The organism is Roseibium denhamense (assembly GCF_009711415.1).
GTDB classification, from domain to species: Bacteria; Pseudomonadota; Alphaproteobacteria; order Rhizobiales; family Stappiaceae; genus Roseibium; species Roseibium denhamense.
The window spans coordinates 1-57,671 of sequence record NZ_SMLZ01000088.1; the positions used below are offsets into that span (position 1 = coordinate 1).

At 56.9% G+C, this 57,671-nt stretch carries 49 protein-coding genes, 1 tRNA gene and 2 pseudogenes (1 of these 52 running past the window's edge); 26 read left to right on the plus strand and 26 right to left on the minus strand.

Annotated elements, in window-relative coordinates; translation table 11 throughout:
- Positions 1-510: 510 nt before the first annotated feature.
- The gene (locus tag E1180_RS03120) at positions 511-2,478 is read left to right on the plus strand and encodes a M23 family metallopeptidase (protein WP_155189633.1); all 1,968 of its coding nucleotides are present in this window, start codon (positions 511-513) and stop codon (positions 2,476-2,478) included.
- A gap of 179 nt (positions 2,479-2,657) precedes the next feature.
- Here E1180_RS03120 and clpB read toward each other — a convergent pair whose 3' ends face one another.
- The 6 genes from clpB to E1180_RS03150 all read right to left on the minus strand — a co-directional run bounded on the left by clpB (position 2,658) and on the right by E1180_RS03150 (position 12,116).
- Positions 2,658-5,255: an ATP-dependent chaperone ClpB gene (gene clpB, locus E1180_RS03125; RefSeq protein ID WP_155189634.1), complete on the minus strand. Its 2,598-nt coding sequence runs from the start codon at positions 5,253-5,255 to the stop codon at positions 2,658-2,660.
- Between the two features lie 218 nt (positions 5,256-5,473).
- Positions 5,474-6,196 (minus strand): DUF4167 domain-containing protein, encoded by a 723-nt coding sequence (locus E1180_RS03130; protein WP_155189635.1) that lies wholly within the window; start codon positions 6,194-6,196, stop codon positions 5,474-5,476.
- A 356-nt stretch (positions 6,197-6,552) separates the two neighbouring features.
- Positions 6,553-7,398, minus strand: a complete 846-nt coding sequence (gene prmC / locus E1180_RS03135; RefSeq protein WP_155189636.1) for a peptide chain release factor N(5)-glutamine methyltransferase — start codon at positions 7,396-7,398, stop codon at positions 6,553-6,555.
- Positions 7,398-8,471: a peptide chain release factor 1 gene (prfA, locus tag E1180_RS03140; RefSeq protein WP_155189637.1), complete on the minus strand. Its 1,074-nt coding sequence runs from the start codon at positions 8,469-8,471 to the stop codon at positions 7,398-7,400. Before prfA ends, prmC begins: the two co-directional genes overlap by 1 nt.
- Positions 8,472-8,525: 54 nt before the next feature.
- On the minus strand, positions 8,526-10,793 hold the full coding sequence (gene ptsP, locus E1180_RS03145; protein WP_155189638.1) for a phosphoenolpyruvate--protein phosphotransferase: 2,268 nt from the start codon (positions 10,791-10,793) through the stop codon (positions 8,526-8,528).
- 72 nt (positions 10,794-10,865) lie between these two features.
- Entirely contained in the window at positions 10,866-12,116 is a 1,251-nt protein-coding gene (locus E1180_RS03150; RefSeq protein WP_155189639.1) for an aspartate kinase, read from the minus strand.
- Between the two features lie 187 nt (positions 12,117-12,303).
- Between E1180_RS03150 and ubiG the strand changes: the two genes are divergently transcribed.
- The 3 genes from ubiG to E1180_RS03165 all read left to right on the plus strand — a co-directional run bounded on the left by ubiG (position 12,304) and on the right by E1180_RS03165 (position 14,498).
- Complete coding sequence (gene ubiG, locus E1180_RS03155) at positions 12,304-13,068, plus strand: bifunctional 2-polyprenyl-6-hydroxyphenol methylase/3-demethylubiquinol 3-O-methyltransferase UbiG (protein ID WP_155189640.1); 765 nt, start codon at positions 12,304-12,306, stop codon at positions 13,066-13,068.
- Entirely contained in the window at positions 13,065-13,760 is a 696-nt protein-coding gene (locus E1180_RS03160; protein ID WP_155189641.1) for an alpha/beta fold hydrolase, read from the plus strand. The genes ubiG and E1180_RS03160 overlap by 4 nt, the downstream gene beginning before the upstream one ends.
- A gap of 201 nt (positions 13,761-13,961) precedes the next feature.
- A complete protein-coding gene (locus E1180_RS03165) occupies positions 13,962-14,498 on the plus strand; it encodes a hypothetical protein (protein WP_208996894.1) in 537 nt (178 codons plus the stop codon).
- A 76-nt stretch (positions 14,499-14,574) separates the two neighbouring features.
- On the opposite strand, the gene E1180_RS03170 is transcribed toward E1180_RS03165, so the two are convergent.
- The 4 genes from E1180_RS03170 to E1180_RS03185 all read right to left on the minus strand — a co-directional run bounded on the left by E1180_RS03170 (position 14,575) and on the right by E1180_RS03185 (position 17,099).
- The gene (locus E1180_RS03170; protein ID WP_283404555.1) at positions 14,575-15,105 is read right to left on the minus strand and encodes a DUF1178 family protein; all 531 of its coding nucleotides are present in this window, start codon (positions 15,103-15,105) and stop codon (positions 14,575-14,577) included.
- A 13-nt stretch (positions 15,106-15,118) separates the two neighbouring features.
- A complete protein-coding gene (locus tag E1180_RS03175; protein ID WP_155189642.1) occupies positions 15,119-15,955 on the minus strand; it encodes a carbon-nitrogen hydrolase family protein in 837 nt (278 codons plus the stop codon).
- Between the two features lie 47 nt (positions 15,956-16,002).
- On the minus strand, positions 16,003-16,260 hold the full coding sequence (gene grxC / locus E1180_RS03180; protein WP_155189643.1) for a glutaredoxin 3: 258 nt from the start codon (positions 16,258-16,260) through the stop codon (positions 16,003-16,005).
- A 122-nt stretch (positions 16,261-16,382) separates the two neighbouring features.
- Positions 16,383-17,099, minus strand: coding sequence for a ComF family protein (locus E1180_RS03185; protein ID WP_341873544.1), 717 nt, complete (start codon positions 17,097-17,099; stop codon positions 16,383-16,385).
- Between E1180_RS03185 and E1180_RS22685 the strand changes: the two genes are divergently transcribed.
- Positions 17,058-17,267 (plus strand): hypothetical protein, encoded by a 210-nt coding sequence (locus E1180_RS22685; RefSeq protein ID WP_341873545.1) that lies wholly within the window; start codon positions 17,058-17,060, stop codon positions 17,265-17,267. The two genes, E1180_RS03185 and E1180_RS22685, sit on opposite strands and share 42 nt — an antisense overlap.
- A 22-nt stretch (positions 17,268-17,289) precedes the next feature.
- Positions 17,290-18,192: a methyltransferase domain-containing protein gene (locus E1180_RS03190; protein WP_283404556.1), complete on the plus strand. Its 903-nt coding sequence runs from the start codon at positions 17,290-17,292 to the stop codon at positions 18,190-18,192.
- A gap of 33 nt (positions 18,193-18,225) precedes the next feature.
- On the opposite strand, the gene E1180_RS03195 is transcribed toward E1180_RS03190, so the two are convergent.
- The 4 genes from E1180_RS03195 to E1180_RS03210 form a co-directional block, all read right to left on the minus strand.
- On the minus strand, positions 18,226-18,435 hold the full coding sequence (locus E1180_RS03195; RefSeq protein WP_341873543.1) for a Flp family type IVb pilin: 210 nt from the start codon (positions 18,433-18,435) through the stop codon (positions 18,226-18,228).
- Between the two features lie 23 nt (positions 18,436-18,458).
- Entirely contained in the window at positions 18,459-18,869 is a 411-nt protein-coding gene (gene mutT / locus E1180_RS03200; RefSeq protein ID WP_155189644.1) for an 8-oxo-dGTP diphosphatase MutT, read from the minus strand.
- Between the two features lie 81 nt (positions 18,870-18,950).
- Positions 18,951-20,192, minus strand: coding sequence for a bifunctional glutamate N-acetyltransferase/amino-acid acetyltransferase ArgJ (gene argJ / locus E1180_RS03205; RefSeq protein WP_155189645.1), 1,242 nt, complete (start codon positions 20,190-20,192; stop codon positions 18,951-18,953).
- Between the two features lie 155 nt (positions 20,193-20,347).
- The gene (locus E1180_RS03210; RefSeq protein ID WP_208996898.1) at positions 20,348-21,217 is read right to left on the minus strand and encodes a peptidylprolyl isomerase; all 870 of its coding nucleotides are present in this window, start codon (positions 21,215-21,217) and stop codon (positions 20,348-20,350) included.
- 266 nt (positions 21,218-21,483) lie between these two features.
- Here E1180_RS03210 and secA point away from each other — a divergent pair.
- The 6 genes and pseudogenes from secA to E1180_RS03240 all read left to right on the plus strand — a co-directional run bounded on the left by secA (position 21,484) and on the right by E1180_RS03240 (position 29,467).
- Positions 21,484-24,262: pseudogene (secA, locus tag E1180_RS03215) on the plus strand (preprotein translocase subunit SecA).
- A gap of 102 nt (positions 24,263-24,364) precedes the next feature.
- On the plus strand, positions 24,365-25,399 hold the full coding sequence (locus E1180_RS03220; RefSeq protein ID WP_155189646.1) for a glycosyltransferase family 2 protein: 1,035 nt from the start codon (positions 24,365-24,367) through the stop codon (positions 25,397-25,399).
- Positions 25,389-25,823, plus strand: coding sequence for a GtrA family protein (locus E1180_RS03225; RefSeq protein ID WP_155189647.1), 435 nt, complete (start codon positions 25,389-25,391; stop codon positions 25,821-25,823). The genes E1180_RS03220 and E1180_RS03225 overlap by 11 nt, the downstream gene beginning before the upstream one ends.
- Before the next feature lie 17 nt (positions 25,824-25,840).
- Complete coding sequence (locus tag E1180_RS03230) at positions 25,841-27,349, plus strand: glycosyltransferase family 39 protein (RefSeq protein ID WP_155189648.1); 1,509 nt, start codon at positions 25,841-25,843, stop codon at positions 27,347-27,349.
- 61 nt (positions 27,350-27,410) lie between these two features.
- A complete protein-coding gene (locus E1180_RS03235; protein WP_208996900.1) occupies positions 27,411-28,592 on the plus strand; it encodes an adenylate/guanylate cyclase domain-containing protein in 1,182 nt (393 codons plus the stop codon).
- Between the two features lie 77 nt (positions 28,593-28,669).
- On the plus strand, positions 28,670-29,467 hold the full coding sequence (locus E1180_RS03240; protein WP_155189650.1) for an alpha/beta fold hydrolase: 798 nt from the start codon (positions 28,670-28,672) through the stop codon (positions 29,465-29,467).
- 16 nt (positions 29,468-29,483) lie between these two features.
- On the opposite strand, the gene E1180_RS03245 is transcribed toward E1180_RS03240, so the two are convergent.
- Positions 29,484-30,668, minus strand: coding sequence for an NAD(P)/FAD-dependent oxidoreductase (locus tag E1180_RS03245; protein ID WP_155189651.1), 1,185 nt, complete (start codon positions 30,666-30,668; stop codon positions 29,484-29,486).
- 113 nt (positions 30,669-30,781) lie between these two features.
- Positions 30,782-32,812 carry a methyl-accepting chemotaxis protein gene (locus E1180_RS03250; protein WP_208996902.1) on the minus strand — a complete coding sequence of 677 codons (2,031 nt, stop codon included), beginning with the start codon at positions 32,810-32,812 and terminating at the stop codon, positions 30,782-30,784.
- A gap of 104 nt (positions 32,813-32,916) precedes the next feature.
- Between E1180_RS03250 and E1180_RS03255 the strand changes: the two genes are divergently transcribed.
- The gene (locus tag E1180_RS03255) at positions 32,917-33,792 is read left to right on the plus strand and encodes a DMT family transporter (RefSeq protein WP_155189652.1); all 876 of its coding nucleotides are present in this window, start codon (positions 32,917-32,919) and stop codon (positions 33,790-33,792) included.
- Positions 33,793-33,804: 12 nt separating this feature from the next.
- Here the strand turns inward: E1180_RS03255 and E1180_RS03260 are convergent, their stop codons facing one another.
- Positions 33,805-34,698: a YihY/virulence factor BrkB family protein gene (locus E1180_RS03260; protein WP_155189653.1), complete on the minus strand. Its 894-nt coding sequence runs from the start codon at positions 34,696-34,698 to the stop codon at positions 33,805-33,807.
- 164 nt (positions 34,699-34,862) lie between these two features.
- Here E1180_RS03260 and E1180_RS03265 point away from each other — a divergent pair, with 164 nt between their 5' ends.
- The 3 genes from E1180_RS03265 (at position 34,863) to E1180_RS03275 (ending at position 37,743) form a co-directional block, all read left to right on the plus strand.
- The gene (locus E1180_RS03265) at positions 34,863-36,551 is read left to right on the plus strand and encodes an acyl-CoA dehydrogenase family protein (protein WP_196220515.1); all 1,689 of its coding nucleotides are present in this window, start codon (positions 34,863-34,865) and stop codon (positions 36,549-36,551) included.
- A gap of 255 nt (positions 36,552-36,806) precedes the next feature.
- The gene (locus tag E1180_RS03270; protein WP_155189654.1) at positions 36,807-37,262 is read left to right on the plus strand and encodes a hypothetical protein; all 456 of its coding nucleotides are present in this window, start codon (positions 36,807-36,809) and stop codon (positions 37,260-37,262) included.
- An 85-nt stretch (positions 37,263-37,347) separates the two neighbouring features.
- A complete protein-coding gene (locus E1180_RS03275) occupies positions 37,348-37,743 on the plus strand; it encodes a YkvA family protein (protein WP_155189655.1) in 396 nt (131 codons plus the stop codon).
- Here the strand turns inward: E1180_RS03275 and E1180_RS03280 are convergent.
- The gene (locus tag E1180_RS03280; protein WP_155189656.1) at positions 37,740-38,225 is read right to left on the minus strand and encodes a translation initiation factor IF-3; all 486 of its coding nucleotides are present in this window, start codon (positions 38,223-38,225) and stop codon (positions 37,740-37,742) included. The two genes, E1180_RS03275 and E1180_RS03280, sit on opposite strands and share 4 nt — an antisense overlap.
- Positions 38,226-38,499: 274 nt before the next feature.
- Between E1180_RS03280 and infC the strand changes: the two genes are divergently transcribed.
- Complete coding sequence (gene infC, locus E1180_RS03285) at positions 38,500-39,039, plus strand: translation initiation factor IF-3 (RefSeq protein WP_283404597.1); 540 nt, start codon at positions 38,500-38,502, stop codon at positions 39,037-39,039.
- Between the two features lie 110 nt (positions 39,040-39,149).
- On the opposite strand, the gene E1180_RS03290 is transcribed toward infC, so the two are convergent.
- Positions 39,150-40,154, minus strand: coding sequence for a Gfo/Idh/MocA family protein (locus tag E1180_RS03290; RefSeq protein ID WP_155189657.1), 1,005 nt, complete (start codon positions 40,152-40,154; stop codon positions 39,150-39,152).
- Between the two features lie 259 nt (positions 40,155-40,413).
- A pseudogene (gene ppk2, locus E1180_RS03295) lies at positions 40,414-41,320 on the minus strand (polyphosphate kinase 2).
- A 214-nt stretch (positions 41,321-41,534) separates the two neighbouring features.
- On the opposite strand from ppk2, the gene E1180_RS03300 reads away from it, so the two are divergent.
- The 8 genes from E1180_RS03300 (at position 41,535) to E1180_RS03335 (ending at position 50,390) form a co-directional block, all read left to right on the plus strand.
- Complete coding sequence (locus tag E1180_RS03300; protein WP_155189658.1) at positions 41,535-42,164, plus strand: TetR/AcrR family transcriptional regulator; 630 nt, start codon at positions 41,535-41,537, stop codon at positions 42,162-42,164.
- A 1-nt stretch (position 42,165) separates the two neighbouring features.
- Positions 42,166-43,773 carry a carboxyl transferase domain-containing protein gene (locus E1180_RS03305; protein WP_155189659.1) on the plus strand — a complete coding sequence of 536 codons (1,608 nt, stop codon included), beginning with the start codon at positions 42,166-42,168 and terminating at the stop codon, positions 43,771-43,773.
- 4 nt (positions 43,774-43,777) lie between these two features.
- Positions 43,778-44,188: an ASCH domain-containing protein gene (locus E1180_RS03310; protein WP_155189660.1), complete on the plus strand. Its 411-nt coding sequence runs from the start codon at positions 43,778-43,780 to the stop codon at positions 44,186-44,188.
- On the plus strand, positions 44,185-45,012 hold the full coding sequence (locus E1180_RS03315) for an alpha/beta fold hydrolase (protein ID WP_155189661.1): 828 nt from the start codon (positions 44,185-44,187) through the stop codon (positions 45,010-45,012). Before E1180_RS03310 ends, E1180_RS03315 begins: the two co-directional genes overlap by 4 nt.
- Positions 45,012-47,009, plus strand: a complete 1,998-nt coding sequence (locus tag E1180_RS03320) for an acetyl-CoA carboxylase biotin carboxylase subunit (protein ID WP_155189662.1) — start codon at positions 45,012-45,014, stop codon at positions 47,007-47,009. The genes E1180_RS03315 and E1180_RS03320 overlap by 1 nt, the downstream gene beginning before the upstream one ends.
- Complete coding sequence (locus E1180_RS03325; RefSeq protein ID WP_155189663.1) at positions 46,996-48,639, plus strand: acyl-CoA synthetase; 1,644 nt, start codon at positions 46,996-46,998, stop codon at positions 48,637-48,639. Before E1180_RS03320 ends, E1180_RS03325 begins: the two co-directional genes overlap by 14 nt.
- Before the next feature lie 105 nt (positions 48,640-48,744).
- Positions 48,745-49,605, plus strand: a complete 861-nt coding sequence (locus tag E1180_RS03330; RefSeq protein WP_155189664.1) for a hydroxymethylglutaryl-CoA lyase — start codon at positions 48,745-48,747, stop codon at positions 49,603-49,605.
- A complete protein-coding gene (locus E1180_RS03335; protein WP_155189665.1) occupies positions 49,602-50,390 on the plus strand; it encodes a crotonase/enoyl-CoA hydratase family protein in 789 nt (262 codons plus the stop codon). The genes E1180_RS03330 and E1180_RS03335 overlap by 4 nt, the downstream gene beginning before the upstream one ends.
- Before the next feature lie 63 nt (positions 50,391-50,453).
- On the opposite strand, the gene E1180_RS03340 is transcribed toward E1180_RS03335, so the two are convergent.
- The 5 genes from E1180_RS03340 to E1180_RS22150 form a co-directional block, all read right to left on the minus strand.
- Positions 50,454-51,278: a hypothetical protein gene (locus E1180_RS03340; RefSeq protein ID WP_208996904.1), complete on the minus strand. Its 825-nt coding sequence runs from the start codon at positions 51,276-51,278 to the stop codon at positions 50,454-50,456.
- A gap of 195 nt (positions 51,279-51,473) precedes the next feature.
- A complete protein-coding gene (locus E1180_RS03345) occupies positions 51,474-52,283 on the minus strand; it encodes a response regulator (protein ID WP_155189666.1) in 810 nt (269 codons plus the stop codon).
- Between the two features lie 365 nt (positions 52,284-52,648).
- A tRNA-Thr gene (locus E1180_RS03350) sits at positions 52,649-52,724 on the minus strand.
- A gap of 352 nt (positions 52,725-53,076) precedes the next feature.
- Positions 53,077-54,954 carry a heme biosynthesis HemY N-terminal domain-containing protein gene (locus E1180_RS03355; RefSeq protein ID WP_155189667.1) on the minus strand — a complete coding sequence of 626 codons (1,878 nt, stop codon included), beginning with the start codon at positions 54,952-54,954 and terminating at the stop codon, positions 53,077-53,079.
- 85 nt (positions 54,955-55,039) lie between these two features.
- Positions 55,040-55,612, minus strand: coding sequence for a COG4223 family protein (locus E1180_RS22150; protein ID WP_208996906.1), 573 nt, complete (start codon positions 55,610-55,612; stop codon positions 55,040-55,042).
- A 765-nt stretch (positions 55,613-56,377) separates the two neighbouring features.
- Here E1180_RS22150 and E1180_RS22155 point away from each other — a divergent pair.
- The gene (locus E1180_RS22155) at positions 56,378-57,034 is read left to right on the plus strand and encodes a hypothetical protein (RefSeq protein WP_208996907.1); all 657 of its coding nucleotides are present in this window, start codon (positions 56,378-56,380) and stop codon (positions 57,032-57,034) included.
- On the opposite strand, the gene E1180_RS03365 is transcribed toward E1180_RS22155, so the two are convergent.
- On the minus strand, positions 57,020-57,671 hold the 3' portion of the coding sequence (locus E1180_RS03365; RefSeq protein WP_155189668.1) for a uroporphyrinogen-III synthase. It continues 65 nt past the right edge of the window; the window shows 652 of its 717 coding nt (coding positions 66-717); its start codon lies beyond the right edge, outside the window; the stop codon is at positions 57,020-57,022. The two genes, E1180_RS22155 and E1180_RS03365, sit on opposite strands and share 15 nt — an antisense overlap.

Genomic DNA, 57,671 nt, shown 5'->3' on the forward strand with positions numbered 1-57,671 from the left:
AATGAACATGAAAGATCTAAATCTTTCACCCGAAGACAACTAGGAGGTCGCCAGCTGACGCTGGACCGCCGTGGGTTGCGTGTTCGGTAGAACCGACAGCGAAAGGCGCCTGCAAGCGGCGCCGCCGTCGATGAACCGGGTTATACGCAGCCCCCTATTTGGAGTCAACACAGTTTGTCAAAAAAGATTCACATAATGAAATCACCGGCGCGGAAGCGGTGAAATACAGGACCTTCACAGGACCCAATCTGCCTTTTGACAGCCCTGTGCAGCTTGTAAGAATGATGAAATCGTGGGGGAATAAGCTCTGAGCTTGGTTTCTGCCACAAGGTATGAATATGAGGATGGTCTCTCGACGATCACATATCTGCCAAAATTACCTGGGAATTGACCTTTGGCGCCAAACCCTGCATTTAGCAGGGACGGTATCTAATGTTGATCATCAATGCTGTTGGTTTTTGTAGGATACGCGGCGACAAGCAGACTTGGTAAAGGGCGCTTTTACACAATATGCATTTTGGACCTTTCCATAACGCCCCGCATCAACGCGTGAACCTTGGCAACGAGCCGCCTTTGCGGGGATATGACGGGCGGAGCGGATTGCCGGACCGCAGACAGGTCTCCTTGCGCTGGCTCGCCGGGACCGTCCTGACCGGGGTGACCTCTCTTGCCCTCATGGGTGGGGCCCTGCTCGCCGCGCTTGACGGCCAATACACAGTTTCGGCAGCACCGTCGGCTGGCATGTTCCTGGAGGACGGGGATGGACGATCCGCGAGCAAGGGCGATCGTGTCCTTCGAACCGCTGCCGAGTTTTCGAACAAGCATGTTATTGACGTCAATGTTGTCACGCGGGTGGGCGACCGGGATCACATCAAGGTCCAGCCACACGTCTTTATAAGCGCCTCTTTGGCAACACGGTCCGATCCGGATTTGGCAGCCTCCATCCCTGAGTTCAACCCTCTGGACATGTTTGCCGACAGCCAGGAAAGCGCTGCACCGGACACAGGCAGCGCCACCCCATCCATTCTCGCAGATTCTTTGTATGGCGCGAAACTTGAAAGCGAAGTCAGCATCAGTTTGACCCGGTTTCCCGAAGAAACCTCCTCTTTCAGTGAAGCCCACACACCGACCGAGACCGAAGTCGAGCTGACGGTTCGCGAGATCGCCCGGACGCTTTCCATTGACGCTGTCGAAATGGCGGCAAAGACCATTGTTGACCCGGGCCGGTTTGACTTCAATTTGGCGCTCCAACCTGATTTGGAACGATACGCTGTCCGGATCACACCAGAAAACGTCTCTTTCGTTTCCAAACGTGAGGATGACATCCGGTTTGCAGGTATGGACGAGAAGATCGTACCGCTCGTGGAAGGCCAGAACCTGGTTGATGTGCTCTTGGACAATGACACCGGCGAGACGGAAGCCGCCAATATTGAAGAGGCGTTTACCGCTCTCTTCGGGCTTGGGAACCTGTCTGACGGACAGCGGCTTCGCATCGCTTACGCTCCTGATCCCGATGATCTGAACCGGATGCGGCCGGAGCGGGTAAGCCTTTATACGGACACTGATCACGAGGCGACAATCGCACGCTCAGACAGCGGTGACTATGTCGAGGCCATGGAGCCATCCACCTTTCTTGCAGATGCTTTCGCCGAGGCGGACAGGGTTTCTTACGGCGGCCCTACACCGGCGATTTACAACAGCCTCTATCAGACAGCTCTTGAACAAGGCATGCCGGAAGAGCTGATTAATGATCTGGTGCGCATGTTCTCTTTCGATGTGGACTTCAATGCAACCGTTCAGCCGGGTGATTCTCTGGAACTGTTCTTCACCGAAGGTGACGCTGCTGCGCCTCCGAAAATTCTCTATGCGGCACTGAACACCGGATCGACCACGCGGGAATTCTATCGATTCCGCACACCTGATGACGGGGTGATCGATTATTATGACGGCTCCGGCCAAAGCGCGAAGAAGTTTCTGATCCGCAAGCCCTTGAATGGCGGGAAATTCAGGTCGGGCTTCGGCATGCGCCGCCATCCGATCCATGGCTATACCAAAATGCATAAGGGTGTTGACTGGTCGGCCCCGCGGGGGACCCCAATCATCGCTGCGGGCAACGGAACGGTCGCAAAGGCGGGCTGGAGCTCAGGCTATGGCCGCAGGGTCGAGCTGCGCCATACCAATGGCTACACAACCACTTACAGCCATTTGACCGGGTTTGCCAAAGGGATTGCCGAAGGTGTCCGGATCACTCAGGGCCAAGTCATCGGCTATGTTGGATCAACCGGACTGTCGACCGGCCCGCACCTCCATTACGAGGTCCTCGTGAATGGCCGGTTCATGGATCCGATGCGGATCAAACTTCCAAAGGGCAGGACATTGGACGGCGCCGTTCGCACCGCATTCGAAACCGAACGGTTCAGGATTGACAACCTCCTCGACCGGGTACGAAAGCCGTCGCGGATCGCATCCTTGAACTAAGAGCCAAGATCCGCAGGCGATAAATCGGTCCCGATTTACCGCCCAAAGTGGATTGAAAATGCAGTGATCGAGCCTCTTTGAGCATTTTGAACGGAACGTCCGAGATTCTAGCACTAAAAAGGCCCGTCCGGAGGAACCCGGACGGGCTTTTTTTCATGAAATTCTGGCGCGGCGAACGATCACGCTGCAGCGCTTGCGCCGGCATCCGATTCGAAAAGAAGGCGATCGGTTCCCGCAGACACGCGAACGGCCTGTCCGTCCAAGATCTCACCTGCAAGAAGTTTTTCCGCAAGCGGGTCCTGAAGGTCCTTCTGAATGACCCGCTTCAGCGGGCGCGCGCCATAGGCAGGATCGTAGCCCTTTTGCGCCAGCCAGCCGAGCGCCGCCTCATCGAGTGACAGCGTTATCTTCCGCTCCTTGAGCAATTCACGCAAACGCTCCAGCTGAATGCGGACGATATCAGCCATCTGCACCCGTTGCAGCCGATGGAACAAGACGATTTCATCAAGCCGGTTCAAAAACTCAGGCCGGAAATGAGCCCGAACCGCTCCCATGACCTCGTCGCGGACAGCATCGGTATCCTGACCTTCCGGCTGATTGACGAGATACTCCGCGCCCAGGTTCGATGTCATAATGATCAGCGTGTTGCGGAAATCCACAGTCCGGCCCTGGCCATCGGTCAAGCGGCCGTCATCAAGGACCTGCAACAACACATTGAACACATCGCTATGGGCCTTCTCGATCTCATCGAAAAGGATCACCTGGTAAGGCCGCCGGCGCACGGATTCAGTCAGCGCGCCGCCTTCTTCATAGCCAACATAACCGGGAGGAGCACCGATCAGACGGGCGACCGAGTGCTTCTCCATGTATTCCGACATGTCGATCCGCACCATCGCGGTATCGTCATCAAACAGAAAGCTTGCCAAAGCTTTCGTAAGCTCGGTCTTTCCAACCCCGGTCGGCCCCAAGAACATGAAGGATCCGATAGGCCGGTTTGGATCCTGCAGGCCCGCACGGGCCCGCCGGACGGCGGTGGAGACTGCACGAATCGCCTCTGCCTGACCAACCACACGGTCTGCCAGAACATCTTCCATCTTCAGAAGTTTCTCGCGTTCGCCCTCCAGCATCTTGTCGACTGGAATACCAGTCCACTTCGAAACCACCTGTGCAATATGCGACGGAGTGACAGCTTCTTCCATCATTGCTTCGGTGTCTCCTGAAGCCTCGGCGTCAGACAGTTTTCGCTCCAAATCCGGGATCACGCCGTAAGCAAGTTCACCCGCTTTGGCGAGATCACCCCTGCGTTGCGCAATCTCAAGATCAATACGTGCCTGCTCAAGCTGCTCCTTGATCTTTTGCTCTGAGTTCAACTTCTCCTTTTCAGCCAGCCAGCGGCCCGTCAGTGCCTGTGACTGCTCCTCAAGGCTGCTCAACTCCTTCTCCAGGTTCACAAGCCTGTCCTTGGACGCATCATCGCTCTCTACCTTCAGCGCCTCGCGCTCGATTTTCAGCTGGATGATACGGCGATCAAGTTCGTCCAGTTCCTCCGGCTTAGAGTCCACCTGCATACGCAGCCGGCTGGAGGCCTCATCCACCAGGTCGATAGCCTTATCCGGCAAAAACCGGTCTGTAATGTACCGGTTGGACAGGGAAGCCGCCGAGACGATCGCAGAATCCGTGATGCGGACACCATGGTGCAGCTCATACTTTTCCTTGATGCCCCGGAGGATAGAAACCGTGTCTTCAACCGTCGGCTCGCTCACGAAAACCGGCTGAAACCGGCGCGCAAGAGCTGCGTCTTTTTCAACGTGCTTCCGGTACTCGTCGAGCGTGGTTGCACCGACGCAATGCAATTCCCCGCGCGCCAAGGCGGGCTTCAACAAGTTGGAAGCGTCCATTGCGCCATCCGCCTTGCCTGCTCCCACGAGTGTGTGCATCTCATCAATGAACAGAACGATGCGGCCAGCCGCCGCTTCCACTTCGGAAAGGACCGCTTTTAAACGTTCTTCGAATTCGCCCCTATATTTCGCACCGGCGATCAAAGACCCCATGTCCAATGCGAGCAACTGCTTGTCTTTCAGCGATTCGGGAACGTCCCCATTCACGATACGAAGGGCCAGTCCTTCGGCGATTGCCGTTTTCCCGACGCCTGGCTCGCCAATCAGAACAGGGTTGTTTTTCGTCCGCCGCGACAGGACCTGAATGGTTCTGCGGATCTCTTCATCACGGCCTATAACGGGGTCAAGTTTGCCGTCCCGGGCGACCTGGGTCAGATCACGGGCATACTTCTTCAATGCGTCATACTGGTTTTCAGCAGTTGCGCTGTCCGCAGTCCGGCCCTGCCGCAACTGGTTGATAGCTTCGTTCAATCCGTTCGGTGTAATTGAATGACGCTTTAGTAGTTTTCCCGCCTCGCTGTCGCCATCCATTGCCATGGCAAGAAGAAGCCGTTCGACCGTGACAAAACTGTCGCCCGCTTTTTCCGCAATCTTCTCGGCTTGATCAAACAGGCGAGCCATCGCCTGGCCCATATACAATTGGCCACTCCCGCCTGAAACCTTGGGCATCTTGTCCAGAATCGCTTCCAGGTCGCCCTTGATGGTTTTCGACTGACCGCCGGCGCGATCAATAAGCCCGGAGGCCATGCCTTCCGGGTCATCCAGCAACACTTTCAGCACATGTTCTGGAGTGAACTGCTGGTGGCCACGGCCAAGTGCATAGGTTTGGGCCGAATGGATAAAACCGCGGGCCCGTTCTGTGTACTTTTCAAAATTCATACAAACCTCCTACCCGTCCGCACCACCCGAAGCATGGGGAACGTAATGGAATACGGATCCTCTAAGGGCATCCGCGCGGCCTTCACTTGAGCACCGCACACCAAATATAGTGTTGCATTTTGAACACAAAAGACCTTCTCAGACGAAAAGGCGTATGAATAGAAAAAGGCGCCCGTCTGGACGCCTTTTTTAGTCTTCTGACCTTATTTGAGACTGACCTATTCGCCAGCAGCAACTTCGGCTGGTTGCTCGTCTGCAACCTTTGTTTGGCGCGCACGAGTGGTCCGGCGCGGCGCTTTCGGCTTCGAAGGTTCAGCCTCGGCGTCTACAGGAGCAGCTTCGCCTTGATGGGCTGCCTCGCCATCTGATGCCGTTTCATCTGGCGCTGCGCGGCGCGGAGACCGTGCGCGCGGTGTCCGTGCCCGGCGGCGCGGTTTTTCATCCTGGTCGGCTTCACCAGAAGCCTCTTTCGAAGCCCCTGAGCCGTTCACCTGCCCTTCGGCATCGATGACAGGCATGTCTTCAATAAATGGCTGCGGGCTGTCTGCATCCACAAGATCGCCGTCTTCAGATGCGCGCTCCTGTTGCGCTGGACGATCAGCCCCATTGGAGCCTTGTGCGCCGTTCGCGGAAGCAGCCGCCTCTTGCCCTTCTTCATTTTCAGAACGGGAAGGCTGTTGTTGCGTGGCTTGCTGCTGCGGTTGAGCGGCCGCAACGATGCGGAGATAATGCTCGGCGTGCTGGTTGTAGCTTTCGAACATCACACGGTCGCCAGATGCTTGAGCATCTCGGGCAAGCTGTTGATACTTCTCCGCAATATGCATGGCTGTGCCGCGGATTTTCACATCAGGACCGTTAGATTCGTAAGTCCGGGTTAGCGGATTAGGTCCCTTGCGGCCCCTTCCGCGCATACGCTTATTGCTCTGGTTATTTGGTCTCATCCTGCCGTTTTCTCTTACGGAACGGCGGTCAGCCAGAAGCCGACCCAACATCGGAATTTCTTAAAACCGACACGAAATACCACCGAAACCAACTATGCTGGTTATCGGCTGTCATTGAAAACAAAGACGCCAGCTGCCAGCAAAATGCCAGCGCCATTGTCTGATGCTTCGACAGTCCGAACTCCGGAACGCCCGACTAGCAGAGGAACCTCTCACTCAATTCTGTGAATGTCCCGACTGCCGGCTGCGTTTGCCCCGCTTGACGCTTATTACATTTCCGGTCTCGGTGAACTGAACCTAACCCTTTCCGCAGCGATTTCCAAGTGCTTTTTCGTCTCTGGATCAAAACCCTGCGATTATTCCAATCGCCCTACGACAACACGGTCATTTCCGGAAAGATCCCTAATGATTTCAATTGCTCCAAAGTCATGATGACGCAGCGTCTTTTTCACATCATCAGCCTGATCGAAGCCAATTTCCAGTGCAATTCTGCCCCCTCGTTTTAATAACCGGGCAGCGCCGGTGCAGATGCTGCGATACGCGGAAAGACCATCTTTGCCACCGTCCAAAGCCAGAATCGGATCATGATCTAAGACGTCTTTTGACAAGGTGGCCAAGACAGACTGGCGAATGTACGGCGGATTGCTCACCAGCCAATCATAACCGTTACCCAATGCGGATGCGTAATCTGCGCGTACCAGCAGCAAACGGTCCAATACCGAATGCAAACTGGCATTATTACGGGCAGCAACCAAAGCATCCTCTGCAACATCGACCGCAACAGCGCACGATTGCGGCAGCTCGGCAAGAAGCGTAACGGCAATCGCCCCGCTTCCTGTCCCAATATCGGCGATTGTCAGTGGGTGGTCTGCACTTGCGCGGGCCAGCACGGCATCAATCAAGACTTCCGTATCCGGACGCGGCTCCAGGGTTGCCGCGTTCAAAAAAAACCGGCGGCCATAAAACTCACGCTCTCCGGCAATCCGCCCAACAGGCATCCCTTTCAGGCGAAGCGCACAGACCGCATGAACATGCGCTTCTTTCTCCGGAGCGACATCATCATCCTCGTGCAGCAACAGCTCAGACACGCTCATGCCCAAAGCATGGGCTACAAGCAGTCGCGCATCGAGGTCCGGCGTCGGAAGGCCTTCTTCACGCAACCTGTCCCGGACAAGACGCCTAAGCTGCCCTATTAGAATCATCAAACACCTTCGGACGCCAAAAGGTTGGTTTGATGATCAACGATCAAGGCTTCAATGACCTCTTCAAGAGCTTCACCAGCAATAATCTGTTCGAGCTTGTAGAGCGTGAGGCCGATCCGGTGATCCGTGACGCGGCCTTGAGGGAAATTGTACGTCCGAATGCGTTCGGATCTGTCACCGGACCCCACCTGGAGGCGCCGGGCTTCCGTGCGTTCGCTCGCAGCCCGTTCGCGCTCCTCATCATAAATGCGCGCGCGCAGCAACTGCATGGCGCGCGCCTTGTTCTTGTGCTGTGAGCGTTCATCCTGGACCGCCACAACGATCCCGGTTGGTTCGTGTGTGATCCTGACGGCAGAATCTGTGGTGTTCACATGCTGCCCACCTGCGCCAGAGGCCCGGAACGTGTCGATCCGCAAATCGCTGTCTTGAATATCGATATCGACATCCTCTGCCTGGGGAAGAACAGCAACCGTGGCAGCGGATGTGTGAATGCGTCCGCCTGACTCGGTTGCGGGCACTCTCTGCACCCGGTGCACCCCGGACTCAAACTTCATACGGGCGAAGACGTTTTCGCCGGACACGGATGCGATGATCTCCTTGTATCCGCCGACTTCGCCTTCACTCGCCGAGAGTACTTCCACTTTCCAGCCCCGAAGTTCAGCGTAACGCTGATACATCCGGAACAGATCGCCCGCAAACAGTGCGGCTTCATCCCCGCCCGTGCCGGCGCGCACCTCAAGGATGGCGTCATTCGTGTCCGCTTCGTCTTTTGGAAGAAGACCAATGCGGACATTTTGCGCAAGCTCTTCCACCTGCGCCGCAAGATCATCCCGCTCCTGCTCGGCAAACTCACGCATGTCGTTGTCGGTCTCCGGATCGTCAACCAGCGCCTGAGCCCCATTCAAGTCATTCTCTGCCTTGATGAGCGCTCTGATTTTTACGACCAAGGGCTCTAACCCGGCATATTCCCGTGACAATTTTACAAAAGCGGTGGGATCTGGGTTAGCCGACATCAGGTGTTCAAGTTCGGCGAAGCGGTCCAGTATTGTGTCGAGTTTATCTCGCGCTAGCATAAGCGCAGTATCTCCTAAAGGTCCGTTGTGAACGGTGAGGTACGCCGTCTCCGGCTAAAGAGCAACATCCATATCGGCAGCAAAACGCCTTAAGAAACTCCGGATGTCGCTGTCAGGATGTCCCGGTTCCAGGCGCGGAAGCAGCCGTGCAGACAGCCGCCCTGCATCAAGGGTCCGCAGCATAGCCTTGACGGGCCCCAATGACGCAGGCGACATGGACAGATCCCTGTACCCAAGCCCGATGAGGGCCATGGCTTCCAGCGGGCGCCCAGCCAGCTCACCGCATAGCGTGACCGGAACATGGTGCTTGTTAGCCGCGTCGGCAATAGTCTTGAGCGCTCTCAGAAAACCAATGCTGAGAGTATCGAACCGGTCAGCAACGCGTGTGTTCCCGCGATCCACCGCACAGAAGAACTGAAACAGATCGTTGGACCCGACTGATACGAAATCAACATAGCCAAGAAGCTCGTCCATCTGAAATAGAAGCGATGGAACCTCCACCATCACGCCGAGACGAATGTTGTCCGGAACGGGATGCCCATGCCGTTTCAGATGTTTGACTTCCTTATCAACCAGGGATTTTGCCGCCAGGAACTCACCGACTTCAGCGACCATCGGGAACATCAGTTTCAGATCGCGTTTCGCGGCCGCGTGCAGCAAAGCGCGTATCTGTGTCCTGAGCAAACCCGGCCGGTCGAGACCCAAGCGGAGGGCACGCCACCCCATGGCCGGATTTTCTTCCTGAATCGAGCGCAGGTAGGGCAGCACCTTATCTCCGCCGATGTCGAGTGACCGGAACGTGACCGGTTTCGGGCCAGCCTCATCGAGAACCTGGGTGTATTGCGCCTGTTGCTCACGCATTCTCGGGAAGGAAGACGCGACCATGAACTGCAGTTCGGTGCGGAACAGACCGACCCCGGCAGCACCGGCTTCCTCAAGATGCGGCAGATCGACAAGCAGGCCGGCATTCATTTGCAGTGCAATTTCAACGCCGTCCTTTGTGACCGACGGCTTGGATCTCAGACGCCTGTATTGTGCCTGACGGCGCGCCCGGAACCTGACCTTCTCCGCATAGGCATTTTGAAGATCCGCGGCCGGACGCAGATGAACTTCGCCGGTGTCCCCGTCCACGATGATCGCATCGCCGCCATCCGCCAGGCTGACAATGTCCTCTACAAGACCAACTGTCGGAATGCCAAGTGCACGCGCCACAATGGTTACGTGGCTCGTGGGCCCGCCTTCTTCGAGGACCAGCCCCCGGATGCGGTCCCTGCCGTAATCGAGAAGTTCGGCTGCCCCCATATTCCTGCCGATGATGATCGCATCCTGCGGCAGCTCCTCGATACCCGGCCCGTGCTCCCGGCCCATCAGCTCGCGGATGAGCCTGTGCGCAAGATCATCGAGATCATGCAGGCGTTCGCGGAGATAGGGATCGGTCTGCCGCAACATCCGGGCACGGGTGTCGCTTTGCACCTTTTCCACCGCAGCTTCTGCAGTCAAACCATTGCGGATGGCTTCCTCGATCTTGCGAATCCATCCGCGGTCATAGGCAAACATCCGGTAAGCTTCGAGAACTTCCCGGTGCTCTCCCGTTGCTGCAATTTCTCCGCTCGCCAGGAGGTCGTCGATCGACAAACGCAACCGGTTGATCGCACCGTCAAGCCGGCCCTTTTCCTTGTCCGCATCTTCCGCAATCAAATTTGTGACGACGACGCGCGGTTCATGAAGGACAACATGGCCGAGCCCAACACCCTCCGCCAGTCCAGCACCATTCGCCGAAACAGGCCGTGACAGATCCAGGCCGGTGTCTTTTTGCGCAATCGCCTCAAGTTCTCCGGCTGCGACCATTTCCGCAATCACCATTGCAGTGGTCTGCAATGCCTCGACTTCATCTTCGAGATAAGTCCGGTGGGATTGGTTCTGGACGACAAGAACACCAAGCGTCCGCCCAGCGCGAAGGACGGGAACGCCAAGAAAAGAATTATAAGCCTCCTCGCCTGTCTCAGGCAGATAGGCAAAGCCGGGGTGGGCACTTGCATTGGGTAAATTGAGAGGGCGTGCCTCAGCAGCAATCAAGCCAACGAGACCTTGCCCGACGCGCAAAGATGCATTGTGCACGGCCTCCCGGTTCAAACCTTCGGTCGCATAGAGCTCAAGCACCCCGTCAGCGCGCAGGATGTAAACAGAACAGACCTCGGCGACCACGTTCGACGCGATCAAAACGACGATCTTATCAAGACGTTCTTGCGCCGTGATCGGCTCGGCCATGACTTCACGAAGTCGGCGGAGCAGTAGGCGCGGTCCGGCCAGGTTGCTGCGCATCGCTCCCCCGATTAAAGCCCGCAGGATGCTACAGCCGATTTTCCATCAAGGCGAAATCGGCAGGTTGGAATGCTATCCGTCTAAACCGTATAGCGAATGCAGAGTCCGCACCGCAAGTTCTGCGTATGCCGAATCGATCAGAACCGAGATTTTGATCTCGGAGGTTGTGATGGCCCGAATGTTGATCCCTTTGCTGGCCAGGCCGCGGAAACACTGAGCTGCAACACCTGCGTGGGACCGCATTCCAATGCCGATCACCGACACTTTTACCACATCGGTTGCACCTTCCATATTCTGGAAGCCGATCTCCGTCCGGTTGTCTTCGAGGACTTTTTTGGCCCGCTCGTAGTCCGCCTCCGGCACGGTAAAGGTGATATCGGTGGTCTTGCCGTCCGGGGAAATGTTCTGGACGATCATATCCACATTGATACTGGCATCCGCCAGCGGCCCGAACACGGTTTCGGCAACGCCAGGCTTGTCCGCCACATCCCGCAGAGAGATCTGTGCTTCATCCTTGGCATAAGCAATGCCGGTGACTACTTGCTGTTCCACGAGTTCATCCTCGTCGCATATTAGGGTACCGATCGGGGTACCGTTTTCATCATTCTGGTGTGCATCAGGGTCATCAAAGCTTGACCGGACAAATGTTCGCACACCATGAACCATCGCCATTTCGACAGACCGAACCTGGAGGACCTTGGCGCCGAGCGATGCCATCTCCAGCATCTCTTCAAAAGAAACGCGATCGAGCCGCTGCGCCTTGGGGACGATCCGCGGATCTGTTGTATAGACCCCGTCTACATCCGTATAAATGTCGCAGCGGTCCGCCTTGATGGCGGCGGCAATTGCAACGGCACTTGTATCCGACCCGCCGCGTCCGAGCGTCGAAATCCGGTTGTCAGGCGAGATGCCCTGGAAACCAGCGAGCACCGCGACCTGGCCCTGGGCCAGGCGCTCTGACATGAAGCTTCCGTCAATTTCACGGATCCGCGCCGCACCGTGGTTTTCATCCGTCTTCATCGGCACTTGCCACCCCTGCCAAGACCGGGCGTTGACGCCCATCTCTTGCAAAACGATGGCCAGCAAGCCCGATGTAACCTGTTCGCCAGATGCGACAACCGCATCATATTCACGGGCATCGTGAAGCGGAGCGGCTTCACGGCAAAGTTCGACCAACCTGTTGGTCTGACCCGCCATGGCCGATACAACGACAGCCACCTCATGGCCGGCGTCAACTTCCCGCTTGACGTGGCGGGCAACATTGCGGATCCGCTCAAGATCGGCGACCGAAGTTCCCCCAAATTTTAATACCAGTCGGGCCATTCCACTCTTTAGTCTTTTCTGCTCAATCCAAGGCGCTGTCCGCCCACGAAGTCGGCGGACATGCATACAGCCTGTGCCTGCTTGCCGCAACTGCATGCCTTGACAAATAAGTACAGACACTAAACCAAGCGGTATGGGATCAATCGCCGGGGCGCCATATGAGCTCTCTGAGGAACAGGACCGACTGATGACAGATCAAACGCACAGCGCGAAAAGCACAATTGACAATGCGGAAGTCGATCGGTTTTCCGCAATGGCCGCCGAGTGGTGGAACCCGACCGGCAAGTTCAAGCCGCTGCACAAGTTTAATCCGGTCCGCCTGAGCTACATCAAACAAGAAGTCTGCCGCCAGTTCGACCGTGACCCCAAAAGTCCGACCGCTTTTGAAGGGCTCCGTTTTCTCGACATTGGATGCGGCGGCGGATTGCTGAGCGAACCGATGGCACGCCTTGGCGCAGACGTAGTGGGTTCAGATCCGTCGGAAATGAACATCGAAATCGCCAAAACGCATATGCGCCAATCCGGGCTGGAAATCGACTACCGGACCGAGACTGCGGAGCAACTTGCAGCCGCGGGGGAAACTTTCGATGTTGTCCTGAACATGGAGGTGGTTGAGCATGTCGCTGACGTGCCGCTCTTCTTGACGGCGACCAGCCAGATGGTCCGGCCTGGCGGAATGATGTTCATCGCGACCATCAACCGCACACTGAAAGCCTATGCGCTCGCAATCGTTGGTGCTGAGTATGTTCTACGGTGGCTGCCCAAAGGCACACATAGCTACGACAAGCTTGTCCGGCCGGAAGAGATTGAAACACCGCTCAACGCCTCTGGCTTGAACATAATTGATCGATCGGGCGTTTCTTTTAATCCTCTGGCCGACACTTGGCGGCAATCGCGCGACATGGACGTCAATTACATGATGCTGGCGGAGCGCCCGAAGGCCACGGAATGAGTGGGCCGATTGTTTTCGTTCCCGGTCTCTTATGCACGGAAACGCTTTTTGCTCCGCAGATAGCCGCATTCTCCGACCGGCCGATAATGGTCGCGGACCACCGCAACCACGACAGTGTCGATGAAATTGCACACAGCCTTCTGGAAACCGCCCCGGCGCGGTTTGATCTGGTTGGTCTTTCCATGGGCGGTTACATTGCCATGGCGGTCAAGCGGATCGCCCCGGAGCGGGTGAGCAAACTGGCTTTGCTGGATACAAACAGCCGGGCCGACACGGCGGATCAAACGGAACGGCGTGAGTTCATGATTGAACTCACGCGGAAAAAAGGATTTGAGAAAGTTCCGCACCTGCTGTTTCCCGGTTTTGTGCACGCGGACCGGGAAGAGGATGAGGACTTGAAGTCGATTGTCGTCGACATGGCCCGTGAGACCGGCGCGGAAGCCTTCATCCGCCAGCAGACCGCCTTGATAGGCCGGATTGACTCCCGGCCCCATCTCCAAGAGATCTCCTGCCCCACGCTTGTGGTCGTTGGAGACGGTGACCGTTTGACACCAATCGAGTTCGCAAAAGAAATCCACGACCTCATCCCGGGCAGCAAGCTTGAGATCCTTTCCGGAAGCGGCCATTTGCCCACGCTCGAAACGCCAGGTCAGGCAACGGAGACGCTCCGCGCATTCCTGAATGACACCTGACACGCGCGGGCGTATGCCGTCGGCGAACCGCAGTCGACGTAACCTCCGGCAAAGCAACTCCTTGCGGCAAGGCTTCTCTTGCGTCACCATACGGCAATCTCTTGAGACCGTGAGACGCACGCTCGCGCTGGTCATGTCATTGCAACGCGCAAGCGCTCGTTGAAGCCGCAGGTCCGGAAAACGGCAAGTGAAGGAGGTTCCATGTCGAACAAGCGAGAAACCCCGCCCTTTGATTTCATGGCCACGATTATGCGTGACTGGCCAAAACCGTATTTTTCAAATTGGGCCTTTGCCGAACGCGAGGATCTGCTGGAGGAAAAGACGTATGCAGGCGTCCAGAAGTTCGGCCAATCCATGATCGTAAATGCAGAAAAAGCCTTCAGCGATCATATGGATTTTGTCAGCCACCGGCTGCAACAAGACTTCGAATGTTGGAAATCGCTCACTCAGTGCACGGCCCCAGAGGAGACACTTGCCAAACTCCAATCGTTTTACAGCGAGATGGCCAACGAATATCAGGAGCATTTCGAGAAACAAGCCGCCCTTTTACGAGAGGGTTTCAGCGACAATGCGGCTGCTGTCGAAGCCCTGCAGGAGACGGCCCTCCAAACAGTCGGCGAATTGAGTAAGGCTGCGGAGGAAAGTCTTGAGGAAGCCGCACAACTCTCGAAGCCGAAGCCGACGCCGAAACAAGCCCTATCCCGGCGGCGTACGAAAGCCACCCCAAAACCCAAGTAGCATTCGTTTCAAGCGCCGCTCGGCGCGTGAAACCGGAACCAAGACACGCGCCGGATCGCTGGGCTTTGCGGATTTTCTAATTCTTGTCGTCAGGCAACTCGGGAAGCGGCAACACGGCTATGCCTTCATCAAGCAGGGCTTCAGCGTCTGCTGGCGTCGTATGGCCGTAAATGCTTCTCTGTTCGGCCTCGCCGTAGTGGATTTTTCGCGCCTCTGCTGCGAATTTCGATCCCACATTTTCAGAGTTTTCAATGACCCGCGTGCGTAAGAGACGAAGCGCTTCAATAACTTCTTTTTGCTGCGCATCACCTGATAGAAGCGCAGACGGCTGGAGCGCTTGGTTGGGTGCGTTTGCAGAAGCCGTTGCTTCGCTGGCCACTGAAGCGCCTGCAGAAACCGGTTGCACTTCAGCATTGGCAGGCGGCGGGGATGCTTTTTTGCGGGATGTGGTCACCGCAGGAGCCATAAGTGCCTTGCGGACCTTTGAAGACCCGCAAATCGGGCAGGTCACCATGGTGCGCTCGCATTGTGTTTCGAAATCGTCTGAATTTCTGAACCACCCCTCAAAAGTATGTGCAGTTTCACAGACGAGCGTGTATTTGATCACGCTTGCAACTCCTTCATGCCGTCAAGCTGGCGACTTCAAATGAGCGTTCATTAACAATTGCTGGAATCCGGCCGCGCGCCTTGGTAACCAAGTCTGTATCGATCTCGGCTGCCACAAAGCCGGGGCGGTCATGATCAAGCTCGGCAATTATCTCTCCCCAAGGATCCACGATAAGGCTGTGTCCGAATGTTTCACGGCCATCTTCGTGAAGGCCTCCTTGAGCTGCAGACATCACGAACGCGCCATTCTCGATAGCGCGGGCGCGCTGTAACACATGCCAGTGGGCGACACCAGTCTGCCGTGTGAACGCAGCCGGGGCTGTCAAAACCTCTGCGCCATTCCGCGCTTGGGTCCGGAAAATGGCGGGCTGGCGCACATCGTAACATACAGACAGGCCAATTTTCCCAAAAGGAAGTTCCGCAATCACGGTCTTGGAGCCGGGCTCATAGGTTGCGGATTCCCGCCAGCTCTCACCATTAGGCAGATCGACATCAAACATATGGATCTTGTCATAGGTCGCCCGCACCTCCCCGTCCGGGTCAATCAGAAAGGCACGGTTTGCGACACGGCCATCTTCCAGCAAAACGGCCAGCGATCCGAGGTGAATATAAACGCGAAGTTCTGCGGCTAACCGTTTTGAGCCGGCCAGAAACGGATCCTGATCAGCGGCGCCTATGCGTTCCAGCAGCTCCTCCCGGCTCCGGACAAGAACGTTTGACATCTCCGGCGTCTGAATAAACTTAGAGCCGCCCGATGCTGCTTGAACGATCAAGTCTTTCGCAGACTCAAAGTTATCTTGTGGATCCTTCCCACTGCAAAGCTGGATGCAGGCTGCTTTAAACGAGGACATTCAACGACCTTTCGACGACGAAATGGGGCTGGCAGAGTAAACTTGCCCTATGCTGCCAAGAGTGCGTCCAATTTGCCCGCCCGATCCAGGTCGTGCAAATCGTCACAGCCTCCGACATGCGTGTCCCCCACAAAGATTTGCGGAAAAGTGGACCGCCCATTTGCTTTTTGAACCATCTCTTTGCGCAGGTCTTGGTCAAAGGTGGCATCATGCTCTTTGTAAGCGACACCTTTACGCTCAAGAAGGCGTTTTGCAGCTGTACAAAACCCACACAATTGTCGTGTGTATATTACGACTTCAGCCAAGAGCTTGTCCTTTCAAGCATATATTGATGCGGCACGACCGCCGGAAGTCTTCTGACTTTCCAAGGTTATATGCTTGCTGCTCTTTCAAACACAAGATCCGGAGGTGATCCTGGAAACGAATTCTAAGCGTCCCGTGAAACAGACGGATCAGCGTGGGCAAAGGCCAATACATCCACGCGGGCAGCTCCCGCCGCCTTCAAAACCTTCGTGCAGGCTGAAACGGTGGACCCGGTTGTCAGCACATCGTCGATCAAAACGATGTGCCGTCCAAACACGTCCGCCTCACGATGTTTTGCAAGTTTGAAAGCGGCGCGAACGTTTGCATGCCTTTGCTTTGCGCTCAGGCCAACTTGTTGCCGGGTACGGCGCACGCGGCGCAAGATTTCGGGCTGAAAACTGGCGCCGCTCTGTTGCGCAACAGACCTGGCCAAATCTGCAGCCTGATTGAAGCGGCGGCGCCATAACCGGAACCAATGCAGCGGGACGGGCACCACCAGGCTGTCCGCTGACAAGATTTCAGCGCCCGCGCGTGCCAGCCAATGCCCCATTGGAACGGCCAGATCACGCCGCCCGGCATATTTTAGCGAAAGAACAAGATCACTTGCGGGTCCTTGATACAGCGCAACTGCCCGCAGCCTGTCAAACTCCGGAGGATCTGCAATCGCCTTCGGGCTCCACGCAGCTTCACCCATGTCATGAGAAAATGGTGTCCCCAGACGGTAGCACCATGGTTTCTCCAGGAACGGCATTTTCTGCCAACATGGGGCGCAAAGCCTGCCCGCGTCGGCGATGCGGTTTTGACAGCAAATGCAACGGGGCGGCAGGAGACCATCGAGTATTACTGCGAAGGAGCGTCTGGCCGTGACTGCGGCAACCCCGGCAGCTTTACTGAATGGATGCGCAATGCGGCGTCCGGAACTGGTGTCCATGCCCATGGGCTTCTCTTTGCATTGAGACTGTCGCGCTTTTTGACCCAAATGACCATATGCCATATCTCACCGGAATAAAGCGCCAAATGAAAGCAGATCCGTGACAACGCAGCCCGCCATATTTGACCGTAAACGCTTCCGGACGAACAGAGCCCGCGCACTGAAACGATCCACGACAGGTGCTGATTTCCTGCTTCATGCCGTAGCGGAGGATCTAGGCGATCGCTTGTCCTTGGTAAATCGCCACTTCGAAACCGCAGTCGATCTCGGCGGCCATACGACGCATGTGATGTCAGCGATTGAAACCTCCGGGAAGGCAAGCCGGATCCTCCGGGGAGACCTTTTCAGTGCAGCTCCGCACATTACGCGCCCGGATTTTGTCCTTGATGACGAAATGCTGCCCTTTGGAGATGGCACGGTGGATCTCATCGTGTCCGCATTGAACCTTCAGTTTGTAAATGATTTGCCCGGCACGCTGGTTCAGATCCGCCGTGCGCTCCGTCCGGACGGCCTGTTTTTGGCAACGCTTCCAGGTGCGGGGACCTTGAATGAACTCCGGGACAGCCTCACCCGTGCTGAACTGGATGTCCGGGGAGGCGCCGCAGCCAGGGTTTCGCCATTCGCTGATACAAGGGATTTGGGCAGCCTGCTGCAAAGAGCTGGGCTCGCCTTGCCTGTCACGGACATGGATCAGCTGACGGTCCGCTACGACAGTCTGTTTGCGCTTTTGGCTGATCTACGAGCTATGGGCGCAACAGGAGTGCTCCTGGACCAGGGGAGGACATCCCTCACACGGGAAATTTTGATGCGGGCTGCAGAGATCTACTCCATTGATTACAGTGATCCGGACGGCCGCATCAGGGCGACCTTTTCAATGGTGACACTGTCAGGGTGGGCGCCGCACGAAAGCCAGCAAAAGCCTTTAAAACCGGGCTCTGCAAAAACCCGTCTCGCGGATGCTCTCGGAACAGCAGAAGTGCCGATAAACGAAAGGAAAAGATAACCTGCGGCTCAGTCGTCGCCAGTCAATGCGCGGCTACCCGTTGACTGCGTCGACAACCGCGCCAAAGAAGGTTTGCTCTATTGCGGTTCCCATGGCTGTCAATGCGCCAAGCATGACTATGCTGATAAGTCCAGCAATGAGGCCGTATTCAATCATCGTTGCTCCGCGGGAGTCGCGGCAAAAGCGTTTCGCGTACCCGGCAAATATGAGCAGATTTGCCCGGAGACTCTCACTGATGGCCAAAACAGTGCCCTTCCTGTTTCCGTCTATATGCCCGACACTGCATCCATCAGATGCGGAATAAGTGGTTCATCCGCTGCCGGCATCGGATAATCCCTCAGCCTGACCGCTTTGACCCATTTTAAAGATTGGTTTTCACGCCCCTGCGGCATGCCATCCCATCTCCTGCAGATGTATAGTGGCATAAGTAGGTGAAAATCCTCGTAAGCATGGCTTGCAAATGTCAGCGGAGCAAGACACGCTTCATTAACCTCAATTCCGAGCTCTTCCCGAAGTTCTCTAATAAGCGTCTCCTCCGGCCGCTCACCGGGTTCGACTTTTCCCCCCGGAAACTCCCACAAACCTGCCATGGATTTGCCTTCGGGCCTTTGCGCGAGCAAAATGCGGCCGTCCACATCGATTAGCGCGCATGCGGCAACCAAAACGATCTTCGTCATTTAACCACCCAAATTGAGGCACCGGTGAAAGGAACGGTTAACGCTCCAGTTACACGTCGAAACATGTGAAACTGCTCAGAACTAGCTCCGGTAATCGCCGTTAATGGCGACATACTCTTTTGTAAGATCGCATGTCCAGACGGTCGCCGTTCCAAGACCCAGGCCAAGGTCAACCCGTAATCGGATTTCTTCTTCCTTCATCACCGCAGACGCTGCAGCTTCGCTGTAGTCCGGATCCCGCTCGCCATCGACCGCGACCCTGACATCGCCAAACCAAATTGCCAGCCGATCCCTGTCCGCCGGCTCTCCGGCCTTTCCAACAGCCATGACAACGCGCCCCCAGTTGGCGTCTTCACCTGCCACGGCGGTCTTGACCAAGGGTGAGTTTGCGATGGCCATGGCTATTTTCCGAGCCGAGCCATCACTTTCAGCTCCCTCAACACTGACTTCAACAAATTTGCGGGCACCTTCGCCGTCCCGGACAATTTGGTGCGCAAGGTCCACCATGACATCCGCCAAGGCTGCACGCACCACCACAATGCGCGGGTCCGTCTCAGCGTTGATCGGCTCAACTCCACGGCTTGCAGCAGCCCCGGTGGCAAAGAGCAGGACAGTGTCGGAGGTGGACGTATCGCTATCAACGGTGATTGCGTTGAAACTTCCATCGACCTGCCCGCTCAGCACAGCCTGCAGCACGGGGGCAGCAACCGGCACATCTGTGTAGATGAACGACAGCATCGTCGCCATATCTGGCGCGATCATTCCTGCCCCTTTGGCAATCCCGTTAATTGTCACCGTTTGCCCATCCAAATCGATGCTGGCGCTCGACACTTTTGGGAACGTGTCTGTGGTCATGATCGCTTTGGCTGCCTCAAGCCAGGAGGCTGTTCCCTGAGCATCCTTTAACGCATCGATCACACCGGAAAACTTTTCGGCCGGCAGAGGCTCGCCGATCACTCCAGTTGACGCAAGGAAGACTTCGTCCTCCGGGCATCCCAGCGCTTTCGCAACAATGTCAGCGGAAAGCTCGACGGCTGCGGCGCCCTTTTTCCCGGTGAAGGCATTGGCATTACCTGAATTCACCAAAAGAGCGGACGCTTTCCCATTCCCAATTCTTTGCTTGCACCAATCAACAGGCGCCGATGAACACTTTGATTTCGTGAAAACACCGGCAACGGTGGTGCCTTCTTGCATTATCGCAAGCAAAACGTCAGTGCGCCCCTTGTATTTGATCCCGGCGCTGGCGGTCGCAAAATTAACTCCTTCGATTTGCGGAAGCTCTTCGAAAGACTTTGGGGCAAGTGGGGATACAGAAGAAGACATGGGTACGGATTCCAATTGGTACGTGCCCTGTCACTTGCAGCATGACACGCCCATGCGCAAGATCTTTCAATCATCCAAGCAAGCTTAACAACGGTAGATGCAAATCACCCGGCGGCCGGAGCCGCCGGGTGAAAATTGACGCCTACAAAGAACGATTACTCAGCAGGGGCGTTTTCCGCCTCTTCCTGCGCCTTGGCCAACGCCTCATCCAGGATTTCCACCGGCGTGGATGCTTTCAACTCGGCCATTTTCTCATCGTACCGCACCCGCATCAGCTGCTGACGCAACTGGTCGGAAACAGTTTCCAATGACGGTTTTTCCTGGGCCCGCTTGCCTTCAAGCTTTATTACGTGCCAGCCAAATTGCGTCTCGACAGGCTCTTGCGTGATAGCACCCGGCTCAAGCGCGAACACAGCATCTTCAAACGGCTTCACCATTTGCCCGGTGCTGAAGTATCCCAGGTCACCGCCATTTGAACCTGAAGGGCCTGTTGATTTTTCCTTGGCAAGCTCCGCAAAGTCCGCGCCATCTTGGAGTTCTTTGATGATCGCCTCTGCCTCGGCTTTTTCTTTAACTAGGATATGGCGGGCGTTGACCTCTTCCGGCCCCTCATAGTCGGCAAACTCCTCATCATAGGCTGCCTGAAGGTCTTCATCGGTGATCCCGGCATTGATAACGTCGCCAATGAATGCGTTCCTCAAGGCGCGCATTTCGAGAAACTTCAACTGGTTCTGAAATGTGGGATCTTGGTCGAGGTTTTCCGCTTTTGCCGCCTGCGCGGCGAGTTCCATGTCAATCATGACTTCAAGCAAGACTTGCCGCCACTGCGCAGGCGGAAAACGCTGGAGCTCCTGACCCAGATCCTGTGCTGCAAACGCAATATCTGCCTCGGTAATCACGGCATCGCCGACCTTGGCAACAACGTCGCCAGGTTCTTGGGCCCAAACACTGGTTGAACCGAGTGTGACAGCAATGAGTGAGGCTGCCAGCGCCCGGGCCGGCCGGCGCATTGAAAGTCGGAGCATATGGAGTCCTTTACCTATAGGAACGGAATAATTCTTACCCACAATTAGCAGGGCGACGGTACTTTGCGCATTCGTGCAGCGTTGACAAGCATTCTGCCCCCACTTATCTGTCGAGCGTCCCGGCCCGACAGGTTGGGGAGGCATTTTTCGGCCGTGTTTAACGGCCAGCGCGCTGCGCATGTCCGCAACGTGTACCGCAAATGAGACGATTTCAAGGGTGGACGCCTGATTGCCATTGGCGCCGCCTGTTAGGGAAGGACCGCCACATGGCTGGCCTTGGCGCACTAGCACGTAAACTGTTCGGGTCTTCAAACGACCGGAAAATCAAAAACTTCAAGGCTCGGGTCGACCAGATCAATGCCCTTGAGCCAGAAGTTCAGGCTCTGTCCGACGAAGCTTTGAGGGCGCGAACCGACGAGTTCCGCGAGCAGCTCAAAAACGGTGCTTCGCTGGAGGATCTCCTTCCACCGGCCTTCGCAACGGTCCGTGAGGCGGCTCGCCGTGCACTCGGCCAGCGTCACTATGATGTTCAGCTGATCGGCGGCATGGTCCTCAATTCGGGCCAAATTGCAGAAATGAGAACCGGTGAAGGTAAAACCCTCGTTGCAACCGCACCGGTTTACCTGAATGCGCTTGCCGGAAATGGCGTTCACGTTGTCACCGTCAATGATTATCTCGCCCAGCGCGACAGCGAGTGGATGGGGCAGGTTTACAAATTCCTGGGTCTGACAGTTGGGTGCATCACGCACGGCCTGTCGGATGAAGAGCGGCGCGAGGCTTATGCAGCGGACGTCACTTACGGGACAAACAACGAATTCGGCTTCGACTATCTGCGTGATAACATGAAGCATGACCGGGCATCGATGGTTCAGCGCAACCATGCCTATGCAATCGTTGATGAGGTCGATTCCATCCTGATCGACGAAGCCCGGACCCCGCTTATCATTTCCGGTCCGCTCGAAGACCGCTCCGAGTTCTACAACACGGTCGATGCCTTCATCCCGCACTTGACCGAAGAGGACTACGAGCTGGATGAAAAGCAGCGGTCGGCGACCTTTACCGAAGCAGGCAACGAGAAACTGGAAGGCCTTCTGAGCGAAGCCGGTCTCCTGAAGGGCGATTCCCTTTACGACGTTGAGAACGTCTCCATCGTTCACCACCTGCAGCAGGCACTAAAAGCCCACAAGCTTTTCCAGCGGGATAAGGACTACATTGTCCGCAATGGCGAAGTCGTCATCATCGACGAGTTTACCGGACGCATGATGCCGGGCCGCCGGTTTTCCGAAGGGCTTCACCAGGCGCTGGAAGCGCGTGAAAATGCCCAGATCCAGCCGGAAAACCAGACGCTCGCATCGATCACGTTCCAGAACTACTTCCGTATGTACGACAAGCTTGCCGGCATGACAGGCACGGCATCGACGGAAGCGGATGAATTTGCCGACATCTACAAGCTCGAAGTCGTTGAAATTCCGACGAACGTTACTGTCAAACGGATCGATGACGACGATGAGGTTTATCGGACTGTTCAGGAAAAATTCAATGCGATCGTCAAGCTGATCGATGATTGCAAGGAACGCGGGCAGCCCATTCTCGTCGGCACCACATCAATCGAAAAGTCTGAATTTTTGGCCGAGCTTCTGAAGGAGCATGGCTACAAGCAAATCGACCTGAGCGATCCGGCGGCATTCGCTGCGGCTCAGAAAAAAGACGGCGGCAAAACCAAAGTCTTTGCTGTTTTGAATGCGCGGTACCATGAGCAGGAAGCGTTCATTGTTGCGCAAGCAGGCCTACCGGGCGCCGTGACCATTGCCACAAACATGGCCGGCCGCGGTACCGACATTCAGCTTGGCGGCAATGCCGACATGCAGATTGAGATGGAACTCGGCGAAATGCCGGAAAACGAAACGCGGACGGCGAAAGAAGCTGCCATTCGCGAGGAAGTTGAAGAGCTCAAGCAAAAGGCTCTGGCAGCGGGCGGTTTGTATGTGATCGGCACCGAGCGTCACGAAAGCCGCCGCATCGACAATCAGCTGCGTGGCCGGTCGGGCCGCCAGGGTGACCCCGGACATTCCAAGTTCTTCTTGTCTCTTCAAGACGACCTGATGCGGATCTTCGGCTCCGAGCGCATGGATTCCATGCTCCAGAAACTGGGCCTGGAAGAGGGCGAGGCTATTATCCACCCGTGGATCAACAAGGCACTCGAAAAAGCTCAGCAGAAGGTTGAAGCCCGCAACTTCGATATCCGCAAAAACCTGCTGAAGTTCGACGATGTCATGAACGATCAGCGGAAGGTTGTTTTTGACCAACGCATCGAGTTGATGGATTCCGAAGCGATCCAGGATGCGGTGTCCGACATGCGCCACGACGTCATCGACGATCTCGTCGCCCGGCATATTCCTGAAAAAGCCTATCCGGAACAATGGGATACCGAAGGCCTGACCGAAGAGGTCAAGAAGTATCTGAACCTTGATCTTCCGGTCAAAGACTGGGCTGCGGAAGAGGGCATTGCGGACGAGGAAGTCAAAGAACGCCTGCTCCGCGCTGCCAACGAGACCATGGCTCAGAAAGTCGCCAAATACTCGCCGGACATCATGCGCCAGGTGGAAAAGGCAATTCTGCTTCAGACACTCGACAACCTGTGGCGCGAACACCTGTCCAACCTGGACCATCTCCGGTCGGTCGTCGGCTTCCGCGGATATGGCCAACGTGATCCGCTTCAAGAGTACAAGACCGAAGCATTTACGTTGTTTGAGTCCATGCTCATGCAGCTGCGCCAGATCACGACGGCCCAGCTTGCGCGCGTTGAGCTGGTCAGTGAACAGCCACCGCAGATGCCAGCTGAACCGGAGATGCATGCGCATCACATCAACCCGATGACCGGTGAGGATGAGATGGCAATGGCGGATGCCCAGCTGGCCTCTGGTGCCGGGGGGCGCCTCGCGCGACCCCAATGACCCATCCACATGGGGTAAAGTCGGCAGGAACGAAGCCTGCCCCTGCGGCTCGGGCAAGAAGTACAAGCACTGCCACGGCGCTCTTAACTGATTTGGCGCCACCACTGCGAAAAGACGGCCAGTCCGGTGAACGGGCTGGCCTTTTTCATGTTTTTCCGGCAGGTTGCCTCAACAAGAACCAACCGAACAACGCATGCTGACCAAACCCTCTTCAAGCGTCTATCTGTCTCGCCGGAAGGATGTGCGCCCGGCCACGCCCCTTCTCAGCCTGATCGTTCCTGTCTTCGATGAAGAAGATGTCATCCGCCAATTCCTGGAGGCAACGCGCCCGGTGCTTGAAGAAACCGGGTTGGCCTATGAGTACATTTTCATCGATGATGGCAGCCGGGATTCAACCGCCGACATTCTCGCAGATACCTTGAAAGAGGGACTGCCGGGGCGCCTGATTGGTCTTTCAAGAAACTTTGGGAAAGAGGCCGCGCTATCTGCCGGCCTGGAGGCCGCAAAGGGCGACATTGCTGTCATCATCGACGCGGATTTGCAGGATCCGCCAGAGCTCATGCATCAGATGATCGATGGCTGGCGGGCAGGCTATGATGTTGTGTATGGCCTACGGGTTGACCGGTCGAGCGACACACTCATGAAGCGGTCGACGGCAGGAATGTTTTACAGGCTTTTTGACCGTCTCGCGAACATTCGCATGCCGGCCAACGCGGGTGATTTCCGTTTGATAGACCGTGCCGTGATTGACGCGCTGTTGGATTTGCCGGAGCGCAACCGCTTCATGAAAGGTTTGTTTGCCTGGGTCGGTTTTCCGGCGATGGCCGTGCCGTATGAGCGGCCGGAACGGGCGGCAGGCGCGGGCAAATTCAACTACTGGAAGCTTTGGAATTTCGCGCTTGATGGCTTTACAGGTTTTACAACACTGCCGCTGCGGATCTGGTTCTACGGCGGAGCCGTGATCGCGTTCTTAGCGTTTGCCTATGCACTTTATCTTATCGCCAGGGTCTTCGTGACCGGAGTTGACGTCCCCGGTTACTCCTCCTTGATGGTCGCGCTTCTGTTCTTTTCAGGTGTTCAATTGCTTTCCATAGGAATGATTGGCGAATACATCGCAAGGCTATTCAACGAAGCCAAGCAGAGGCCGATCTACATCGTGCAAGATGTCATCGAAGGACAGCAAAGCGCCCGTGCAACCGGCCAGAAAGATGACCAGCATGGCGCCTGATTTTCGGCGCGCAGGACTGAAAACCGAAGTCACGTCCGCTGGCAAGTTTGCCGTTGTGGGCACAGCGGCGACCGCGACCCACGCTGTATTTGCTACAGGCCTTTACGAATTGGCCGAAGTGAATGTCTTCGTTGCAAACATATTCGGCTTTGTTATTGCGTTTTGTGTTTCCTTTGCCGGGCACTACTGGTGGAGCTTTTCACATATGCGCAAGGATGGCAGAGCGTTGGCCAGCATGGCCCGGTTTCTCGTGATTGCGGTCGTCGGATTTGCTTTGAACAATGTTGTTCTGACGCTTTGGCTCCAGCTAACCCGCTGGCCCGATGTAGCCGGTCTCCTGTTCTCAATTGCAGTGGTGCCCGCTCTGTCTTTTCTCGGGGCCCGCCTTTGGGCGTTTTCACACAACACTGAAGCTTCTGGATAAGGTCGGATCTTTTTCTGATGACGGCGAGCCGCGCGACAATCCTATACGTTGGGACCTTATGCTTGGCCTATGCGCTGCTGCCGAGCCTCACCTTTCCCAATCCCCCGCTTGATGTGGTGGAGGGCTTTGCCTGGGGGCGCGAATTGCAGCTTGGCTACACCAAGCACCCCCCAATGCAGGCGTGGCTTCTGGAATTCACCTACTGGCTGACCGGGACATATGCCGGCGGGTATTGGCTGAGTGCGGTCTCGGTTGCGGCAGGCTTCTGGTTCATCTGGCTTCTGGCAGCGGATATCGGATTGACCGGCCGGCAGCGGTTCTGGTCCCTCGTCCTCACCAGCGTCACCTTTTATTTCACGTTGCCGCTGCCGGAGTTCAACCCGAACATCCTCCAGATTCCCATTTGGGCCGGAATGATCTTCCTGTTTCACCGGGCCATTTCGACAGGAAGACTATGGTTCTGGCTTTCGCTCGGCGCCCTGGCTGCGTTTGGCCTTTACACGAAGTACTTTGTGGCGCTCCTGATTGGAGCCATCGGTCTTTACGCACTCGTTTTCCCGCATGCCCGACGACATCTGGCGACAGCCGGTCCATACCTGTGCGCGGCGGTATGCCTTGTCCTGCTCATCCCGCATGTGGGCTGGCTTCTGAAAACCGATTTACTGACGCTTCAATACGCGGCCAGCCGCAGCAAATCGGCGGCCTCATTCCTTGACCACATCTACAATCCCCTCAATTTTTTGATGGCCCAAATCGGCAATCACGCGGGTCTTTTCGTTGTGGTATTGGCAGGGCTCGGTTGGAGCGGCCTAAAGGCACTGAAACGAGGGATTGCGCCACGAACCAATCTCGGCCAGCGAAATTCCGATGACAGGTTCCTGCTTTGGTTTGCCTTCCTCCCGCTCGGTGTCGTCGTACTCGCCTCCGCAGTCACCGGAAACGAATTCGAACACATGTGGGGAACACCCATGTTTGTGCTGTCCGGGATTGTTGCCGTGCGCTTTATCAGCCTCCCCCAAAGGTGGCCGTTCGAACGCCGCGCTCTTGCAGCGGCCATTGGTATCCAGACGGTGTTTCTAGGGGTTCTGTTCGGTCAAGCAGTCCTGGAACCACTCTGGAAGACCAAGCACACACGGCTTCACTACCCAGCACAAGCTGTTGCCGCGGATCTGGAAGAGATTTGGCAGGACGCTGTGGGCACAGACCTTTATTATGTTGCCGGGGACATGTGGTCGGCGGCCAACGTAACCCTGCATGCAGATGGCCGCCCATCAATGTTCTATTTGCACGATACGAACTTGAGCCCGTGGATTGATCTCAAGGACGTCCAGGAAAAGGGTGTCATGCTTGTCTGGCGGGGGGATCGGGAGCAACCGCTGGAGCCCATCTTGCGCTTTTATCCGGAGGCCAAGCGGAACGGCTTCAAGACTTACCCATCCCACCTCTATGGCACTATCCCGGATGTGACCGTCAATTGGGCAATCATAAGACCAGGCCAGGTGGCCGAAGTGGCAAAATCAAAATGAAACCGGTCTTCAGCCACTAGAAACGGATGCCCATGACAATTAACTTGGCGCCATGATCAGCATGGCCGACATTGACCAGATCGAAGAATGGCTCATCGGCCAGGCGCTTTCGTCGCCGGATCTGCCCGCCATGTTTGCCGAGATGTGTGAACGGCTGCGCGCATGCAACGTCCCGGTTGACCGTGCCATGCTGGTCTGGTCGGCGCTTCATCCGCTGATTGAGGCTGAAATTGCTTTTTGGGAATTGGGCGGCGAGACTTATCACGAACGGATTACACACGATCAGGAAGACTCGGACGATTGGCTTCAAAGCCCGATACGCGCCGTTCTCCTAAATCGTGACCCGATGCTGCGCAGGCGACTAAAGAGCCCGAATGCACCCATTGAGTTTCCCTTGCTGATGCGGCTCCAGGGGAATGGCTATACGGATTATCTCGCTCTACCGACGCATTTCGAGATTCCTGCCATCCGGGCGGAAATCGAAAACACAGGAATTGTCGTCAGCTGGGCGACAAAAGCAAAAGACGGTTTTACCGACGATGCACTGGACGCCATCCGGTATATCCAGAAGCGCTTGGCTCTTGCAGCACGTGCAACGCTGGAAAGCCAGATAAGCCGCACGATCGCGGATACTTATCTGGGCGTCACAGCTGCACGCAAAGTTCTCGATGGTCAAATCCGCCATGGCGATGGGGAGACGATCGAGGCGGTCATCTATTACAGTGATATGCGGCACTCAACGTCCATCGCAGAACTGCTCGGACCGGAGGCCTACCTGCAATACCTGAATGATTATTTCGCTGCGACCGCGGGAGCCGTGCAGGCCTGCCAGGGCGAGATACTGGATTTCATTGGCGACGCAGTACTAGGCGTGTTCCCGACTGACGGCCAGAGCCAGAAAGCTGCCGTTCGAAAGGCCATTGCTGCAGCCGACGAAACCCGGCAGCGCATAAAGGCTTTCAATACCCGGAACAGCGCATTGCCGGAAATGAAAGCCGGCATCGCCTTGTCCACGGGGGCCGTGATGTTCGGCAACATTGGTGTTCCGGACCGTCTTACCTTCTCGGTCATCGGCCAGACTGTTCATGCCGCAGCGCGCGTCGAGAGCCTCACTAAAACCGCTGGGTCAAATGTCTTGATGACACAGGATGTTGCAGCGTTCGCAACAGAACGAGCGCGTGCGGTCGGAGATTTCGAACTCTATGGCTTTTCAAGCCGGCAGCCACTTTTTGCGCTTGAGTGAATTGAGTAGCATGAGCCCCTGACACACTGGCTCCGAATCGAGCCGTTCCGGTCAAAACCTTCCCATTTGGACATCCCATGACTGATTTAAAACCTGCCGTACGACCGCATCTTCCGTTTCATGAGCAGGAATCGGAGGAGGCTAATACCGGCGCGCCGGTTATCCTGCTTCACGGTTTCGGCGGCGACCGCAACACGTGGACAAACATTCAAACGGGCCTAGCACGCCGCAAACGGTCATTGGCCTTCGACATGCCAGGACATGGCGAGGCAATAGACTGGCCGGTGGCTGGCAATGCAGCTGTCGCCGCAGAGGCCGTCACCCAGTCGCTGGATGCCCTGGAACTCGACAGGGTACATCTTGCCGGACACTCGATGGGCGGGGCCGTAGCGGCCTTGATTGCGCTGCGTGCGCCAGAACGGGTCGCCAGCTTAACTCTGTTGGCACCCGGCGGTTTCGGCCCGGAAATCAACCACAGGCTTCTGCGACGCTACGCAGTGGCGACCGAAACCCGTGAAATGGAAGTCCTTTTGGAGCAGTTTTTCGGCTGGGAGTTCAAGTTGCCGAAGTTTCTCGCCAAGACAGCGGCGGAGAGCCGAAACCGGCCGGGGGCAGCCGCAACCCTGGAAACAATCGCGGGTGACATCATCGATGGCACCGTTCAAAAGACGTTGCCGCGCCAGGAAATCGCCGAGCTTCCAATGCCGGTCAAGGTTCTATGGGGCACCCAGGACCGCGTTTTGCCAACACGCCAAGCCCACAAGCTGCCAGGTGTCGTGGCAACTCATATTTTCGAACGGGTTGGCCATATGGTGCATCTGGAAATCCCCAGGGAAACCATACGGCTCATCCTGCAAAACACGGCAGCACAGTAAAGATCCCGGCAGCCCGTCACGCGTCCGGCAGCAAGTCGTCCCGCCAAAGCTCGCCGATCACGCGGCGGGCCATCATGTGGGATCGCGGGGCGTTGATACTGTCCACAGCGATCAGCTGACCGGCTTTCAGATACGCCACATAAAATTTGTTGTCGTCCGGCTCGCCCACAACAATTGTGTCATCGTAGCCTTCCGACAGTCCGGCTATTTGAAGTTTGATGTCGTACTGATCGGACCAGAACCACGGCAGCGGATCGTAATCGACGTCCGCTCCCAGAATCGACTGGGCGACGGCTTTCGCCTGATCAATGGCATTTTGGACGCTTTCCATCCGGATGGAACGTTCATAGCGCGTCGAATAAAACCGCGTACAATCTCCAACCGCATAGATATATGGATCGCTCGTCTGCCCGGCGCCGTCGACAAGAACGCCATTGTCAACGTCAAGCCCGGCCCCATGCGCAAGATCGTCATTTGGAATGGCCCCAACCGCGATCAGCACCAATTCCGCGGGAACGGTCTCACCATCTGCAAGCCGAACGCCGGTCACATGGCCGTCCCCCTCAAGGGTCTCAATGCTGGCATTCAGTTTCAGATCGATCCCATTGTTCTGGTGAAGCTTTGTGAAGAAGTCGGAAACCGGTGTGCTAACGACCCGCTTCATGGGCCGGTCCTGCGCTTCGATCACGGTAACGCGCTTGCCCATGGACTTGGCCACAGCGGCCACTTCGAGGCCTATGTAACCAGCTCCGATGATGGCCAGCGCCGAACATTCCGAGAGCTTTGCGCGGATCGCATCGACGTCTGAAATGGAACGAAGCGTGACAACGCCTGGCTTGTCGGCACCCGGTAGCGGCAACCAGCGCGCATTGGTTCCGGTTGCCAAGATCAGCTTGCCATAGGAGAGCGTATCTCCGTTTTCCAGCTGCAGCCTTTTTTTGCTTCTGTCGATGGCGGTAGCCCGGGTGTTCGGAATGAAATCAATGGCGTTGGTGGAAAAAAACGCCGGAGGCCGCAGCCAGAGCGCTTCGGAGCCGATGTCGCCCGCCAGGTACTTCTTGGAAAGCGGCGGCCGCTGATAGGGGGGATGGGGCTCGTCACCAATCAGCCTGAGAGGCCCTTCGAAGCCACCCTGCCGCAAGGATTGAGCGGCCTGGGCCCCGGCCTGGCCTGCACCGACGATGACGACTTCTTCCTGCATTCCGTTCACCCAGTCTTGTCTATGTTTGCCGTCCGTAACACGAAGTGATGCGGCCCGCCAAATGCAGAATGCATCGGGCGGGCCGCTCAAACACGCGATTGGAAGGGGTGGATTTAGGCGCTTCGCACCCCTTGCAGGAACGTTGTAATTTCGCGCCGGATAAGCGTTCCCTGCTCGCCGAGATAACCGGCCAGCTTCTCAACTTCCGCACCGTTCGACCGTGCAAGTTCCGCAGCAGACCCGATCGTTCCCATGCGGCTTGCCCCGTCACCTGACCGTTCGGAGGCATTGGAGACATTCTCTGCAATTGCCTGAATTGACTCATCCTGCTGCTCGACGGCAGCTGCCACTGCGCTTGCGAGGGACTCCATCTCCGAAATGATCTTGCTGACATCTTCAATGGCTTGAACCGCCTGTCCCGAAGAGCCCTGGATCGCCTCGATCTGCGTGGCAATGTCCTCGGTCGCGCGGGATGTCTGTTCAGCCAACTGTTTCACTTCCGATGCCACGACAGCAAAACCTTTGCCGGCCTCTCCTGCCCGTGCAGCCTCAATCGTCGCGTTCAGCGCAAGCAGGTTGGTCTGATTGGCAATGTCTCGGATAAGCCCCATCACTTCCCCGATGCGGTTCGCCGCTCCAGAGAGTTCCTGCATCGTCGAGACCGTGGATGACGCGCTAAGAACAGCTTGCTGGGCCACTTCCGTCGACTTGTTGGCCTGTCCGGAGATTTCCGCCGTGGAAGCCGCAAGCTCTTCGGCCGAGTGGGCCGCAGCCGTGACATTCTCCGTGGCAACCCTTACCGCTTCCCCTGCCTCACCAGATTGCTCGGCAACATCGTCCGCCGCATGCTCCATGGACTGAGACGTTTGCCGCAACTCGTCATTTGAACGGTCGAGACTGTCGAGCGCTGCGCCAACAGCACCTTCAAAACGTTCGATCAGGGTTTCCAGCTCTGCCATTCTCTTATCGCGCAGCTGGTTTTCCTCGGCCTGCCGCTCGGCAAGATGAGACCGTTCGAGAGCGTTGTCCTTGAACACCTGGATGGTCCGGCTCATTGACGCCAATTCCGTCTTACCCGGCAATTCGGGAACGACGAGGTCGGTGTTTCCGCTGGCCAACGCTTCCATCGCCTCACGCAGGCGGGACAGGGGCCGGGCAACGGATTGGCCGATCCCGAATGCAGCGGCTGGAAGGAGAACCAGCATTGCCAGAATGGCACCGCCAATCGCATATGCTGCGATGGTCCGTGTCTGATCAAGCTGTGTGGCTGCCGCAGCCTGTACATCGGCGACGGCCATGTTCAAGGCTTCAATCTGAGGCGGCACCAACTCGAAGAGGTGCATCAGGAGGGTTTGGTTGTCGGCCTTTTCATTCACCGCAACCGTATAATTGTCGAAAATTTCCTTGTACGCGACCATGTTGTCGGAAAGCTCTTTCTTGATCGCATCGGAAATATAAACCTTCTCAAGAAGCTCTTCGAAGGCGGCAAACTGGGTTGTGAAAACCTCCAGGGCCGCTGGCGTTTTATCAAGGGTGAACTCTTTTTCGGCCAACTGGACCGCGAGGATTGCGCGGGCCAGCTTCTCAAAATCCGGACCGCCGCCAAACTTCATTTCTTCCTGAAGCCGCTCTGTCACCGCACCGGTTTTTTCATTCAGACCCGCCAGAAATCCCTGAGAACTGTCGTAACCGATTTTCTGCTGAACGGTATCCAGCATTTCGAAGGCACCGGTTGTGCCGCTCAAAGTGTCCGAAATGTCCGAGATTTCCGCAGAGTAGTTCGCGGCCACGGGGTTTTCCGCCACAGCATTCGCTGTTGCAATCGCCTCACCAAGCACTGCTGAAAATTGCTGAAAAAGATCCGATGACGGCTCGGCCATATACCCTTTCTCGATGCTTTCAAGCTGGGCCGTCATGTTGGAAAGCCGCCCAACATCTTCCGACAATTTCGCGCTTTCCGACATTCTCTGGAACGCCGTGTTCAGGCTGTCCTGACTCCAGAAGAAAACGCCGCCAATCACGACCAGGCCGATGATGGTCAAAAGGCTGAGAGTTTGAATCCGGACCCGGACAGACAGTCTGGACAAGAGGCCAAATGGTGATTGCGCGCGGAAGGCCAAAATCGTATTCCCCTTGGAAGTCATTTGTTCCGCGAAACTCTTAGCTAAAATTGCCAAGATACGGTTAACGTTGCGGTTACCGGGCAAAAGCATCTGAGTGCTTTCAATTTTTTGTCCGGGAGTCTTTTTTGTCCGCCCTCGCCAAAACCGCGCCCGCCATTTTTGTGCTCCTCTGGTCAACAGGATTCGTCGGATCAAAACTCGGCGCGCCCTACATCGATCCGATGGTGTTTTTGACCATCCGCTTCTTGGCCGTTCTACCGGTGATGCTTGTGCTTGGCCTTTTCCTGGCACGGTCGTGGCCAAAGTCGGCGGTTGCCATCATCCACTGCATCGTGACGGGCATGCTTGTCCATGGCCTGTATCTGGGTGGCGTGTTCTGGGCGATCAAACAGGGCATGCCGGCCGGCGCATCGTCGATTATTGTTGGTCTTCAGCCGGTTTTGACAGCACTCATTGCGGTGCTGATCCTTAGAGAGAAGATCTCCGGAAGGCATTGGCTTAGCATGGCCATCGGCATTGCCGGGCTGATGCTTGTCCTCGGTCCGCGGATGGATCTTTCGGGCGCCGGGATCACGCCGGTCACAATTGCGGCAGTGGTCGGTGCGGTTCTCGCCATCAGCCTTGGCACTGTCTATCAGAAGCGGTTTGTCCCTAGCACGGATCTCATCGCCGCAACGCTCTGGCAATATGTGGGCGCCTTGTTTGTAACCTTGCCCCTGAGCCTATTTGAAAGCTGGCAGATCAGTTGGACGGGCGATCTGATCTTTGCGATGGCCTGGCTGGTTCTCGTGCTTTCAATCGGAGCGGTTTTGCTCCTGATGCTGCTCATCCGGCAAGGCGCGGTATCTAGCGTCGCCAGCCTGTTTTATCTGGTCCCTGTTGCAACCGTCATTGAGAGCTATTTCCTCTTTGGCGAAACGCTATCGATTGTGCAGGTTGCAGGAATGACCCTCGTCGTGGGTGCGGTTCTCACAATCCGGTCCAAGCCCAAAGCAGCGTAGGCGAAAAACCGCTTAGGGCGATTCGGTCAAGGTTTTCCGGTTTTGCCGCGTGTTTTGGGCGGTTTGGTAGCGTCTCTGCCGGGCGATCGCGGCGTTAAGCTCCCCACCCAAAATGAAAACCAGCGCGCAAATGTAAAGAAAGATCAGGGCGGTCATGATGCCCGCAAGACCGCCATAGGTCGAAACGTAATTGGCGAAACTCGCCAGATACCGGCCGAAGGCGCTGCCCGCGATAATCCACATGATCAGTGTCGCTGCGACCCCCGGCCAAAGATCCTTGAACGAACGGTGACCGGCCGGCAAAAGCCAATGTGTCATGAAGAGGCCAATCACGAGCAGCGAACCGGCAAGCGTATAGCGGGCAACGTTGATGGACAGGAGAAACGCTTCCACTTTCGGAAAGTAGATCTGCAAGGTCTCCAGCGCCAGCGGAGCCAGCACGACCAGAAAGGTGTAACTGAGCAATATCGCCGCACCGAGCAGCACAAGTGCGAGCGACTGAAGCCTTAAAACGAAGATCGACCGGTGCTCCTGCTGCCTGTAGGCACGATTGAGGGCCATCCGCAAAGCCTCAACACCATTTGAGGCGAACCATAGGGCCGCAACCGCGCCAAAAGTCAGCAAATCGCCTCGGCGCACAGTCAAAACCTTGTTGATTTCGGCCACGACCGGAGCGGCTACACTTGCGGGCCAGGCGTCAAACACGAGCTCCGAAACCGTGTCAGCCGCCCCCGTCATTCCCAGAAATGCGGCCAGAGACGCGATAAAGATCAACAGCGGGAATATGGCCAGAAGTCCCGAAAGCGCTACATGACTGGCCATCGCAAAGCCGTCGTCGCTCGCAAAGTGCCCAATCGCATCTTTGAGGACTTCGTAGACTACCAAGATTGGCCTGTACAATTTCATAGCCAAGATCTGGCCCGTCGGTGGAGGCAACGTCAAGGGCGGGAGCGTGAAAACCTCCCCCTTCGAAAGACGGAGAATTTCCGGCTCGACAAATCCGGATGTGCAACGCAACATAGCTTCAACAAGAAGCGCGTTTGCGCAACAAATGAAAACGGAGATATTTGATGCCCACTGCAGCTGCAATGGTAGATGAACGACCTGAAAGCCTCATGGAAATGACCGGAGCCGCGATCGAGCAACTGGACCAGCTGCTGGATATCGCAGCGCAACGTGTGCGCGCCAGGGTGGTCGAGGGCGACCGCATTTCGTCCAGCCTTATGGACCAGCACCAAAGGGCAACCCATGGCTTTGCATGGCTTGCCACCTATGTCGAAGCGCTCCGGCAAATGGACGCCTACGCGACCAAATTGTCGAAGCAGGGAAAACTCGGGCTTTTGGAAGAAAAGCTGACCCAATTGGGTTTTGCCGAATACCTCGCCCAAATCTTCGGCGGCATTCCAATGAATCAGGGTGAGTATGTCCGGCTCGCTGATCTCGGATTGACAGCGGAAGAAGTGTCTGAGCACCGCACGGCCGTGATCGATAAACTGATCGAAACCGGTAACACCCAGGAAGTCCGTTGGGAGATTGCAAACGCGATCCGCACCCAAGCGGGTCAATCCATGTTCGGCGACAGCGGTCTTGATGAGACCATGGAGCAGATCCGCAACGAGATGCGCCGGTTTGCCGAAGACAATGTTGTGCCGCATGCCCACCATTGGCACATGAAAAATGCCTATATCCCGCTGGAAATCGTTGACCAGATGTCTGAGCTCGGCGTGTTCGGCCTGACGATACCTGAGGAATTCGGCGGGTTGGGCCTGGGCAAGGAAGCCATGTGCGTTGTTTCCGAAGAATTGTCCCGGGCCTATATCGGCGTCGGATCCTTGGGCACCCGGTCGGAAATCGCCGCAGAGCTTATCCTGTGTGGTGGGACACAGGAGCAGAAGGAGCACTGGCTGCCGAGAATTGCGTCCGGTGAGATCCTTCCGACGGCCGTCTTTACAGAGCCAAACACGGGCTCCGACCTGGCGTCACTGAAGACACGGGCGGTCAAGACGGGCGATGACTGGTCTGTGTCGGGCAACAAGACCTGGATCACACACCCGGTTCGTGCCGACATCATGACCCTGCTCGCACGCACCAATCCCGACGAACCGGGTTACAAGGGATTGTCGATGTTCATTGCCGAAAAGCCCCGTGGAACGGACGAAGATCCGTTTCCGGCCGAAGGCATGAGCGGAGGCGAAATCGAGGTTCTAGGCTATCGCGGCATGAAGGAGTACGAGATTGCCTTTGACGGCTTCAAGGTGAAGGGCGAAAACCTCCTGGGCCAGGTCGAGGGCGAAGGCTTCAAGCAATTGATGCAAACCTTCGAGGGTGCACGCATCCAGACGGCCGCCCGCGCACTTGGCGTGGCGCAAGCTGCCCTAGATCTCGGGCTGAAATACTCAGAAGACCGGGTGCAGTTCGGGAAGGCCTTGATCAATTTCCCGCGTGTCTCGGACAAGCTGGCCCTGATGGCAGCCGAGCTCATGATCGCGCGGCAGCTGACATACTTCTCGTCGTGGCAAAAAGATTCTGGCAAACGCTGTGATCTTGAAGCTGGCATGGCGAAACTTCTGGGAGCCCGGGTTGCTTGGGCGGCAGCGGACAACGCGCTGCAGATTCATGGCGGCAACGGGTTCGCGCTGGAATATGAAATCTCGCGTGTCTTGTGTGATGCCCGGATCCTGAACATTTTTGAAGGTGCCGCCGAAATCCAGGCTCAAGTCATTGCGCGCCGGCTTCTGGAAACGCGCGGAAACGCATAACACACGCACTGACGAGACATTGTCAGGAGAAACGGGATGGCAGGCGCCGTCTCGTTTTCTTTTTGAGCGCCGCGATATAGCGTGATGAGGGGTTTTGAAGCTGGCAAAACCGCCCCCATCTCTTTTGTAGCGTGAGTGTGCGATGTCCAAAATTACTGCAGTTTTTGCGCTGCTGCTTTGTTTCACAACAACTGCTGTCGCAGCCGGAGAGATGCCCCGCCTGTTTCTGGCGTAACGTTTGATGAATGGGTTGCCGTGAATGCACGAGTTGCCAGCGGACAGCCCCTTGACGACAGTTTGGCGATCTTGGGAATTAATGAGACCAAATGGGCGGACGTGACACAGGCATACACGCAAGCCATGCAGGATGGCGGCCCGACCGGGCCTTTGATCAGCCGTTACGGTGAGGTCTTTGCCAATCCGGCTGTAGGCAGGTTTGCAGGTGCACCACAACAGCCTGAGTTCACGCCGTCCTTCTCCAGTTTCGAAGACTTTGCGCGATTTCAGGCACGCATTGCTGTCGCATCAGATTTGGGTGAGGCCCCGCATAGGATTATCAAGGATGAAGGGATGAGCATCTACGACTACTCCCAGGAATCGCTTATGTGGCTGAATCCGGAAGACATGTCACTTGCCTACAAGCGCGCGGGAGTGCTCGCCCAGTTCACGGAAGAAGAACGTGCACGGCGGCAGGATGATCACGCAAAGTGAACCCCATCGCCAGTTGAAAGCTTCTTGAACCAGCGGAGCAAGTCACCATTTCTATTAGCATGATAAAGATCGGAGCACTTGCGTGATGACAGGGACCTCGACCTTTGAAGATCTCGGGTTTGATCCGGAATATCTGGGCCCTGAGGACGAACAAAGACAATCCGTTCGCGAAAAACTGGCGAAAACAGTTCGCAAGGCGGCCCGGCAGATTCCCTTCATGGAAGACGTCGTGGCCGGATATTTTTGTGCAATGGACCCGTCGACGCCCGCGAAAGTGCGCGGCACATTGCTGGCAGCCTTGGCTTATTTCGTATTGCCGCTTGATACGGTCCCAGACTTTATCCTTGGGTTCGGCTTCGGCGATGATGCAACGGTTCTGATGGCTGCAATTGCAATGGTACGCAGTCATATGCGCGATGATCATTACGCTGCCGCACGTGATGCATTGAAGGACGAAGAATTCAACGACGACGCCGTTTAGTCAGCGTTTGTTTCCCGGGCCCCGGATGCTGGACGGGCCCGCCAGGATCCAGCTGTGCGGCCCGCAATGCCCCAATAGACAGCTCCGGCCACGAAGCCCGCTGCCAAAGCGACTGATGTGCCGGGCCGCAAGCCCGTCTGCGAGTCCCCTGCCCCGAGTGTCCAAAGCCCAAAGGCCATCAATCCCGCACCGGCCAGATAAACCAGGAGACTGCGGACCCGGAAGAGTTCGGCCAGCAATATGACCAGACCGGCGGGCACTGCGACCACCGAACCAATGACGCTTGCCGTCACAAGACCCGTGCCGGTAATCGCCCCCCAGACAGCTGGATGGTCTTCCGGAAGGTCCCACTGAAAAAAGCCCCAGGTAAGGAAAAGGCTGCACAATACCAAAGCTGAAACAAACCCAACCACGATCTTGAGGAGCTGAAACACCAGACGACTGCCGTTCAAGACTGTTCCTTCCGTATCTTTCCACCGCATTAGGTGGCCCGCAGGCAGTCCATTGACAACCCATGCGGACAAAATGCCCGATTGCCGCAGACATGAGATCTGCCTTTACGCGATCGGGTCCGTGCCCGGCAAGGGCGATAAACGCCCGGTTCCGCTGTGTTTTCGGTTGACTTTTTGCCAGATTCGCAGGACTTTAAAGAATGGCATTTAGGTGATTAATGAAGGCCTTGGTACTTGAGTTCCGAGGGTTTTCGTGTAGGTAGCCTACATTGCTGCTAGTGAAACGACAGAGGAGATTGCGACCATTCGCCGTCCGTTCCGCGCCCCGCCTCCAACGAAGGAAGGCCCGCGCACTAACAATGAAATTCGCGTCCGCGAAGTCCAGTTGATTGACCATGAAGGCGCCAACCGCGGTGTCATCCTGACCGAAGAAGCAATGGATATTGCATCTGAGGCAGGTTTGGATCTGGTCGAAATCCAACCGAACGCCAACCCGCCGGTTTGCAAAATTCTGGACTACGGCCGATACAAGTATCAGGCTCAGAAGAAAGCCGCAGAAGCCCGCAAGAAGCAGAAGACCGTCGAGATCAAAGAGATCAAGATGCGTCCGAACATCGACACGCACGACTACGAAGTGAAGATGAAAAACATGCTGCGCTTCTTCAATGACGGCGACAAGGTCAAGGTTACGCTCCGGTTCCGTGGACGTGAAATGGCGCACCAGGATCTCGGCATGAAACTTCTGCACAAGGTTCGTGACGAGACCTCCGAGATTGCCAAGGTGGAATCCCACCCGAAGCTTGAAGGCCGTCAGATGGTCATGGTGCTGGCTCCGCTGAAGTAAGCAATCAGCAATCCGGACATTCAAAACCCCGCCAGTTTGGCGGGGTTTTCGTTTGGGGAGATGATTTCGCTGCCGGTCCAGTGGTTTCGCAAAAAGACGCAGTGCTCGGCCTAAAGGGCAATCCACTTTCCCTGATCCGCTGATGCAAATAAGGCATCCAGGATTTTCATGTTCTGCACGGCATCCGCCGCTTCGAATTCAAGTGGTGCGGTACCGAGAACCGCGCCGCCGAAGACGTCGATCAATTCGCCGTATTGGTCGCAGGGCGCAAGGATGTGCGATTGCATGGAAGCATCACCAAGCAGCGAGCCATCGTCCAGCCGGACCTGCACCGCCTCCCCTTGCGGAGCGTTCACCGGAATAACAATCTCAAGCCGCTTCTTGGTGCCCACGACGTGAAACCGCTGATAGGCGGTCAACTGGGTCGAAACGACGAAATTCAGGTGGCGGCCATTGCCAAAATCCAGAAGTGCGCTTGTAAGCCGGTCGGTCCCAAACTCCGGATCCTTGTCGATAAGGGAAACCACACACTGAGGCTCGGCTTCGAAAAAATACCGGCCCGCCAGCATTGTATAACAACCAATATCAAGCAGGGCACCGCCGCCAATATCTGCCCGATTGCGGATATTGCCTGGATCGTCGTTGAAGTAGCTGAAGAAGCACTGGATGGCCTTCACCTCACCGAGCTCTCCCGACCGGATGATGTCGCGCGCCTTGATCCATTGCGGATGGGCCCGCACCATAAATGCCTCCGCCACGAGCTTGTCTTTGGGAAGCTCCAAAAGCTGACGGGCTTCAGCTTCGGTCAAGGCGATGGGTTTCTCGCAAAGGACATGCTTGCCAGCCTGAACGGCCTGAATGGTAAGCGGCACATGGAGATGGTTTGGCAGCGGATTATAGATGGCATCGATATCAGGATCTGAGAGCAGCTCCTCATAGGATCCGTAAGCCTTTTCAATGCCGAGCGCGTCCGCAGCCTCTTTTGCCCTTTGCAGATCACGCGAGGCGATTGCAGCTGCAACACCGGTTCTGGAGCCCTTGATGCCGGGGATGACTTTCTCGCGGCCGATTTTCGCCGTTGAAAGGATTCCCCAGCGCACTTTCCGATCACTCATTCATTGACCCCGCTCATGTTCGGTCCCACGTCCGTCCTTCAGTGAGTTTTCTCGCATGAGCATATGCATACATCCCGCAGCTGCAGCCGCAAGGGCTCCAGGAACGGAGCCGGACATTTCAGCAGCGCACGCTCACAGGCGCCGCCCCAAAAACATCAGGTGGCGGCCGACTTCACTGCGGCAAACGGGAGGTACAAGCGGGCATATGACCAAGCGCTTTTGAACACTTGGTCATGCAAATGCGCGCCCCTGTGATCCGTCAGTATTTCTCCGGAACGTACAGATGCTCCGGAAGCACCTTACGCTCATAATCAGGATTAAAACGGCGCTCCGGCAAGGTGATCGGATCATGCGGCACTTCTTCATACGGCATCATCGACAACAGATGACTGATGCAGTTAAGCCGGGCGCGTTTCTTGTCGTTGCCTTCAACGATGAACCAGGGCGCTTCCGGAATGTTCGTGCGTTCGAAAGTGTCTTCTTTGGCCTTTGTGTAGTCTTCCCAGCGCACACGGGACTGAAGGTCCATTGGGGAGAGCTTCCACTGTTTCAAAGGGTCGTGGATCCGCATCAAGAAGCGCAGCTGCTGCTCTTCGTCAGTGATGGAGAACCAGTACTTGATTAGGCGGATGCCGGACCGGACCAACATGCGCTCAAACTCGGGCACGTCATTGAAGAACTGCTCGACCTGATCTTCGGTCGCAAACCCCATGACCCGCTCGACGCCGGAGCGGTTGTACCAGGAGCGGTCGAAGAGAACCATTTCCCCCGGCTGCAGGTAAATGCGGAACGTAGCGCTGAAAGTACCATTGGCTTTTTTCGCGCTCGGTCGGCGCGGGAAGTGCAACAACACGGGCAACCCGCGGATTGAGGCGCTGCGTAATGCGCTTGATAACCCCGCCTTTGCCGGCGGCATCGCGGCCTTCGAATACCACCACGACCTTTTCACCGGTGTGCTGGACCCAGTCTTGCAGCTTTACAAGCTCGGCCTGCAACCGCAGCAACTCGTGAAAATAGACCTTCCGGTCAATTTCCGACTTGTGCTTTTTGTCAGCGATGAATGCGAGATCTTTCGCAATCAGAAGATCGTCGATCTCCTGTTCGATTTCCTCATCGAGGCTATCGGCCCACTCGGCCTCTACCCAGGTCTTGGCGTCTTCAGTCATCCGCGCATCCTCTATTCTGCTTTTGGGGCCGCAACAGTGCGAGCCAGCACCATATGCCGTCCAACCCGTTTGAACCATGAGCCATGACAAACAGGTGACAAAACGGGCTTATCCCTTTTCTGTCAGCAGCCTCCCACACACTCACAGAATGCACGGGACGAAAGTTCTTGTAAATGAATGATCGTTCATTTATTTATTGTGTTAGGAGGACGAGATGGCGGCTCAAGACACAAAGGTGCAGACCCGTGCAAAAGGCCAAGCGACGGCGGACCGTGTCCGGGCTGCCGCGATGAAGCGTTTTGCCCAGGCTGGCTATGCCGCGGTGTCCATGCGCGAAATCGCGTCTGATGTCGGTGTCCGGCCCGGCGCGCTCTACAATCACTTCCAGACGAAGCAGGATATCTTAAACGACCTGATGCTCGGCCATATGGCCCAGCTGCTGGATGCCTGGGAAACCGCCGACTTTCCCGATCATATGGACGCCCTGGAGAGGTTTGTGCGGTTTCACGTCCGCTATCACCTAGAGCGCGCCGATGAAGTGTTCATTTCGTATATGGAACTGCGCAATCTCGAGCCGGACAACTTCGAAACCATCGAGACCGAGCGGCGCAAATATGAAGCGATCCTGACGGAGATCCTGGAAAAGGGCGCTCAGGATGGACGTTACACGCCCGAGCACCCGAAAGTCACAACCCGGGCGATCATCGCGATGCTTACGGGGATCCCGGCATGGTTCCGCGAAAGCGGCCCACTGAGCAAATCCGACATTGAAGATCACTATGTGAACCTGGTGCAGAACGCAGTCCTGCGGGCACCGGGGCAATCCCCAAGGGAGACTGGATGACATGAGCATCCTGAAATCGAGCCTATCGCCCAAGAGTGCCGAGTTCGCCGCCAACGTGGAAGCCCACGGAAAAGCCATGGCCGAGATCAAGGCCGCCGCCCAGGCCGCGCTGGACAGCGGCGGTCAAGCGGCCCGCGACCGGCATGTGTCCCGAGGCAAGATCCTCCCGCGTGAGCGCGTATCGCGTTTACTTGATCCAGGGTCTCCCTTCCTGGAAGTCGGAATGCTTGCAGCGCACGACATGTATGACGGCGCGGCTCCTGCAGCTGGCATGATCGCAGGCATTGGCCGGGTCGAGGGCCAGGAAGTGATGATCCTTGCAAATGATGCAACGGTGAAAGGCGGCACTTACTATCCGCTGTCGGTCAAGAAACATCTGCGGGCTCAGGAAATTGCCGAGCAGAACAACCTGCCCTGCGTTTATCTGGTCGACAGCGGCGGGGCGAACCTGCCCAATCAGGACGAAGTCTTCCCGGACCGGGACCATTTCGGCCGGATTTTCTTCAATCAGGCCAACATGTCTGCCAAGGGCATTGCCCAGATCGCCGTTGTCATGGGGTCTTGCACGGCAGGCGGAGCCTATGTTCCGGCCATGTCCGATGAGACGATTATCGTCAAAAACCAGGGCACGATATTCCTTGCCGGTCCTCCGCTGGTGAAAGCGGCAACCGGAGAAGAGGTTTCGGCGGAAGACCTGGGCGGCGGCGATGTCCATACCCGTCTGTCAGGCGTCGCTGATCACCTTGCGCGGGACGATGCCCATGCGCTGGCACTTGCCCGCCGGTCCATCGCGAGCCTCAACCGTGAAAAGGTCATGGATGTTGTGGTCCAGGCGTCTGAGGATCCTCTTTATGACCCGGATGAAATCCTCGGTGTCGTCCCCGCCGATCTCAAGACCCCCTACGACATCCGGGAGGTAATCGCCCGGGTGGTCGACGGGTCCCGCTTTGACGAATTCAAGGCCCGCTACGGCACAACACTCGTCTGCGGATTTGCCCATATTCACGGCATGCCGGTCGGCATTATCGCAAACAACGGAGTTCTCTTCTCCGAAAGCGCGGTCAAGGGTGCCCACTTTGTCGAGCTCTGCTCTCAGCGTAAGGTGCCTTTGGTCTTCTTGCAGAATATCACCGGCTTTATGGTCGGCCAGAAATACGAAAGCGGCGGGATCGCTAAAGATGGTGCCAAGCTGGTGACCGCTGTTGCCACCACGAAGGTTACGAAAATCACCATGCTGGTTGGCGGGTCTTTTGGGGCCGGAAACTACGGCATGTGCGGCCGCGCCTATTCGCCCCGCTTCCTGTGGACCTGGCCAAACTCGCGCATCTCGGTGATGGGCGGCGAACAGGCAGCTGGTGTTCTGGCAACCGTGCGCCGTGATGGCATCGAACGGAAAGGCGGATCCTGGACAAGCGAAGAAGAAGCGGCCTTCAAACAACCTGTCATTGACCAGTTCGAGGAACAGGGACACCCGCTCTACGCAACCGCGCGGCTCTGGGATGACGGCATCATCGACCCGCGCAAGACACGGGACATTTTGGGTCTTTCCCTGTCGGCGGCACTCAACGCCCCGATCGAAGACACCAAATTTGGCCTGTTCCGGATGTGATGTGATGAATCTCGAAATCCTCAAACAAAAATATCCAGGCGCCGAGACCTTCAAATTCGGTGACAGCCCAGCTCTCTCTGCTGAGCTTATTGCGCTTGTCCGGGACGGCAAAAAGACTGCGACTTGCGGAGCTTTGCGAGGCTTTCAAGAGGGCGGCGAAGCCATGCCCGTTGTAGGGCGCACGGATATTGCGCTCAACTGGGACGGTACACCCGCCATCGTGATCGAAACTGTCGAAGTGACCACCCGTCGCTTCCGTGATGTGGACGTGAAGTTTGCACTGGCGGAAGGGGAAAACGACACGCTCGAAGGCTGGCAAAAAGATCACCAAAGCTATTTCGAGCGAAACGGCGGTTTTGATCCGGACATGATGCTCGTTTGCGAACGTTTCCGACTGATCGAGGACCTCAAATGACCTGGCAAACGCCTGAAACCTTTAACTTTGAGGGCCACACAATTCGTTGGGGCGCAATCGGCGAAGGCGCGCCGCTGATCCTGATGCATGGAACCCCGTTCTGGTCCTACGAATGGTCACGCCTGGCACCGCTGCTCGCAACGGAACACAAGGTCTATTTTTATGACATGCTCGGGTATGGCAATTCCGACCGGCCAAACGCTGACGTGTCGCTTGGAATTCAGAACCGGTTGTTTGCGGCGCTTGTCTCCTATTGGAAAGTGGAAAGACCAGACGTTGTAGCCCATGATTTTGGTGGCGCCACGGCTCTGCGTGCACACCTAATTGACGGCGTCGATTACAACAGTCTGACGTTAATCGACCCCGTAGCTGTGCGTCCGTGGGGCTCGCCCCTTGTCCAGCATGTCAAACACCATGAAGCAGCTTTCTCGGGCATGCCGGGCTACATGCATGAGGCTATTCTTCCCGCCTACCTGCAATCGGCCATGAAGAAAACAGCGACAGCGGATACACTTGCGCCTTATGCGAACCAATGGATAGGCGTGGAGAAGCAGGCCTCATTTTACCGGCAAATCGCACAGATGGACCAGTGCTACACGGATGAGGTCCAGAACCAGTACTCCCTGATCCGCTGTCCGACCCAAATCCTGTGGGGCGAAGATGATGAGTGGATCCCGATTGAACGGGGGCGGGAACTTCATGATCTCATTCCAGGTTCAAGGTTTGTGACAGTTGCCGGGGCGGGTCACCTCATGCAGGAAGACGCTCCAGAAGCCATCGCCTATTTCGTCCAGTCATTTCTGAATTCAGAAGGACGCACCTGATGTTCAAGAAAATCCTCATCGCCAACCGTGGCGAGATCGCCTGCCGGGTCATGGAAACAGCCCGCAAGCTTGGCATCAAAACGGTCGCGGTCTATTCCGACGCGGACGCCTCGGCCAAACATGTTGCCATGGCGGACGAAGCCTACCGGATTGGCCCGGCACCTGTTGCCGAGAGCTATCTTAAGATCGATGAAATCATCAAGGTATGCCAGCAAAGCGGAGCTCAAGCTGTCCATCCGGGCTATGGGTTTCTCTCTGAAAACCCGGATTTCGTGGACGCGCTGGATGCGGCCGGTATCACCTTCATTGGCCCAAGCGCCGATGCAATCCGGGCCATGGGTCTGAAGGATGCGGCCAAAGCCCTGATGGAAAAGGCGGGGGTCCCAATTGTTCCGGGGTATCACCGGGAGACACAGGACCCTGGGTTCTTAAAAATCCAGGCCGGGAAAATTGGCTATCCTGTTCTGATCAAGGCCCGGGCCGGCGGCGGCGGCAAGGGAATGCGCCGCGTGGACACAGCCGACGAGTTCATCACAGCTCTTCAGGCGGCCGAGCGGGAAGGCCTTACCAGCTTCGGCGACGGCAGGGTTCTTATTGAGAAGTATCTGACCAAGCCGCGGCATATCGAAGTACAGGTTTTTGGCGACAATCACGGCAATGCCGTCCATCTGTTCGAGCGCGATTGTTCTTTGCAACGCCGGCACCAGAAGGTGATCGAAGAGGCCCCGGCCCCGGACATGCCGGAAGAAATGCGCGCGGCCATGGGCGAAGCGGCGGTAAAAGCCGCAAAGGCCATTGGGTACTCGGGTGCTGGAACGATTGAGTTCATTGCCGACGTATCAGAAGGCCTCCGGTCAGACCGGTTCTATTTCATGGAAATGAACACTAGGCTACAGGTCGAACACCCGGTGACCGAAATGATCACCGGCGAGGACCTCGTCGAATGGCAGCTCCGGGTCGCCTCCGGCGAGCCGCTTCCGAAAACGCAAGATGACATTACGTTCTCCGGCTGGGCGTTCGAGGCCCGGCTCTATGCGGAAGATGCTGCAAAAGGGTTCTTGCCCGCAATTGGGACCCTCGATCACCTGAAACTTCCTGAAGACACCGCCCGGGTCGACAGCGGCGTTCGCTCCGGCGATGAGATATCGCCTTTCTATGACCCGATGATCGCAAAGGTGGTCACCTTCGGCGGCACGCGCGATGTTGCGCTTGGGAAACTCCTTGCAGCCCTTGAGGCGACAGAAGTGGCGGGGTGCGTCACCAATGCCGGGTTCCTGGCAGCGCTTTGCCGCCATGAAGGTTTCGCAAAGGGGGACGTCGACACGGGTCTCATCGGGCGCGACCTCGACACATTGATCGAAGAGCCTGCTTTGCCCGATGACGCAATCGCGCTTGCAGCCCTCACGGCACTCGGGTTGACGAAACCGGCAGGCAGCAACGACCCATTCGACACACTTGCCGGCTGGCGGATCTGGAGCGCCTCACGGCAATTCGCGCTTCTTGATATCCGGGGTGATCGAATGGACGTAGAGGTGCAGGCGCTTGGAAACCGGCGTTTTTCCGTGCACCTGGAAAACGGCATCAAGAACTACACCCTGCTGGAAGCTGCCCAAGGCCGGTACATTTACGAAAGCGATGGCCACCGGGCGTCCGCTGTGGTGATTGAAGGAAAGTCAAACCTGACGGTGTTCCTCAACGGCAATGCCTACGTGATCGGCCTCCCGGACATGCTGAGTGCGGATGACGAGACCGCAGGTGCAGGCGATCAGCTGATTGCTCCCATGCCTGGGCTCGTTAAAGTCCTGTCGGCACAAGCCGGTGACAAAGTCAGCAAAGACCAGCCGCTTGTGATCCTTGAAGCCATGAAAATGGAACACACGCTCAAAGCCCCGCGCGACGGTGTTCTCGGCGAGGTTCTGGTGCGTGAGGGCGACCAGGTAACCGATGGCACGATCCTTCTGGCCCTTGCTGCGGAGGATAGTGATGCTGCCGCATGACGCCGGGTCTTATGACGATTTGGCCAGCCGTTTTTCGTGGGAGGTGCCAGAATATTTCAATATCAGCGTAGCGGTCTGCGACGACTGGGCCGACCGTGCCCCTCACCGGGAAGCCCTGGTTGTCGCGGACGAGGATGGGGACACCGTCAGCTACAGTTATGCCGATCTGAAACAGCTCTCCAATCAGCTTGCGAATCTTCTCACGGCACGTGGCATTCAACCGGGCGACCGCATTGGGGTCTTGATGCCGCAACGGCTGGAGACAGCCATTGCACATATCGCAGCCTTGAAGCTCGGGGCCATTTCGATCCCGTTGTTCACTTTATTTGGTGAAGAGGCCTTGGGGTTCCGCCTTGCAAACTCAGGGGCGAAGGCCGTCATTACGGATGCTGCAGGGGCCGCGAAGCTGGACGGGCTGCGCGACAGCCTTCCCGACCTGGCAACTGTTTTTTGCGCAGATGGTGATCAAGACGGGGCCGAAGATCTCCACAGTCACATGGCTGGACACGAAGGCACCTTTTCTCCCTTCCAAACACGGGCCGACGATCCGGCGATTATCATCTACACTTCCGGCACCACCGGGCAGCCAAAAGGCGCCCTTCACGGGCATCGCGTCTTGCTCGGTCACTTGCCCGGTGTCGAAATGAGCCACGATTTCCTCGGCCAGCCAGATGACCGGATCTGGACGCCGGCAGATTGGGCCTGGATCGGCGGATTGCTCGACGTTCTGATGCCAGCACTTTATCTGGGGGTTCCGGTTGTCGCCTGCCGGTTCAAGAAATTCACGGCAGAAGCAGCGTTCAAACTGCTGGAAGCGCATAAGATCCGGAACACTTTCCTCCCTCCGACAGCGCTCAAAATGATGCGGCAAGTGCCGGTGCCTGAAACCCATTACAAACTGAACCTGAGATCCATTGCCTCTGGAGGCGAAACCCTTGGCGCTGAACTGATTGAGTGGGGGCGCCGGACGTTTGGACTGACGATCAATGAGTTCTACGGCCAGACCGAATGCAACATGATCGTGTCGAGCTGCCACAAAGTCATGGACGCACGGCCGGGGATTATGGGGCGCCCGGTTCCGGGGCACAATGTGGCTATTGTCGATGACAACGGAACACCCGTTGCCGATGGAACACTGGGCAACATCGCCGTTGAGCGGCCGGACCCGGTCATGTTCCTCGGATATTGGAACAATCCGGATGCAACACGGCAAAAATTTGCGGGCGACTGGCTGCTGACCGGAGACACCGGCATGAAAGACGAAGGCGGCTGGATCCGCTTTGTCGGCCGGGACGATGATGTCATTACGTCATCCGGCTATCGGATTGGGCCTGGTGAAATCGAGGATTGCCTCATCAAGCACCCGGCTGTCGCACTGGCCGGAGTGGTCGGCAAACCGGACCCGCAACGGACCGAAATCGTCAAGGCCTTCATCGTGTTGAAGGCTGGTCACGAGCCGGGGGATGCGTTGGCCAAGGAAATCGCGGACTTCGTCAAGATCCGGCTTGCCGCCCACGAGTATCCGCGCGAGATCGAGTTTGTTGACGCCTTGCCGATGACCACAACCGGCAAAGTCATCCGCCGCGAACTGCGCACCCGCGCAGCCGATACGAATGGCGATAGGGGATGATGAAGGGGAGCGCATCTCCCTGATCGCCATTACCGGATCGAGCCCGGCAAGGGCCGCACGGAAAAAGAGACTTGAGCCACTGAAACGCAGGTAGAAGACCAAACCATGTCCGAGTTTGTCACCCTCTTTGAAATGGGCCCGCGGGACGGGCTGCAGAACGAAAAGACCTTCGTTCCAACCGAAAAAAAGATCGAGTTGGTGGATATGCTCTCGGCATGCGGGTTTCGCAAAATCGAGGTCACCAGTTTTGTTAGCCCCAAATGGGTGCCGCAGATGGCGGATGCCGGGGACGTCATGGACGGCATCTACCGGCACCCTGCGGTCGTCTATTCCGTCCTGACACCGAACGTGAAGGGGTACACTGCCGCGCGGCGGGCGTCCGCTGACGAAGTCGCCATATTCGGATCTGCTTCGGAAGGCTTTTCGAAGAAGAACATCAATTGCTCGGTGGCGGAAAGTATCGAACGCTTCAAACCGCTCCTGGAAAAAGCCGCCGAAGACGCAATGCCCGTGCGCGGTTATGTTTCCTGCGTCACCGACTGCCCGTATGACGGCCCCACCCCTCCAGACAAAGTTGCAGAGGTTGCCGGGAGCCTGCTTGAACTCGGCTGCTATGAAATTTCACTTGGGGACACGATCGGCGCTGCCGTGCCTGAAACGCTTGCCCCGATGCTGGACGCAGTCTTGTCCGTTGTTCCGGCCGCAAAGCTTGCCGGGCATTACCATGACACCAAAGGCCGCGCACTGGACAATATCGAACTGAGTCTCGAAAGAGGCCTGCGCACCTTCGACAGCGCAATCGGCGGCCTCGGCGGCTGCCCCTATGCGCCCGGCGCCAAAGGCAATGTTGCAACCGAAGCGGTGGTGGATCTGATGCAGCGCAAGGGATTTGACACCGGATTGAACGCCACACAACTGCTAGAGGCCGCATCATTTGCCAAGAGCCTCCGGAGTGCCCCCCAATGAGTTACGCCACCATAAGCCTGACGTCCGACGAACGCGGTGTTGCCACCCTGACACTGAACCGGCCCGACAAACACAATGCCCTGTCTGCCTTGATGATTTCCGAGCTGACGGAGGCAGCTCAGGCGCTTGGCCGCGATGAGACTGTACGGGTGGTTGTCTTGACCGGCGCCGGCTCGAGTTTTTGCGCTGGCGGTGACCTGGAATGGATGCGGGAGCAGTTTCAGGCGAGCCGCACGACCCGCATGAGCGAAGCCCGGAAGCTCGCGGCCATGCTTCAGGCGCTGAATGAAATGCCCAAGCCGTTGATCGGCCGTGTTCAAGGGCAGGCATTCGGCGGAGGAATCGGCATGATGAGTGTCTGCGACACAGTCGTCGCGGTCGATACGGCCAAGTTTGGTCTCACGGAGGTCCGTCTCGGACTAATCCCCGCAACAATCAGCCCTTATGTGCTGGCACGCATGGGTGAAGGCAAGGCCCGGCGCGTTTTCATGTCGGCCCGGATTTTTGGCACCGAAGAAGCGAGAGAAATGGACCTCATTGCCAAAGCCGTTTCCGGGGCAGACATGGATGCGGCCATTGAAGCGGAAATCAAACCCTATCTCGGTGCGGCACCAGCGGCAGTCGCTGCGGCCAAGGCACTGGCGCGTTCCTTAGGCCCTGCCATCACCGCAGAGGTCATTGACGACACGATCCGCCAACTGGCTGATGCGTGGGAGACCCCGGAAGCGCAGGAAGGCATCTCCGCATTTTTCGAAAAACGGAAGCCGTCCTGGGTCGCACAATGACAGATGTTCCCTGCTGTCCTACGAAATGCAATTGACTGCGGAAGGTGGGTTTAGAACCGTGGATCAGCCGTTTGGATTGCGGCGGGCATGTTCGATCAGAGCGGCTATCCGGGCAACTTGAAGCTGCTCTTCATGAACCGGCGGTTTGGGCGGCCCGCCATACATGCGCTCGCGGCGCTGGCGGATCTTCTTGCGCTGGTATTCACTAATCCCGTCGGGAAGCTCGAGACCGGCACGGTCCATCGCGATCAGAACCCGCTGCAGGTCAGGGATCAGTTCGGACGAGATGGTAAAGGTCACGCCATCGTTTCTGACGAACACCATGGTTTTGGTGGTTTCAGACCCATTCAGCAATGTTGCCTTCCGCCGCCCCAGCGAACCAATGGTCGCTTGAAACCAGGCGGCAAGACCCGGTGCCTGCCAGGTCCTGATCTTGACGCCGCTGAGTTCCTCATAGGTGACACGAACCCTCAGTGAGAACTGAGTGAACTCGAACCCGTTGTTGAAAAACCGAACCCATGAGGTCAATTGACGGACGGAGATCGAAAAAAGCACAAGGGAGAAGCATGCCGGAACAAGGCAGAACAATGCTGCCAGCGCTAAGGCCCCGGTGCTGAGCGTCATGCCGAGGATCGCGAGCGGAAAGAACACAAGGCCTATAAAGAAACCAATCATGTCAATGACCATGACCGGCGGCTGGGACACCGGCCGGATCGCACCGGACGGGACAACCGGATAGGGCATCGCTGAATAAATTCCAACGGCGGCGGCAATGCACAAGATGCTGCTGATGGCAGACATGAAGGCAAACCAGCCAACAATGCCGGCGACCGCCAGACACAGCGGAAGAAGTCTGCGAACAAATTCGAGTCTGGCCGCCTTACCCACGCTTTGCTCCAAGCTGCTGATGGACGGTACCGGCCCTTGCGGACAGCCTTTTGCGATTCATCGTATTGAATCAAGAGACAGCTGGATAATCAAGCAAAGCTGCCGGAAATCCAAAATCAATGTAACCAGCAGGCGAACGCAGCTGATCAAACTTTCGGGAAAAAGTGCTGCAATACCTGCCGCGAGGGAAGACCTTTAAGAGGCCTTCTTGTCCCGGGCAAGGAAGCTGAACATGTCCCGGACCTTGCCGAACTTCGGCGCATTGATATCCAGATATTCATGCATGATCGTATCAATGTCTTGCGGCGTGAAAGGCTTCTTTAAAAAGCCGGAGATCCCGACAAAGGCCGCGGAGCGCTCCAGGTAGGTCGTTTCGTTGGTCGACATCATGTAAATGCCGATCTTGCTGGACAGATCGCGGATGGAGCCTGCGAGCTCAATTCCATCGACACCGGGCATGTGAAAATCGGTCAGCACGATCTTGAACTTTCCCGTAGACAAGGCCCGCAGCGCCGCCTGAGCGCTGTCGGCCTCGGCAATTTCAAAATCAAATCGGCTGTTCTCCAGGATCTTCCGCGTGAGTTTCCGCATCGTGGCTGAATCGTCGACGATCAGGATTGGATAAGATGTGGTCATCACCATGTAGGTGGCAACGATGTCCGCCACGTCTTCGGTCCGGAATGGCTTTTGCAGGAAATGATAGGCGCCGAAGTGCTTCAGCATGGCCTCCGCGCGCTCATCCATGTTGCTGGAGATCACGACCGCAAGGCAATCGGTCGACTTGGTCTCGCGCATGGCAGCAACGACATCCGGGCCTTTAAGGCCAGGCATGTTGATGTCGATGAAGGCAATATCAATTTGCTTTTTCTTCAGAATATCGAGCGCAGCACGGCCATTATCGACATTGTCGATTTCAATGTACCGCTTGTTCCGGTGAACCTTGATACCGTCATTTACAACTTCGCGGGCCACGCCACTGTCATCGGCGACCAACACGCGGATCATTTTATGTATCAATTCGCACTTCCTTCTCGCGCTGCCTTACGCCTGAAGCACGTTAACAATTACCATTCAACTTCCTAAACAATTGTATACGCAGCAATGTCAAGTTTAACTCTATGCAATTTTTGCAAGAACTTGATTCAACAAAAATTTAAAATGTGAAACATCAAATATAGAAATGAGAAATATTTATTTATGCCATTCACGGTTGAGTTTTTGGCGAAATCCGCGCGCCCATACATGCTTCAAACACCCAACCACCTGCGCATACCGGGTGTGTTGGTTTTGCGGCAGACGGAAGATCCATTATCCGCTTAACGCTGAAAAGGCCCGGAAAGAAACAACGATTTGATTTTGCAGGAGAAGAATGGTGCCGCTGATAGGACTCGAACCTACGACCCCATCATTACGAATGACGTGCTCTACCAACTGAGCTACAGCGGCCTAACCAGACGCAGGGCACTACTATCGCCCTACTATATTTCATGCGCCGCCGACAACGGTTTGGCATCGAACGTCAATCTCTAGCGGACCCGCTAATTACGAATGACGTGCTCTACCAGCTGAGCTACAGCAGCAATTGGGCGCGGCCCTCAAAACATACCGGGACAGGCGCCGATCAAGTGGAGCGGTAATTACCGGAGCTTGGCGGCAGATGCAAGTGGTTTGCCGCCGCCTTTTCCATCGCCGCACGCACCCGCCATATGGGCTGTTTTCAGCACCAACGGCAGATGTCGACCAATCTTTGCCACCGCTCCAAGCAAGGTCACGCGAATGTCCGGTGGAAACGTGCAGATCAATTGAAAAAGCGCGGGCGGTTGCTCTTTTTCTCCTGTTCTCCATCATCCTCGTCCGTACCGGGATCATCCGGCATGCGGGACAATGCAAATGTAATCGGCTTGTCGTCGTCCTTGGAAGCCCCGTTCGCACCGGCCCCTTCTCCGTGAGCGGGCTCTGCCGGTTTTTGGTCAGCTTTCTCGGCCGGCACTTCAGGTGCTGCACCCGTTTCAGGCGGCTTGCTCCCGATGCCTTCGGTTTTGGGCTCCGGCTTGCCTGCTGCCACAACATCGTCCTTATCCGGAAGGTCATGAAGCGGCGGCGCGTACTTCACGTCCTCCGTGGTTCCTTCATATCCCTCTTTCACACTGCTAACCGTCACCTTTTTCTGCGTTTCCAATGGCTCCGGTGCAGCGGGGGCTGCCTCTTTCTCCTGAGCTGGCTCAACGTCGGCGGTGGCAACATCCGTCTCTGCCTTTGCGGCTGGCTCGGCATCGGCTTTGGCCACCGGGGCGCTTTGAACTTCCGGTTCCGCTTCCTGTGCCGGAGCACTTACCGGCGGGAGCACCGGCGCATCGAACATGCTGTCTTCCAGAACATCACCGGACTCATCATCCAGGGTGGACGGCGTTACCCATTGGAATGCATCAATCCGCCCGGTTACGGGAGACACCGCCTGCCAGTCGGCGGAGACAATCCCGTCGGCAACCCAGGCCTTGTCCTGAGGCGCTCGAACCGCTCTTGCCAGCCAATCGCGGATGCGTCCCTTGTCCCCTGTCTCCGCATCTTCAACTTCCGCCATCAGCAGGAAGGCCGAACGTGTCGACTCGGATTGCAACACTTTCTTGAGTTGCGCACGCGCTTCGTCAAACTCCCGCGCTTCCAAGGCTGCGCGCGCAATAGCGACAGCCCCTTCTGAAGTGTTGGCCCGTTGCGCCGACAAGGATTTAACGCGCTTCAACCGGTCAACCGCAGAATCGCCCGTCCGTACATGCGCATATGTCTCGGCAAGGTCAGGATGCGGGGCCAAGCGCCAGGTCGCCTCCAGCACCTTGGACGCCTTGCGGATATCACCCCGGCGGGTGGCAAGACGTGACGCCGTCACTGCGGCGGGGACAAGATCCAGAGCAAGGCCATGGGCTTCCTTGGCCAGAGCATAGGCCCGGTCAGGGTTGCCGTCTTCAAGGTCCTGCGCCAAAGCGGTCAAAATCACAGCCCGTTGACGCCGGTAGGTTTTTTTATCGAGCATCTTGGAAGCATAGTTGCGCTCAAGAGACTTGAGCGCCTCGTCCCAATTGTGGGCAACGGCCTGATAGCCAAGCACCGCTTTTCCGGCCCATTCCAGCCCGGGCTGGGTCTTGACCGCCTCTTCGGCGTAGTGCCGGGCCGCCAAAGGTTCCTTATGCCGTTCTGCTTCAACAAACAGGCCATGCAAACCAAGAGCCTTTGTTGCCGGATCATCAAGCATCGCTTCGAACCGTTCGCGCGCCTCGCTGTCTTTGCCCGCCAGCTGGGCCGTTTGTGCCAGCAAAAGCTTCGCCGCCGGTTCTTCGGAAAGAAGCCGGTCCGCATCCAGAGCATAACGGCGTGCGAGTTTCGCGTTTCCAGTGCCAAGTGCGATCAGACCGTGAGACAAAGCTGTGTAGCCTTTGTCCTTGCGGCGGCGCTGAAAAAAGCGGCTGGCGATCTGCGGCGACTTTAAAACAACCCGGATCACCCAAACGGCCAGGAGGAAAACAACCAGCAGGACACCGGCGACAATCGCGGCAACCACCGGCGTCTGCTCCCAGACATATCCGTTCCAGCTTACGGAAACAGTGCCCGGCAGGTCTGCCATCCAGGCAAAACCGATCGAAAGAAGGAACAGCGCCGCAACAATAAGGAGGATGCGGATCATGTTTGTCGCTCCATGCATGGCCGGACATCACCGGCGCTCGCTATTGGGACCCGGACGGATTTCCGGGCAGGTCTGGTTTTACCGGTCAACTGTCTTTGGCCGACAGGGCAGTTAGAACTTCCTGGGATGCCTGATCCGTCAGAGTATCCACGGCCACGCGTGCCCGCGCCCGCGTCACCCAGTCAGAAGCTGCTGCCTGCGCGGATTCTGGAAGCGAATCATAGGCTGTAATCGCCTCTTGAAGCTTGCCCGACGACACCGCGTTTTCCATGCGGCGCAGAACAGCCTCAGGCCCCGTCCCATCGGCATCCCCAGGGCCGCGCACTGCAACAAGCGAGCGGGCGCTGGCCAGGAAGCTGTCCAGCACATCGCCGGACCGGTCGGGCTCAGAGAACGTCTGGTAAACCTGACGGGCAACAGCTGGGAACTGAGCAATAAGGACGGAGACCGGTTCGACGCCGGTTTTCGCATGGGCTTCCAGTGCCTGCAGATCGATATCGGACGGCAGGCCGGCTTTGACCGCCGCCAGCTCTGTTTCGTACGGCCGTCCGGAATCAACGGCAGACTTGAGGGCTGAAACCGAGAGCGCGCGCGCAGCAACTTCCCGGGCCGTGGCATCGCCCATGGTCGCCTCGACCTGTCCCAAACGGTCGGACAACGATTCAATTCAGCCCGAATATCTTCCAGAGCCGCGCTATTGGCAGATCCGACCGATTGGATATCGGCGGACAGGCTGGACAACGTCTCGGTCGCCCGCGCCTGACTGTCTGCGAGGGTCTTCAAAGACACATCGGAGGTGGACACTGCTGTCTGAGCCGCCTTGGCCGTCGCCTCCGTGTTCGAAAGCTGGTTTTGCATGTCAGACAGGGTCGTCTTGATGCTGGCGAGCTCGCTTTCAAGCCCGCTCAAACTTCCAGAGAGCTTTTCCGCCGCACCAGACGTCGTTGAGCTGTCATCTTCGAGTTTGGCTATGCGCGTCTCAAGCGGCTGAAGGTCGACCGGCGCCCCGCCGCCGTCACCGGTGCCGCCAGCTGCCATGTCACTGCGCAGTCCGTCAAACTCCTGTTTGAGGCTGTCGACAGCGGCAGACAAGCCGCTGGACGCATCCGATCCCGCATCGGCAATCTGCGCCTCAAGAGCAGTCACTTTGCTTTCCAGTGCCGAAACGGCGTTGGCCGCGTCCTGGTTAGAAACCGCCGAACTCACCGTTCCAAGCTCTGTCTCCAAAGCCGCAATCTTGCGCTCGGCCGCGGACAGGGCCTGCGCCACTTCCTGGTTTTGCTCCGGGCTCAGCTTGATGAGGCCGGCCTGGTAGAGACCAAAGCCACCGCCCAGGACGATGATCCCGCCGATCACGGCTGCAATGAGAACGCCAAAAGCCCCGACGCCGCCTTTGTCCTCGGATGCCGGAGGATTGGAGAAAGTGCTGGAACCAGATGAGCGCGTAGCAGATCCGGTGGTGCTGGTGCGCGCCGATGCGGCGGACGTGCCGGTCTGGCTTGAACTGGACGAGGCCGATGCCGGGCTGGAGCTGCTGGCGCCCGGTTTGGCCGAAGAAGATGACGATGAGGACGCGTATTTTCCAGCCGATGCGCTTCCGCTTTTGTCGGCGGTGGCTTTCGGGTCTGTGGAGGAGCTGCTTTTGGAAGCGCTCGTCTCCGCTGACGCGCTTGAGGTTGAGGTGGATGACGCTGACCGGCTGCCCGACCCCGGGACACTGCTGGATGCAGAACCCGATCTGGTTGGCGAGGCTGATGTTTTGCTTGACCCAGGCCCCGTGGATCCTGCGCCCTTGTCACCGACTTTTTCGGCGGTCAGATCAATCGTGACCGGCTTCTTGCCGCCACTCGCAGGTGTAGAAGATGAAGACGCACCCGGCTTGTCTTTCGAACCGGTTCCCCCAGGCGAACCCGTTCCACCAGAGGATTTGTTGTCCGATGCCATCTGCTCTCCTCCTGAACCTCTTTTGGTTCCAAGACATTCACTATACACACCTCTTCGCCGAGCGGTACCGTCACGTCGAAGAGAATTGCGCGCTGCAAAAGAACGACTCCCCCGGAACCGGTTAACACTTCCCTAACACCAGGTCCAACAGCGCGTCTTCACGGGGATGCGGTGAAATCTTCAGGTGAGCCACATCGGAAAGCGGCGCGCCGGCCCTTGTTGAAAGGGCGTAAACCGGAAGCTTGCCAATGCCATACGTGCCTTTTGATTGACTTAGGGCGCTCGCGAAGGCCTCAGACGTGCGCCTGGAATAAACAAGAACACCGTCATAGATCCCGCCCGACAGATTTGTCAGGATTTCGGCCGGAAGCGTGGGTACGGTCACCATTCGGTAGGTCTCAACAGTTTGGCAGGGTATCCCTTCTACCTGAAGAAGCCCGGCAAGGTCGCCCGCGCGGTCTTGTGCGGCAAAATAAAGCACCTGCTGCACGGCAAAGTCATCCGCAGCTTGCAAGATCGTTCGTGCGAGCGCGGTGAGATCCCCATTTGCAGACAGAACCGTTTGATAGCCGGCCTCCCGGCAGGCATTCGCGGTCGCATCACCAACCGCAAAAACAGGATACTGCCGCAGATGTCCGGCGCGGGCTGCACCGTTCAACGCATATACGGCCCTTTGGCTGCTGAAGGCCAAAGCTGTCCCTTGTCCAGCGTCTGGCAGTTCAAATGGGATCGGCTCCGCGCTCAACATCGGAGCCTCATCGGCCTCATGTCCC

Coding starts and splice junctions, on each gene's coding strand:
- E1180_RS03120 (WP_155189633.1), top strand. CDS start 511: ATGCATTTTGGACCTTTCCATAACGCCCCGCATCAACGCGTGAACCTT.
- clpB (WP_155189634.1), bottom strand. CDS start 5,255: ATGAATTTTGAAAAGTACACAGAACGGGCCCGCGGTTTTATCCATTCG.
- E1180_RS03130 (WP_155189635.1), bottom strand. CDS start 6,196: ATGAGACCAAATAACCAGAGCAATAAGCGTATGCGCGGAAGGGGCCGC.
- prmC (WP_155189636.1), bottom strand. CDS start 7,398: ATGATTCTAATAGGGCAGCTTAGGCGTCTTGTCCGGGACAGGTTGCGT.
- prfA (WP_155189637.1), bottom strand. CDS start 8,471: ATGCTAGCGCGAGATAAACTCGACACAATACTGGACCGCTTCGCCGAA.
- ptsP (WP_155189638.1), bottom strand. CDS start 10,793: ATGCGCAGCAACCTGGCCGGACCGCGCCTACTGCTCCGCCGACTTCGT.
- E1180_RS03150 (WP_155189639.1), bottom strand. CDS start 12,116: ATGGCCCGACTGGTATTAAAATTTGGGGGAACTTCGGTCGCCGATCTT.
- ubiG (WP_155189640.1), top strand. CDS start 12,304: ATGACAGATCAAACGCACAGCGCGAAAAGCACAATTGACAATGCGGAA.
- E1180_RS03160 (WP_155189641.1), top strand. CDS start 13,065: ATGAGTGGGCCGATTGTTTTCGTTCCCGGTCTCTTATGCACGGAAACG.
- E1180_RS03165 (WP_208996894.1), top strand. CDS start 13,962: ATGTCGAACAAGCGAGAAACCCCGCCCTTTGATTTCATGGCCACGATT.
- E1180_RS03175 (WP_155189642.1), bottom strand. CDS start 15,955: ATGTCCTCGTTTAAAGCAGCCTGCATCCAGCTTTGCAGTGGGAAGGAT.
- mutT (WP_155189644.1), bottom strand. CDS start 18,869: ATGACGAAGATCGTTTTGGTTGCCGCATGCGCGCTAATCGATGTGGAC.
- argJ (WP_155189645.1), bottom strand. CDS start 20,192: ATGTCTTCTTCTGTATCCCCACTTGCCCCAAAGTCTTTCGAAGAGCTT.
- E1180_RS03210 (WP_208996898.1), bottom strand. CDS start 21,217: ATGCTCCGACTTTCAATGCGCCGGCCGGCCCGGGCGCTGGCAGCCTCA.
- E1180_RS03220 (WP_155189646.1), top strand. CDS start 24,365: ATGCTGACCAAACCCTCTTCAAGCGTCTATCTGTCTCGCCGGAAGGAT.
- E1180_RS03225 (WP_155189647.1), top strand. CDS start 25,389: ATGGCGCCTGATTTTCGGCGCGCAGGACTGAAAACCGAAGTCACGTCC.
- E1180_RS03230 (WP_155189648.1), top strand. CDS start 25,841: ATGACGGCGAGCCGCGCGACAATCCTATACGTTGGGACCTTATGCTTG.
- E1180_RS03235 (WP_208996900.1), top strand. CDS start 27,411: ATGGCCGACATTGACCAGATCGAAGAATGGCTCATCGGCCAGGCGCTT.
- E1180_RS03240 (WP_155189650.1), top strand. CDS start 28,670: ATGACTGATTTAAAACCTGCCGTACGACCGCATCTTCCGTTTCATGAG.
- E1180_RS03245 (WP_155189651.1), bottom strand. CDS start 30,668: ATGCAGGAAGAAGTCGTCATCGTCGGTGCAGGCCAGGCCGGGGCCCAG.
- E1180_RS03250 (WP_208996902.1), bottom strand. CDS start 32,812: ATGACTTCCAAGGGGAATACGATTTTGGCCTTCCGCGCGCAATCACCA.
- E1180_RS03260 (WP_155189653.1), bottom strand. CDS start 34,698: ATGAAATTGTACAGGCCAATCTTGGTAGTCTACGAAGTCCTCAAAGAT.
- E1180_RS03265 (WP_196220515.1), top strand. CDS start 34,863: ATGCCCACTGCAGCTGCAATGGTAGATGAACGACCTGAAAGCCTCATG.
- E1180_RS03275 (WP_155189655.1), top strand. CDS start 37,348: ATGACAGGGACCTCGACCTTTGAAGATCTCGGGTTTGATCCGGAATAT.
- E1180_RS03280 (WP_155189656.1), bottom strand. CDS start 38,225: ATGCGGTGGAAAGATACGGAAGGAACAGTCTTGAACGGCAGTCGTCTG.
- E1180_RS03290 (WP_155189657.1), bottom strand. CDS start 40,154: ATGAGTGATCGGAAAGTGCGCTGGGGAATCCTTTCAACGGCGAAAATC.
- E1180_RS03300 (WP_155189658.1), top strand. CDS start 41,535: ATGGCGGCTCAAGACACAAAGGTGCAGACCCGTGCAAAAGGCCAAGCG.
- E1180_RS03305 (WP_155189659.1), top strand. CDS start 42,166: ATGAGCATCCTGAAATCGAGCCTATCGCCCAAGAGTGCCGAGTTCGCC.
- E1180_RS03310 (WP_155189660.1), top strand. CDS start 43,778: ATGAATCTCGAAATCCTCAAACAAAAATATCCAGGCGCCGAGACCTTC.
- E1180_RS03315 (WP_155189661.1), top strand. CDS start 44,185: ATGACCTGGCAAACGCCTGAAACCTTTAACTTTGAGGGCCACACAATT.
- E1180_RS03320 (WP_155189662.1), top strand. CDS start 45,012: ATGTTCAAGAAAATCCTCATCGCCAACCGTGGCGAGATCGCCTGCCGG.
- E1180_RS03325 (WP_155189663.1), top strand. CDS start 46,996: ATGCTGCCGCATGACGCCGGGTCTTATGACGATTTGGCCAGCCGTTTT.
- E1180_RS03330 (WP_155189664.1), top strand. CDS start 48,745: ATGTCCGAGTTTGTCACCCTCTTTGAAATGGGCCCGCGGGACGGGCTG.
- E1180_RS03335 (WP_155189665.1), top strand. CDS start 49,602: ATGAGTTACGCCACCATAAGCCTGACGTCCGACGAACGCGGTGTTGCC.
- E1180_RS03345 (WP_155189666.1), bottom strand. CDS start 52,283: ATGATCCGCGTGTTGGTCGCCGATGACAGTGGCGTGGCCCGCGAAGTT.
- E1180_RS03355 (WP_155189667.1), bottom strand. CDS start 54,954: ATGATCCGCATCCTCCTTATTGTTGCGGCGCTGTTCCTTCTTTCGATC.